The organism is Pseudomonas sp. LAIL14HWK12:I10, from assembly GCF_900184205.1.
GTDB classification, from domain to species: domain Bacteria; phylum Pseudomonadota; class Gammaproteobacteria; order Pseudomonadales; family Pseudomonadaceae; genus Aquipseudomonas; species Aquipseudomonas kermanshahensis.
On the sequence record NZ_FXWU01000008.1, the window covers coordinates 1 to 57,671 of the forward strand.

The window sequence follows — 57,671 nt, forward strand, 5'->3', positions numbered from 1 at the left end:
GCCCCAACTTAGAGAAACGCTGTCGCCATCGTGACACCACATCCTTACTGGTACCCAAGCGCTGAGCGATGTCATTTCCTGACTCGCCTGCGGCACAGGCGAGGATTATCTCCGCGCGCAATCGAGCGTCCTGAGCGCCTTTACGGAGCTTGATGCGGCGTAGCAGCTCTGACTTTTCAGTTTCGGAAAGGATAATGACGGTTGCTGGTCGACCCATGTCGATGCCCTTGGATAGTGAGCTTCTACAGAGCCTAGCTCAGATTTTCAGCGGTACTTCTGAAACACCACACTAGTAAACATCGCACCATCCCGATTGTCAGGCGGTCATGGCCCGATTCAAGGCAACAATTTGCTCATGTGTTAACTGGCTATCAGAAGCCATAAATTTGGCGATCAGTGCGTCGCGGTTTTGAGGCGCTCTTGCCTTGTCCGCCAATAACAGCGCCAATCTCAGCTTCGGTAATGTCAGTTCGGTGCAGTAAGCTGGTGTACCTGGTTGCTGACGCCACGAATCTTCGAGAGTACCAGCGGCGAGCGCGATAAAGCCCGTATCCTCAACAAGATCTTGCGCGATTCTCTCAGCGTAAATATTTCCGCCAGCTACCGGTAAGGCAATACGAGTTGAAGACTCGGCTGGTCCGCCTTTGTCGGCAAGGGTCGCTGCGAGGGCGGCGTTCCATGCCTTAATTACCGGACGACCAATCTGCTCACTCACCCAGACGCTCTCGGGCTTACCGTCGTCAACTTCTTTGATCGCCCCATCACGCGCCGGATAGTAATTGGAAGTATCAATGACGACGGTTTTCTCCGGAGCCTTGCTCAAGGTCTGTTTGAGATCAGGATAGTTTGCGAAGGGGATAGAGATGATCACCACGTCTACGTCAGACACTGCCTCTTCCTTGGTTACAGCTTTTGCGCCGATTTCGCTGGCCAGATTCTGAATGCTTTGAGGGCCTCTCGAATTTGCAATCTTGACCTGATGGCCGCACGCGGCGAGCTTACGAGCAAGGGTAGCCCCAACGTTGCCCGTGCCGATAATTCCGATCTTCATCTAAAAAACTCCTGCATATAGGAAAATTGAGGTAACGACGTGGCTGAGGGGTAGAGCTCGCTTCTTCATCCTGATGTCAATCCGTTGCAAGGAGAACTAGGGGCACATTTGAGTTATCGATAACCCGCCAGCCAGCTTACGCTTCGCTTTTGTGGCCCAGTCCGGAACAGGTGCTAACTACTTGCCGGTCGTACAAAGCCCTCCAGTCTGCGACAAAGGTCCTCAAGGTCTTCTGGCGTGCACTGGCATGCAATTCTGATATTTTCGGTGACGTTACGAAGTTCATTCTGCATGGCACGAACAGGTTCCGTGAGGTCAAAAAGCACTCTTCGCTCATTGGAGCCATCACATTTGCGCATAATCACTCCAACCTCTTGAGTAGTGGCGTAAGCGTGTCGATCTCCATATCGAGTCGATCACATAAATCGCTCACAGCGCGAGGCGACCCGTTAAGCAGCTCAAGCGTGACCAGGTATTGCGAAAAGGTGAGACCTAGCGGCTCAAGAAACGGTTTGTGCAATCGAGCCATCCGATTTGCGGCTGCGCTCAGCGCGAAGGAAATTTCAGTAGCCACGCTTCGTGGAATAGGTTTCATATTTATAGCTCACTATTATATAGTGCACGATGTAAAATATTTGATGGCTCGGCGAGTGTCCACAGTCACCTGGAAAAGCACTTAGGTAATCAGTTTTGCCTCAATTTTGCTGTGGGAGCATTCATGCGTACCGCTCACTTCTGCGAAACTCAATTGCTTAGCGCTCTCAACGGCGAGCTCAGGAATACGACACTTCTGGCCTCTGCGTGCAGCTACTCAGAACATAGTATTGCTGTTCGCGGCCTTTTCGGGCACAAGCTGGATCACATCCCAGTGCTCGACGATCCGGCCGTTCGCGACGCGGAATATATCGACGATGGCGCGACCACGATCAGTATTGCCATTGGTTGAGTGGACGTGCAGGTAGACCAGATCGCCCTCGGCTGCGCTTCTCACGATCGTGGAGCGGGCAGCAGGGTTGTTCTTGAAGAAACCGGTAAAGTGGTTGACGAATGGAGCTTTACCGTCCGGCACGCCCGGATTGTGTTGGATGTAGCTGTCAGCGAGGACTTCGGCAGACTTGGCGACTTCATGTCGTTGGAAAACGCCTTCGTAGAAAGCGATGACGGTTTGCCGATTGTACTCTTCCCGAGTGAGATCGCGGGCGGGTTGAGACTGTTTAGCAATAGGCGCGGCTTGTGCGGGAATCGTGGCTGGAGCGCCTAGCAAGATGACAGATAGGCTCAGAGCCGCGGAACTGAAGTTGGTGGGCATCAGGGGTTCCTTTCAGAGCGATAGATGAATTAAGTCCGCCGCGAAGTCACGGTGCTATGGGCTACGCACACATCTCGCTTGACTCAGGTAAATACGAATCTTCAAGAATGAAAGGTCACGCTGTCAGTAATCGGCACACGATCCATATGCATGCGGTTGCCTGGAGCGCTCTCGTCTGGGTAGCCAAATGACATGCCAAACAGCATTTTCATTTCTTCGGAGATGCCTAGCACTTCGCGGATCGTTTCTGCGTAGAAACTAAGTGAGGTTTGCGGAACGCCGCCTAACCCACGGGCAGCGAGTGACAGCAGGAAGGTTTGCCCGTACATGCCTATGTCGCCAGCAGTTCGAACCCTGTCGCCAAACACCGGCATGAATAAAAAAACTGCCTGGGGAGCATTGAAAAAGGACAAGTTTAGGGCTGCGGCTCGCCGGCGCCCCTCCTTGTCTTCGCGCATAACATTCATAGCCTCGTAGTAGGCTTTGCCTTGCGCATTCTTACGATCCCCATACATGCCGTAAAAAGCATCCATATCGAACGAAAAATCTGGCGTGAATTCGCCTGCAGTATTTTTTGCGTGGAGGATTTGCGAAAGGTCTTTCAGTTTTTGACCGCGAACTATGTGTACGTCCCAAGGTTGGGTGTTGCAGTTGGAGGGAGCGCATTGGGCATCCTTCAACACCTCCTGAATGATCTGATCGGGTACTGGGGTGTCCAGAAACCCGCGAAAAGACCGCCGAGTACGTGCCGTCTCTTGAAATTGAAGGGTGTAATCCATCGATGTATCGGCATCGAATCTAGATATTGAAATAGTCATGATTTCCCCTTTATGCAAGCGTGAAAAATAATCAGACGGCTGTTGAATGACCGAGCGCATCGAGTGTTTGCCGAAGCTCATCGATACCCCGCTCATCAAGCTGGCAAGCTGACTTTATTTTGCTAGTGATCTCCCGAATGTCAGCTTCCAACATGCGGCTATTAGCCGTCAGGTCGATCATCACGCGACGCTCGTCGGCGGGATCCCGTGTGCGGCTGACGAGTTCGGCAGCCTCAAGCCTTTTCAGCAATGGCGTTATGGTTCCAGCGTCCATCGCAAGCCGGGTTCCAAGGGCGCCCACAGTGAGTGGCGAGCCGTTTAGAAGCTCCAGGATGACCAGGTACTGAGGGAAGGTTAGGCCTAACGGCTCCAGATAGGGTTTGTGCAATCGCACGACCCGATTTGCCGCCGCATAGAGCGAAAACGCTAGCTGCGTACCTACTCGTTTTCGATTTGAAGTCATTAACTAGCTCACTATTGTATAGTGAGCTATATATTTATGAGAAAAATTCCCATTGTCAACCCACGTTATGTGCTCTCGACGAATGGTTTCGCCAGCTGGGTAGACTAAGCCTTACAGGCCCCGGGATCTGATGCCGTCCCCAGGTAAGGAGATCCAATCTGCCTAGCTAGACCGCATAAGGAGATCCACACTAGGTCGACGTTACTCTGCCGGCGCTTGGTATGCCGCAAGCATTTTCAACACCTCATCATGTGAACCGCTTGCTTCAGCAAACCTTAACGGCTTGGCGCGCTCAACGACGAGTTCTGATGGCGTTGGAGAGGTATTGAGCAGGTCGAAGATTTCGTCCAAAAACTCTTCCAACGGCATCGCATGTTCGTCATTTTCCTGTCCTAGCAAAGTCGTACGGACACCGGGTGGTGCTAGCTCGATAACCTCGATTGTTGAGGCTTCTAGCTGAACTCGAAGGCTTTGAGTGAACGAATGCACTGCTGCTTTGGTTGCACTGTAAGTGGGCGTTGCAGGCAGCGGGACAAATGCCAAAGACGAACTGACATTAATAATCGTTGCACTAGGCTGCTTGATCAGATGCGGAGTAAATGCGTACGCCATGCGAATCGTACCTAAAAGGTTCGTTGTCACAGTATCTTCGGCGGTGCTCAGGTATTCCGGATCAGTCAGATCTTCCCAGTGCATGATCCCTGCGTTGTTTACCAGAACGTTCAGATTTGGATGGCTGATCGCAAGCGCTTCGGAGGTGCGCTGGATGGATTGCGAGTCGGCGACGTCCAACAGTACTGATTCAATTCCGGGGTGTTCCGACACGATCTCGTCGAGCAGAGCCTTGCGACGTCCCGCGATGATGACTTTGTTGCCCGCCTTATGAAGCCTGAGCGCCAGACCTAGACCAATGCCTGAGGTGCCGCCAGTAACCAGAATCGTATTGCCAGTGCTGTTCATAGTAAACTCCAGGAAAGACGCTTAATCGGACAATTGTCCACTTTTAGAAAATTACCGGACAATTGTCCGTTTAGCAATGCAGTAAAGGAAATTTTTTGCTCATGACAGACGAGCTGGTGATGCGTTCTGACGCCAAGAAAAATCGTGAACGGATATTGGAGGTCGCGGTGGTGGAGCTGACTAGCGATCCTGCAGTTCCGTTGAGCACCATCGCCAAAAAAGCTGGTGTGGGGCAGGGCACGTTCTATCGCCACTTCGCGACTCGCGAGAAGCTGGTGTTCGAGGTGTATCAATTCGAGATGCAACAGGTCGCATCGTTGGCGGAACAGCTCCTCGCGACGAAGCCTCCTAAGGAGGCGCTCCGAGAATGGATGGACTGTCTCGCTGAATATGCAATGACGAAGGCAGGGCTTGCTGCTGCGATACAACAAGCAGCGTCTATTTACGAGTTCCCAGGGAAGTCGGGATATGCTCCTGTCCAATCCGCAGCCGAGTTGCTGTTGAGGGCAAATGAAAAAGCTGGGACGATTCGCAGCGGGATTACCAATGACGACTTTTTTCTAGCTATCGCCGGAATATGGCAAATGGACTCCCAGAGCGACTGGCGTTTCCGTCTCTCTAGGCTGATGAACTTAGTGATGGATGGTCTGTGCTTTGGCAGTCCTGAAAGCCTGAAAAGCAACGAGGTCTAACAGACGAAAATTACGGAGTGCGTTAGCGACGATAGGAAACAGAACTCGTCGACCAGAAGCACATCTTGACATGAGTTGGCATAAGTTTGAGTCGATGCCCAAACCATATAAGTTGTGTTCCGGATATTAGGGCTGCCACATTGCCGGTGGCCTTATGCTCAGCCCGTCCTCTCGTCTCCTATTTCGTTGTACTCACGAGATCTCTCGGTCGCCGTCCTTCCAAACCCATAAGCAAATTTTCCAGAGCTCGCTTTGCCATTGCGTTGCGTGTGTCAGTCGTCGCAGAGCCAATGTGAGGTACGGTGACGACGTTTCTCAGGTTAAAAAGCTCGGAGTTCGTCAGGGGCTCCTTCACATAAACGTCCAAACCAGCCGCCCGGATTGTCTTTTCTTGCAGAGCCTCGATGAGTGCGTCCTGATCCACGACAGGCCCACGCGAGATATTGATCAAAATACTTTCCGGGCCCATCAAAGCGAGTTCTTTGCGTCCGATAAGATTCCTCGTGGCGTCCGTCAATGGCACGACCGGACAAACAAAGTCAGACGCGCTTAAAAGCTCTTCCTGCGGTACAAACCTCGCACCAAGTTCCTGTTCAAGCTTTGGTTTACGACTGTTGCCGCTATACAAAATGGTCATGCCAAAACCAAAGCGGCCTCTGCGTGCGATGGCTTCTCCGATTTTTCCCAGACCGATAATGCCCAACGTCTTTCCATGAACGTCGCATCCAAATTGGGATGCATCGATGGTTTGTGTCCAGTTCCCCTCTTTAGTCCAGGAATCAAGCTCAGGAATGCGTCTTGCTGTTGCGAGGATCAGGGCTAAAGCCAGGTCAGCAGTGGTTTCGTTCAACACATCTGGCGTATTGGTCAACATGATCCCTCGGCGGTTGAGGTAGTCGAGGTCATAGTTGTCGTAGCCAACCGATATGCTTGAGACGATCTCAAGATTTACAGCCGCAGCCAGCTCAGCTTCACCCAGACGACGACTTCCACCAATCAGCCCGTGAGCGTTCGAAATAGCGGCCTCGAACTGGGCGTCCATATCACCAAGCTCAGGGCTAATGATGATGACGTCGTAGTCGTCTTTGTAAGGTTCAAGCAGGCTAGGGGAGACCCGGCTGAAGGCCAAGATTGTCTTTTTCATGACGGCGTATTCCACCTGTTCCAATATCAATTTGAATCGTGCTCTGACTTCAAAAAGGTTTTTGCCCACTCACGATAACTGTCCGAGAGTGTGTATTTAGAAAGCAGCTCAGGAAGGGATAGCTCGCTCCCCTCCGTGCCGCTTTGTTCGCGTAGCGCCTCGTAGGTTGCTTTGATTGCGGACAAATAGGGGGCATGCCCATTGACCACGATCCGCACATTGGCAGCACTCAATTTTTCAACATTGCTCAGAGCAGGATTACCATAGTTGATCAGCATGATCGGCACTCTGAGATGTGCCGTAAGTGCTTCTAGGTGCTGGAAGTCTTTAACACCGACCAGGCAAATAGCATCTGCTCCAGCCTTCTGATAAGCCGCAGTGCGAGCGATGGAGTCGTCCAAAGTGGTCACAGCCACATTCGTACGGGCGATGATGCTGAGTGCATCATCCGACCGGGCAAATCGCGCGGCATAGATTTTGGCTGCGGATTCTTCCCTTTCGATAAGCACATGCGACTGCTCGTCGTACTTGGCCGGTAGATGGGTGTCTTCCAGTGTCAGGGCTGCAACGCCGGCCTTCTGTAACTCTGTGACTGTTCGCATCACATTCAGCGCGTTACCAAAGCCATGGTCAGCATCCCCAATGATCGGAATCTGGCTTGCCCGTCCGACCCTGGAAACCTGCTCGACATATTCATCCAGCGTGAGTAATGCAATGTCAGGTGCACCGAGCACCTGAAGCGACGCAACGGAGCCGCCTTGAATGGCAACGTCAAAGCCAAGGTCGTATGCCATCCGAACTGAGATCGGATCGAATACGGAAGCTGCAAATTTGCAGGTGTCTCCCTGGAGTAACTCACCAAACACCTTGCGTAAATCATGATGTGATCGCTCTATCATGTTGGCTCCATCAATCTTTCCAATCAGGTCTCTCCACGCGGAAGAAGGCATTGAAAACACTACCGGTCATAACCGTTTAGATGGTAATGACCGGATCGCTTTGTAGTTTATTTATGCGCCAGCGATGCCTTGCTTGCCGCCTTTTCTTGCTTCATTGCGGCGATTTCACGCTCGCAAGCCTCGACATCGAACGAGTTGTCCCACTTGGCAATGGCGATGGTGCCGATGCCATTGCCGATCAGGTTGGTCACGGCCCGCGCTTCGTTCAAGAAACGATCAATGCCCAAAAGCAAAACGAGTCCTACAAGAGGGATGGAGTGGATGGTCGTGAGTGTTGCAGCCAGCGTGACAAACCCCGCACCCGCGACACCAGCCGACCCTTTGGATGTCAGCAGGAATACGCCTAGCAGGATCATCTGATCAACGAAGGTCAGTGGCGTGTTGGTCGCCTGGGCGATGAAGATCGCGGCCATGGTGAGGTAGATGCAGGTGCCGTCTGCGTTGAAGGTGTATCCCGTTGGCAGCACCATGCCCACTACAGATTTCTTGCAGCCAAGTTTTTCAAGTTTCACCATCATGCGTGGTAGCACCGCTTCGGTTGAGCAGGTGCCAAGGGTGATGAGAATTTCGTCCTTGAAATAACGGAGAAACTGCATGAGTGGCATGCCTGACCATCTGGCCACCGTGCCTAGCACCACCACAATGAAAATCAAGGTAGTGATGTAGAGCGCGATCAGCAACTGACCGAGTGACAGCAAGGTGCCAATCCCGTACTTGCCGATAGTGAACGCCATACCTGCACCCGCACCAATCGGCGCCAACCGCATGACCATCGCAACGATCTTGAAAAGGCCTTGCAGGAACAAATCAATCGTGTTGATCAGCGGCTTGCTGGTTTCGCCCATCTGAACCAGGGCAACTCCCATCAAGACCGAAAGCAGAATGACCTGCAGCATGACGCCGTTGGAGAATGCGCCGAGGAACGTGTGGGGAATGATATTAAGGAAGAAATCAATTGTACCGCCTTGCTCACTCGCGGCCTGGCTGTACTTGCTGATAGCATTTCCATCGAGCGCGTTGACGTTAATGTTCATCCCGACGCCAGGCTTGACGATGTTCACCACGATAAGGCCTACGACCAGGGCGATAGTCGATAGAATTTCAAAGTAGATCAGCGCTTTTACGCCAATCCGTCCGACCTCCTTGATACTGCCCATTTTCGCGATACCGACGACGACCGTACCGAAGATAATGGGGGCCAGCAGCATTTTTATCAGCTTGATGAAACCATCGGCGAAGGGTTGGAGCTTGGCTCCAATATCAGGCACGAAGTAACCGATTGCTGCACCGATCACGATGCCGATCAGCACCTGCACATACAGCTGGCTATACCAGCGGGACTTGGAAGTTTCCACGGAGGCACCTCATTTTATTTTTGTGATGGGCATGTGGCTTGGCGTCAGTGGGTGACGCCTGACTCTGCGGCCTCCCTGAAGGAGGCCACAGATAGAGGGAAATCAGCCTTCGCCTAGCTCACTCATGACTGCGTACAAAGCGGATTTGGCTTCGAAGCCAACACCTGGAATATCAGGCAGACCGACATAACCATTTTCCACCTTGATTCCGTCAGCGAAGCCGCCGAAAGGCTGGAACACATCGGGGTAAGACTCGTTGCCGCCCAAGTGCAGGCCTGCTGCGATATTGAGGGACATCTGGTGGCCGCCGTGCGGAACCACGCGACGGGAAGACCATCTCATTTCGTCCATCACTTTCAGGGTGCGCATGTACTCAACGAGTCCGTAAGACAGCGCGCAGTCGAACTGCAGAAAGTCGCGATCAGGGCGCATGCCACCGTGGCGCAGAAGGTTACGAGCGTCCTGATGGGAGAACAGGTTTTCCCCGGTAGCCATCGGCAGCTCGTAGTGATTGGCAAGCTCAGCCTGGAGTGCATAGTCCAGCGGGTCGCCGATTTCTTCGTACCAGAAGAGGTTGTACTTCTTGATGGCTTCCGCATAAGCAATACCGGTCTGAAGATCGAAGCGACCGTTGGCATCGACCGCCAGTCGACGACCGTCCCCAACCACTTCGAGTACCGCTTCGATGCGACGAATATCTTCGTCCAGTGGCACTGCACCGATCTTCATTTTGACAACGTCGTAGCCACGATCCAGGTAACTCTGCATTTCTGCTTTGAGTTTGGTCTGGTCTTTGCCTGGGTAGTAGTAGCCACCTGCTGCGTAGACCCAGACTTTGTCATCGGCCACGCCGTTACGGTACCGATCAGCCAGCAAACGATAGAGAGGCTTGCCTTCGATCTTGGCAACGGCGTCCCACACGGCCATATCAATGGTGCCGACTGCAACTGAACGTTCGCCGTGGCCACCTGGCTTTTCGTTGGTCATCAGAGTCTTCCAGATGGCGAACGGATCCAGGTTGTTGTTCTCATGGTCGATAAGAGTATCCGGATCAGCTTCCATGATTCGCGCCAGGAAGCGATCACGCATCAACGCGCCTTGACCATAGCGACCGTTGGAGTTGAAGCCGTAGCCAATGACAGGTTTACCATCGCGAATCACATCCGTGACGACAGCAACGACCGAGCAGGTCATTTTCGAAAAGTCGATGTAGGCATTGGCAATGGGAGAGGCGATAGAAACAGTTTTTTCGCGGATGTCTACGATACGCATGACGGGTTCCTCTTGTTGTTGGTGGCCCCACGTTATGCTTTGCGATGACACCCGCCCAATGCTATTAATGCCGTGCCCTATGCACAGGAGGCATTGCCCTTGGAACTCGTTTGGCTTGAGGACTTTTCAGCGCTTGCGGAGTACGGCAGCTTTGTTCGGGCGGCGGAGGCGCGACATGTGACTCAGCCGGCTTTCAGCCGCAGGGTTCGCTCATTAGAGAGTTGGATGGGCGTCGAGTTGTTTGTGCGCACACCGCAAGGAGCCACCCTGACCGAAGCAGGAAGGCAAATTTTGCCCAGTGCTCAGGAAGCTGCACGGCAGCTGTACAGGATGCGTAACGAGGCTCAAGAGGTAGCAGGAATCGCCGCTAAATCCCTGCAGTTTGCAGCAACTCATTCGCTGTCGTTTACGTTTTTTCCCAAGTGGCTGCGAAGCTCTGAAAACGGTGCCCCTATTGAGGCTGTGAAGCTGTACTCTGATAGCATGGCAGTGTGTGAGCAAATGCTGATACATGGTCAGGTCCAGTTCTTGCTCTGCCACCGCCATCCCGACGTTCCGCCTTTGCTAGCGCCTGATCAGTTCACCAGCAAGAAAGTGGGGGAGGATGTCCTCGTTCCGCTTGCGAGTGCTTCCGCTAACTTCGGCACCTCGCCTGCTGCATTGCCATACCTCGCTTATACCCATGAATCTGGATTGGGGCGTATCGTTGCCCATAGATTGCGTGGCAAGGAAGATTACCTTCACCTCAAGCCACTATTCAGTAGCCACCTTGCAGCGGTACTCATGTCCATGGCTCTGGAAAGCAAAGGAGTGGCGTGGCTACCCAAGAGCCTCACTGAGCAAGAAATACTTGATGGGCGCTTAGTCAGGGCACTTGACGAAAGCTGGGATATACCTCTGGAAATTCACCTGACCCGTCCCAAAGCCACGCTCAGCCAGTCTGCCGAAGAGTTTTGGGGCCGAGCAGAGAATGAACTGACGCCTTTTTCATGACCGATGTAGTGTGTTTTGCGTGATACAGATCGGCGATTTCAGCGGGACTCACAAGTGCTCTGCTTGGCGACAGCACCGCGTCGACCTTCATCTGGGGGTACAGAGCTTCAACGAGGTTAGGGAGGTGCGTTCAGTAAAAGAGATGGTATGACTGGCTTTATTCCATCGCACGCCCGACACCGAGAATTGTTTTGCCAGCAACATGATGCTCTCATGCACAGCTAACTGCGTTATCTCGCCATAACATGCCCCAGCGTGCATGAGTGCAATTCCCCATGCTTGCGAGCTTGACATATAGCGCCGCGATACTCGCAGTACCTCTTTGTGTCCCGCACGGACTAAATGGATTTCGTACTGGCTATCCATGCATGCGTCCTCCTAATGTCGACGCGGTTGGAATAGTTTAACTAATTGTTATTTTAGTGCTAGCACTTGTCATTGGGCTTTATTTATTGTGCGAATGAAGTTGAGCTATCGACATCAGTTTTATTTCGCGACCTCACATGTGAAAAGTGGCGAGTAGGTCACACAGGCACAGTCGACCCTCGCGTTGCAGCGACCATCGATTGACGTCATTCATCAAAAACAAAATCTATATCGGAAAATCAAACGGTTTTTGTTGGTACTATCGGCGTATGCCGATCTGTTATTCGAGTGGCGTCACGGCGCTGATACATTTTTGCATTGCCCACTCTGGACGGCATAGCCAGTGAGGGCGTCGATTCATTATCACGTTCTGTGGCAATGCCAAGCTCGATTCTAAATATTCTGCCAATCTGTTGAAGATTGTGCTGTTGCAGGTCTATTCCCACCTCACTTCTGTTCATGCAGCTGGAGCGTGCGTTCTGTCACTCGTCTGCAAATTGGAGGATGGATAACTTCCGCAGGGCATGCTTAAAATCTTGGCTTCTGGAATCATAGCGCTGCAAGAGTCACAGCTGAACAGTACGGCACATCGTGCGCCCAGGCTGGGCTTGGGCGCACTCTTTGACTTAACGTCTACGTTGAGTTTAAGGATTTACAAATGTTTGCCTCGTTCTCCGATCTGCTCCAGCTCCAGGTTACGATACATAGTTACGACGTCTTTACTTGTATATCCGAGGGTGTACTCGCCTTTGGCGAGAGACGTGAGAAAACCCTCGCCAAAGGCATCAAGATACTTGAGTGAGAGATCTCGCAGCTTCGGTAACCTATCCTTTACAGCCCTGCCGAGTGCCTCCTTCAGTTCTGGCGCAGTCAGTTCTGTGCAGTAAGCGGGCGAGCCTGACTGCTGCCGCCAGGACTCCGCCAACTGGCCTGCGTCGATTCCGTCGAAGCCCAAATCGTTGATGAGCCCTATGACAATCTCTTTTGCGCTTGAATCCTCGCCGTAAACCGACATGGCAAAGCGGCCCGGCGTACCCGCCGGTCTTCCCTCGTGCGCTTGGGTATAGGCGAGCTGATTGTTAAACGCCTTGATAATCGGTCGGCCGATCTGGTCAGCAACCCACTGGCTTTCCACGATACCTTGCTCGATGGCGGGGATGGTCCTGTCGCGCGCGGGGAAATAGTTCGAGGTATCCACCAGAACTACTTCGTCCGGTACAGCGTCGAACAGGCCACGGGGCAGGGAGGATATAGCGTAGAGCGGGATCGTAGTGACGATCACTTCGACGTCCTTGACAACGTCGGCAACTGGTACGGCCTGCGCACCGGTTTCTCGAGCCGAATTGTCAAGCGCACTGGGATCGAAGTCGTTGGCGATACGGACAAGATGGCCCGCGGCCACCCATTTCCTTGCCAGATTGGTGCCGATTAAGCCGGTACCGATGATGCCAATTTTCATATGAAATCCTTTGTTTTAAGAGCGCTAATTAATTTCTAATTGTCCGGTAAGCGATAAATGGTTCCAGCGCTCGCTTTAAAATCGAATTGTCGCAGTCGAGAGGGAATAACTTGAAATTTTTAGCACCTCGCGGAACGGGCGCGAGCCACCGCGCAATTCCCACTAGAGCAGAACTGTCCTGGTGTTCTTTAACGCCCTTTCGAATATGGGGTAGTTATACCCGACTGACATATCGACCAGCGCCCAGTCTTTATCTGAACTTCGGTTATGTCCTGCAAATACGAAGGCTCGCGCAACGCTCAAACGGCAGTCTGGCCACCGTCGACGGGAATGACCGCGCCTGTCATGTAGGAGGATGCGTCCGAGGCGAGAAATAGCATGGCTTGTGCGATTTCTTCGGGCTTGCCGACACGTCCTGCCGGGATGACGCTTACTGTTTTTTCAACCGATTCTGGATTTCTTGCCATGTGTTCTAAATAGATCGGGGTCTCGATCCCGCCTGGACAAATCACATTGGCGCGCACGCCCTTGCTAGCATATTCTGCAGCAATCACTCGAGTCGAGGCGATAATGGCGCCCTTAGTCGCTGAATAGACGGCCAGTCCCGGCATTCCAACCAGCGCAGTCGTAGAGGAGATGTTAATTATCACGCCGTTATCACTTTTCACTAGATGCGTAAGTGCATATTTCATAGAAAGCAGTACGCCCCGGATATTGACCGAAATTACTCGATCAATGTCCTCCTCAAGCGCGTCCTCCAACGTCCCCTGAGGGCCCGTGATACCTGCGACGTTGCACAAGATGTCAAGTGTCCCAAACTCGGAGATGGCCGTGTCGATCATCGCCCTGACATCGTCACTCTTGCTGACGTCCGCTCGGCAAGCCACTACTCGCTCGCCGAGTTCGGCGGCTAGATCCGCCTCTTTGCCGCTCACATCTGCGAGCACAATGCGAGCACCCTCTTTGTGAAAAAGTCTTGCTGCTGCCGCAGCAATGCCGGAGCCAGCTCCAGTAATTACTGCGACCTTTCCTTTGAGAACCCCGTTCATAACTATCTATCTCCTCTGCGATCATGCGAGAAGGCGCGACATCATCGTGCAGATTGGCACGCCAGCGTTCTAGGCTACGATCTTGCCGAGCGGTGCCCGGCTCCTGCTAACTCACTGCGGGGGCAGTGACTTCTCGATTACGAGCTACGATCTGCTCGTGACTGAGCGGGGTTTTCGCTTCCATGAAGACTTTTATGAGCGCGTCGCGATTAATCGACGCACGTGCCTTGTCTGCAGCAGACAGTGCGTTCTGAAGATCGCCCAGCGTCAGCTCGGTACAATATGCAGGCGTGCCTGGTTGCTGGCGCCAGGAATGTGCGAGATCTCCGGCATCCAAGGCGTCGAACCCTGTTTGGTTAACGAGGTCGCATGCGATCGCCTTGGCGCGCGCATCGTCCCCTGCGACCGGGATTGCGATTCGATTGGCCGTGCCGGCTTCCTTACCACCTTCGGCTAGGGTCTGGGCGAGGACCGCGTTAAATGCCTTTACTACCGGCCGACCGAGTAGTTCGCTCGACCAGATGCTTTCCGGCATGCCACCATCAACCTCGGCAATGTTCTCGTCGCGAAAGGGATAATAGTTGGAGGTGTCGATCACGACTACGTCCGCCGGCACGCCAACGAAGACGCTGGCGACGTTGGGGATCTGCGCGTACGGGATCGATAAGATGATCACGTCAACGCCCTTGACCACGTCCTGAGTCGTGACCGGAACTGCGCCGATCTCCGCGGCCTTGTCGCGGATGTCGTCGGGTCCTTTCGCGCCCGCCAGCTTCACTGAATGGCCTCCCGCTGCCAACTTTCGTGCGATTGTTCCGCCGATATTTCCTGCGCCGATAATGCCGATGTTCATGTTGATTGCCTTCTAGTTGATGGTTGATTGAAATTACCGCGGGACGCGCTGATCGATTCCATATTGGGCTGGAGCGCCCAGATGATCGCGCAAGGTAGTGCCCTCATAGTTCCGATGAAACAATCCGCGTTCCTGAAGTATTGGCACCACCCCATCGACGAAAGCGTCGATCCCATCCTCGTAGATGTCCGGCGAAACCCAGAAGCCGTCCACAGCGCCTGCCTCGAACCATTCCTGCATATGGTCAGCGGCTTCGGCGGCCGGCCCAACGACCACGGGGTGGTAATCGATCACGCCATGCGCGAGCACGTCGCGAAGCGTCCATTCTTCGCGCGCAATCTTCAGGGCATGGGCTGAGCGCGGATCGTGCAGTGAGGGCTTTGCCCTGGCCAATTGCTCCGCAGACAACGGCTCGTCGAGTCGTGCAGTATCGAGCGACAGGCCTAGCATCTGTCCGAGATAGGGCACGCGCTGGGGAAATATCCTCTCGCTCAATGCGATCCTGCGATCGAGGCCCGCCCTGCGGTCGCTCGCGATCGTTGTCATCAGGCCGGCGAAGAACTTGATTTCATCTGGATTGCGCCCAGCGCGTTCGGCCGCTGCGCGGAAAGCGGCGCGTTGCGCCCGCGCGTCCTCGATCGTGAACGCGGCACCGATGACGCCATTGGCATAGCGACCCGCAAACTCGAGAGCGTTCGGGCTGCCTCCGGCATGGAAAATGACGGGCTGCCCCTGTTCGGAAGGAGGAATGTATAACGGCCCCCGAGACGCTACGAACTTGCCGCCCATATTGATGGGTGCGACTTTCTCGGCGTTTGCGAACCAGCCTGTTACCTTATCGAGAACCCATGCTTCCTGACCCCAGCTACCCCAAAGTGCCTGGATCAGATGGACTGCTTCATGTGCCCGTCCATATCTATCCGACGTAGACGGCAGGCGTGTGCCGTAATTAGCCGCGACATCTTCACCGCTCGAGGTAACGGCGTTCCAGCCAGTCCGTCCATGGCTCAGAACATCGAGCGCCTTAAACTGCCGCGCGAGGTTGAATGGTTCGTTAAACGTAGTCGAGCCTGTTGCGACCAGGCCAATGCGTTTGGTTTCGCGCGCGACGGCGGCCAAGGTGACCATGACATCGAGGTTAAAATGAGGAGGTTCATTCGCGATGTCGCCGACGTGGGTGGGGCCATCTGGCAAGAACAGAAACTGAAGCTTTCCCCGCTCAGCCGCCTGAGCATGCCGCACTTTGACGTCGAAACTCGTATAGCTTTTCGAGTCGACGGCGGACGCACGCCAGGCACCAGGCAGGTTGCCGTACCCATTGCCGAGATGCATGCCGATAATCATCTGTCTGGTCATCATGTCCTCGTTCTGTGCGAAGATGCAGAGCTGTCGGGAGGCCGACGAGAATCTATCCGGAGGACCTCTCCGTTTCGTGCTTGCTATTATGCGGAGAGAGTCTCCGTTTATCAAGGATTTAAGACTAAACATGCTTCAACCGTCGACTACATCAACTGTACGAAGGGACTCTCAACACAATCGCGCACGCATTCTTGAGGTGGCCAGCCAAGCGTTTGGCAGCGATGGAGTTGACGTTTCGATGGATGCCATTGCAAAGCTGGCCGGTGTCGGGCCCGCTACGCTCTATCGACATTTTCCGAGCAAGGAGGCGCTACTGGCTGCGCTCCTGGCATTGCACTATCAGCGTCTGGACAATCGGCGTATTGAGATTGAAGCTGAGGAATGCGGTGCAGGCCGTACGCTCGAACTTTGGATCGAAGCGCTCGGCGATTGGATGCAGGCATATGAGGGGCTGCCCGAGCCTCTGAAGGCTGCTTGTCATGGCGACTCCCCACTGACTCCGACCTGCCATGATGTCATCAAGACTACCGAGAGAATACTGAAGGCGGCGCAGGCTCAGGGGCTTGCTCGACGTACGATGACGGGGCGGGACATCTTTCTTGGAGCTCTGGCTATAGCTTGGGCAAGTGGCGCAATGGCTTCTTCTGAAAGCACCCGAAACGTGCTTCGCGATGTGCTGAGGGATGGTTGGATGGAAGCGAAAATGCCATCGACTGGGCGACTTTAACCGACTTATCCAACTGCGCAGCTATCCCAGTCAAACCCAGGGAACAAGCGCTGCGAGCGGTATTTGCTGTCGTTGAATCCCTCGGATCCCAAACACTTCGAGATTGGGCGTTTCAGAGGAATCTAATAGTGTGACGCTTCACCTGTCCGAACGCATATATTTCGCTGGGTATCGCTTCGCACATTTCGCGGCATCGTCAATCTGCTGTTACTCGCGCAGCGTTTTTCCGCAATTGATCCAAATAGTCCGCCCACAATTGGGCCGCCTCCCGACGCTGGCTGAGTAGCTGGGCGCGCGCGTACACCGCTCCCAAGGCTCCCGGCATGCGGTGCGACAGCGACAGCTCCAGCACGATGGGGTCAATGCCCAAATGCTCGTGCGCGATGGTTCTGTAGGTCGCGCGAAAACCGTGGGCAGTGATGTCGTACTCCGGCCAAATACGCTGAAAGGACTTGAGCATAGAGGTTGGATTGATCGGGCGCCCCGGATAGATAGGCGAGACGAACACCCAGCCCTTGCCCTCTGCATCCACTACGCGGGTTTTAAGTAACTCGCGCAATAAGATAAGGGCTTGCTCGGGCAGCGGCACGATGTGTTTGCTCTTGTCGAGGTGCTTGGTCTTACTCACCACATAACGCCAATCGGCGCCGACCAGGTCGACGTCTTCCCAGCGCATCTGCACGAGTTCGCCAGGGCGGACCGGCAGCATCACCAGCAGACGCATGGCGGTGGCAACGCTGCCGTCGTTGCAGTCATCCAGGCGTAGAAGAAACCTACCCAGGTCCGCAGGCCTTTCGATCGCTGGGTTGCTGGTCACGACATGGCGGATTTTTAACTCCTCAATGTTACTAAGCGCCACATTGCGTTCCACCCATCCCCGCCCCTCGGCAAAGCCCAGGACGGCACGGATGATGGTACGCACGCGCCGGGCCATGGCCATGGTGCGCTGGCGGCGCAACTCCGTAATGATCGTGGTGATGTGCTCCAGCTTGATCTCGCTAACCGGCTTTTTACCAATCGCGGGCAAGATGTGGTTGTTCAGCGCTCCGTTAAACCCCGAGATGGATTTGGTCACCAGTTCGGCCGACTTGAATGACAACCATTGCTCGGCCACGTACGCGAAGGTGCGCTCTTCATTGAGCAACTGTGCCTCGATTTTTGCGGTCTTGGCCTTGAGCGGGGCGGTGTGATTAGCCACGTCGCGCCGCGCGCCGCGAGCAATGTCGCGAGCCTCCTTCAGGCCGATATCGGGGTAAGCGCCGATCGAGAAGCGGTTTTCCTTGCCATGCAGCCGATACTTCAAGCGCCAGAACTTGGAAGGGGATTTGCCGGCCTTGCTCGACGCTCTCACCTCCAAGTAGAGACCAGGGACTTCGCCGTCAGCGTGTTTGCCGGGTTCGGTCAGCGAGCGGATCAGGGCATCGCTGAGTTTTCTCTTGAAAACAACCACATTATCTGGGGGCATCGGTGGGGGCATCCTTTTTTAAGGAACCGAAATTTGCCCCCAATTATGCCCCCATCAGCTCTGGAATCTATTGGATTTAGACAGGCGGCAGTGGACTAGAATTAACAGTAATTTGTTGTTATATAACAGATTTATGGAATTTAGTGGAATTCCATTACAGACTATCGGGGTCCCCAAAGAACATCTGAATCCGCGACCGCAACCAGCGCTCCGCCGGATCATTATCCTGCGCCCCCCGCCACGCCATGTGCAGCTCGAAACTGCGCACCTCGATCGGCAGGTCCTCAGCCCGCAACCCCCCGGCAGCCGTCAACGCATCCGCCGTGTAATCCGGCACCGTGGCAACAATGTCGGTACCCGCCAGCAAACTCCCCAGCCCATTGAACTGCGGTACCGCGAGCACCACATGGCGCTTGCGGCCTATCTCGTCCAGGGCTTCGTCGATGAAACCGGACAGGTCACCGGCAAACGACACCAGGGCGTGCGGCCGGGCGCAGAAGTCGTCCAGGGTGATGCTGCCGGGCACACTGTCGGCGCGCAGCAGTTTTGGCTTGCTGCGGCGCAGCACCTTGCGCTTGGCATTGGCGGGCAGGTCGCTGGTGTAGCTGACGCCCACCGAGATTTCCCCTGAGGCGAGTAGCGTTGGCATCAGCAGGTAGTTGACCCGGCGTACCACCAGCACGATACCCGGTGCTTCGGCACGGATGCGTTTGAGCAGTTGCGGCAGCAAGGCGAATTCGGCGTCGTCCGACAGGCCGATGCGGAACACAGCATTACTGGTAGCGGGGTCGAACTCGGCCGCGCGGCTGACGGCGGTAGAGATCGAGTCCAGCGCCGGGGAGAGCAGGGCGAAGATTTCATGCGCCCGCGCCGAGGGCTCCATGCTGCGGCCGGTGCGCACGAACAGGGGGTCGTCGAACAGGTTGCGCAGGCGCGACAGGGCCGCGCTGATGGCGGGCTGGCCGAGGAACAGTTTCTCGGCAGCACGGGTCACGCTACGCTCGTGCATCAGCGTTTCGAACACGATCAGCAGGTTGAGGTCTACACGACGCAGGTCGTTTCGATTCATCGGTGCGCTTCGCCTAAAGTGGGGCAGGGGTGAATCTTAAGGCCAAAGGCTGTTACCCTGCACCGATTTCCGGGGGCCAATTCAGATGAATGTCAGGTGCCCAATCGATGACAAGCATGTCGACTATTAATGACCACTGATGGTCTAACGGCCAAAGCCCGGATAAAGTCCGTGGTAATAGAGGTTCACAAGGCGAGGTATGCGATGTCCCGCATGATCCGTTTCCACAAGTTCGGTGCAGCCGATGTGCTCCGTTGCGAAGAGCAGGCCGAACCGTCGCCTGCCGCCGACGAGGTGCAGGTCCGCGTCGAGGCGATCGGCGTCAGCTGGTATGACGTGCTCTGGCGTCAGAACCTGGCACCGTCCCAAGCCCGCCTGCCGGCGGGGATCGGCCATGAGATGGCGGGTGTGGTGACAGCTGTCGGTGAAGGGGTCGAGGATATTGCGGTGGGTGACCGGGTCGCCAGCTTCCCGGCCACCAGCGCCAATGATCACCCGGTCTATGGCGACGTGATCGTGCTGCCACGTACAGCGATCACCCGCTACCCGGCTATTCTCACGCCGATCGAGGCCAGTGTGCATTACACGCCGCTGCTGATTGCCTACTTCGCGTATGTCGACCTGGCCCGCGCCAAGGCAGGGCAAACCGCGTTGGTGACCGATGCCAGCCACTGCGCCGGGCCTGCGTTCGTGCAACTGGGCAAGGCGCTGGGGCTGAAGGTGTTTGCGGCCACCAAGGAGCCTGAACAGCGCGACTACCTGTTGGGCCTGGGGGCGGACAAGGTGATTGTCACCGAGGAGCAGGACCTGCTGCTGCAGGTTGGCAAATACACCGACGGGCGTGGCGTGGACATGGTCCTCGATGGCATGGGTGGGCCGCAGATGTCGCTGCTCGGCGATGTGCTCGCGCCCCGTGGCAGCCTGGTGCTGTACGGCCTGCAAGGCGGCAACCAGACGCCGTTTCCGGCCTGTGCGGCGTTTCAGAAGAACATCCAGTTCTATGTGCACTGTATCGGCAACTTTACCGGCAAGCCGGAGCTGGGCATCAGCCAGGACCAGGTCGCGCTGCAGCGGGCGCTGCGGGATATCAACCAGTTCACCGCCGATCAGTTGCTGACCCCGCAGATCATCAAGGTGTATCCCTTCGATCAGGTGGTCGAGGCGCATCGGTACATGGATGAATGCCCGTGTGGCGGGCGGGTGGTACTGGATATGGCACAGCCTTCCTGAGGGGACGTTGAAGACCACAAGAACCCGGGCAACGTCCCGGGTTTTTTGTGCGTTGGTGGGTGCAATGCCCAAATGCTATATCCATAAAAAATCAGACGCATCCTACAATTAAAAAGTACGGAGACTACATATTTTAAGCCTTTGCTTTTTATTGTCGTAATATCTTGGAAGGAAATTCAAGTTGAATACTTGTGGTCCCCGGATCATTGTGTATTCCCGTGCTTGCTGAATGGTTTTTTTACGCTGATCTGTATCTTCTATTCGATATCCAACGCTCGATAATGGCCCAGTGATAGTTTGCGCAAGGAGCGTGGAATGAGCATGGCTATGCCCGAGTTAGGGCAGCGTATGGCAGCGGCCGGTCATCGGTGCGGCGCATTTTTTTCGATGGCTTGGCGACAGAGCAGGTCACGTCATTATTTCCCGTAGTTTGTAGGAAATTTCTTCAGGAAGGACGCATTGCACTGTTTGCAGTTGCCAGTGTGATGGATACATGAAGTTGATGAGGTGATTACGTGGGCGCTATACACGATCAGGCGATGCACTATATCTACCAGCAAGTGCTCGAGCGCTTGTTGAGCCATATGTCCCAGGCGCAACGTGCCTCCTTGCAGTTGCTGATTCAGCGATTGCTGGTGGCTGCCGGTGGGCCCGAATACATTGGCACGTTCCGTTTGCTGGTGTTGCAAGGGGCTGACCGGCGCAGTGCCCACCTGTTGGCCACCTTGCGTGCCGCCCAGTTGAGTATCGCCTTGCGTGCCCCTGTGACGTTTCAGTTGCGGGTACTGGTGGTCAACCTGCCTGCTGCCGGCAATACCGTGCTGGAAAACCATGAACGCAGCTTCAATGCCTTGTTCATGCAGGATGACCCGCGGGTGCAACTGCAGATGACCGAAGGCTGTGAAGTCGTGCCTTTCAGCCGGCGGCTATCGGCTACGCCGGAGCGCTGGGCACTGGCGCGCAATGCCATGCTGATGTTCGGCCACGGGGTCGATGCCAGGCCCGAAGCCCTGCTGGGCAGCCGGCTGCACCTGGAGCTGGCGGGCGCAGTGGGCCTTGCGCTGCAGGCGCAGCCGCGGGCCGATGTGCTGATTACTGCCGTACCTGCACGCCAGCGCCGCCGCTACCTGGCCTGGGCGCGGCGGAGCCTGCGCCTTGCAGGGGAGCGTGGCCCCCACGTCGTGCACCAGTGCCTGTCGGCATTGGCCAACGGGCTGGGCAGGTTACATGGGGTTGCCGGCTCACCCCTGGAGCGCGTGGATGCTTCAAGCAGCATGGCGACCGAGGAGGCGCCCTTGCGCGTGATCGCCATCGACGACCTGCTGCCACACCTGCTTGAGGACGAGCAGTTCGATCACATGCTGGGCTGCTGCTTCGATGCGGCTCAGGACGCCTGGCCCTTGGCGGCCTTTGTCGATTCGCGGGCCGTGGCGCAACTGCACGATTTGCGTGCGCGCAGCCTCGAGCCGCTGGTCCATCGGCCGGCACTACGCTTGGCAAGCCCCAGCAGCGACGGCGGGCAGCGCGAGCCAACCTCTGCGCACCTGGGCAAACCCTACGGCATCAGCCAGACCCAACTGGTGTGCCTGTTGTTCAGCCCTTTCGCCCGGCAGGGAAAAGGCCTTGAGCGTTTTCTAAGGTGCCGTCATCCCGACATGCTGGTGGCGTTGCCCTACCTGCACCGGGCCTTGCAGGGTAAGCCGTGCCCCGAGGCGGTGAAGGACTGGCTGGTGAACACCAGCGGCCTGGCGCTGGTACCGTTGCGGGCGATCTATGAGGGGGGCCTGCAACCGTCATCGAGGCGCTTGATGGCCAACCTGGCTCGCCGCGATGTGCACCTGAAGTGGCTGCCGCGCCCGCCCGCTGCAGGAAGGCCCGCCTTTGAGGGCTTGCCCTGATGGGCCGATCGGTACCCGGCGATTACGCCTATCGGAAGGTGTACCGCTACCTTGAAGCGCTGATCGATGAGGCACAAGGCCGTGAGCCATGGCGCTTGCCGTCGTTACGCACGCTTTCGCGGCGCTTGCGCGTATCGCTGGCCACTGTGCAGAGCGCCTACAGCTTGCTGGAGGATGAGGGCCGTGTGCATTGCGTGCCGCGGTCCGGTTACTTCGTGCGCGCCCACGCTGGCGGCTCGCCGGTGCAAGCAGTGGCTGGGCCATGGCATGTGCCCGCTCACTCGATGCTAGAGCGGTCGCTGTTTACCCATGAGCGGCGCCTGGCACGTCAGCGTGCGCGTGGCACCGCCCCGGTGGAAGAGGTCGGCGGTGCCCGGCTGCGCAATGCGTTGGCCGAGCGCTATACCCGTTCCTCCAGCCATTACTGGCGTGCCGAGGAGGTGCACCTTGCCCCTGACGTGCAGGCATTGGTGGAAATGCTGCTGGCAGCGTTGGCCTTGCGCGGCGCCACCGTGCTGGTGCAATCGCCGTGCTGCTGGCCGGTGCTGCGCGCCTTGCAGCGCTGCGGCATGCGCGTGCTGGAGGTACCGTTGAGCAACAGCGGCACCGCGGATTTGCAGGCGCTGGCACGGCTGCTCAGTGCTGAGCCGGTGGGCATGCTGATCATGCCATCGTGCCTCAGCCTGCCCCAGGGCAGGCTGATGTCGCAGCACGACCAGCAGCAGATTGGCCAACTGCTTGGCGACCACCCGGTGTGGTTGCTGGAAAACGACCTGGACAGCGAACTGTGTTACAGCGGGCCACCGAATGCGCGCCTGCGCGACTGGGTCGACCCGCGCTGGCTGTTGGTGATGGGGTCGTTCGAGGCCGCAGTGGGGGGCGAAGCGCCTTACGCCTATGTGATGGGGCGTCATGCCGGCTTGGCCGAGGCGTTCGCCCAGCGTGCGTTTCAGCTGGCGCCGTTGCGGTTGCAGGCACTTGCTCATCTGCTTGGCAAAGGTGAAATCGAGATCCAGTTGGGGCGGCTGCGGGCAGAACTGCAACGGCGCATGGCGTGCTTTAGCCGGCAGCTCAAGCTTGAGCTGGGCGAACACGTGACCTTCGACATGCCTGAGGGCGGCTGGACCCTGTGGTTGCGCTCCCGCTGGCCGCTGCGACTGGATGACGTGGTAGCGGCGTTGTCAGGCAGCGCCCTGCGCGTGGTCCCAGGCGGGCAGCACAGCGCGGAGGTGCGTCATCAGCAATACCTGGCACTGACCTGGGTGGGCGAGGATCCCGATGCCTTGCAGCATGCCCTGGAAAAGCTGGCTCAAGCGCTGGAGCTGCGCTGCGGCCGGCCAATAGGGCAGGGCGGCTCGCAGCACTTGAAATGAGGGCGAGCTACTGCTCCTGCCCCTGACGCAAACGGGTGCTGATCAGTGCAGCCACCACCAGCATCGCAGCAATGATCCACAAGCCGTTGCGGGTACTGCCGGTGGCCTGTTCGATCAGGCCCATCACCGACGGCCCGACAAACCCACCAAACAGGCCGCAGGTGGTGACGAACGCCAGGCCCGCCGCCAGTGCGCTACCGCTCAGGCGGCTGGACGGGAAGACGAAGATGATCTACTGCACCACGAACAGCATCAAGGCGGTCAACGAAAAGCCGATCAGCCCAATGAAGGAGTTGGACAGCGAAGCAAGCAGCAACCCGGCGGACATGGTCAGCAGACCAAAGAACAGTAGGGTACGGCAACGGCTGGGCGAGGTCGCCAGGCGCGGGAATGTGGCGGCGCCGATGGCAGCGGCGATCCAGGGTACCGAGGTCAGCAACCCGACCTGGAAGGGCGACAGCGCGGCATAGGTGCCGATGATGCCTGGCAAGAAGAAGATCACGGTGTAGATGGTGATCTGGTGCACAAAATACACCGCAATCGCCAACCAGATCTGCTTGTCGCGAAACATTTGCCCCAGCTTGCTCTGTTCCGGCGCTGCAGCCCGTTCGGCACTCAGGCGACGCTCGATGTCCTGGGCATCGGCAGCGGACAGCCAAGGTGCCGACGCTGGGCCATCGGGCAGCTTCTTCCACACCACATAGGCCAGCGCCACTGCAGGCAGGCCTTCAAGCACGAACAGCCATTGCCAGCCGTGCCAGCCCAGCACGCCGTCCATTTCCAGCAGCGCGCCGCCCAGCGGCCCACTGAGGATGTTGGCCAGGCACACACCCAACAGGAAGTAGCCGGTGGCGCGCGCACGCTGTTCGCGGTCGAACCAGTACGTCAGGTACAGCATGACGCCGGGGAACAGGCCGGCCTCAGCCACCCCGAGCAGCAGGCGCATGATGTAGAACGAGGTTTCCCCCTGGACAAACGCCATGCCCGCTGACAGCAGGCCCCAGGTGATCATGATGCGGGTGATCCAAAAGCGTGCGCCCACCCGGTGCATGATCAGGTTGCTCGGCACTTCGGCCAGGGCATAGGTGAGGAAAAACAGGCCGGCACCCAGGCCGTAGGCCGCCGCCGACAGGCCCAGGTCGATGCCCATGCTGGCCTTGGCCAAGGCGATGTTGGTGCGGTCGAGGAAGCTCATCACGTAGACGACGATAAGCAGTGGCATCAATTTGCGCAGCAACAGGCCGTTAAGGCGCTGTTCGGTAGCGACGGCAGGCGCGGTGGCCGCTGTCGTGCCGGTGAGGATTGTCATTGTTTTTTTCCCCGTGATAAGTGCTGGTGGTGTGCTGCGCGTGCGGCGGCACACCCAGGTCGGTAGGTCAGGAACGGTTGATGTCGAGCCACACCGCGCCGTTGGGGTACTGGTAGCGCTCCAGGGTGTCAGCGTGCATTTCAATGCTGTAGCCCGGGCGCTGTGGCGGCATGTAGCGACCGCGACGGATCACCACCGGGTCGAGGAAGTGTTCGTGCAGGTGGTCGACGTATTCCAGCACCCGGTTGTGCAGCGATGCCGAAACGGCGATGTAGTCGAACAAGGCGATGTTCTGCACATATTCGCACAGCCCGACCCCGCCGCCATGCGGGCAGACCGGCACATCGTACTTGGCCGCCATCAACAGCACGATCAGCACCTCGTTCAGGCCACCCAAGCGGGCCGCGTCCAGCTGGCAGAAGTCCAGTGCGCCGGCCTGGAACATCTGCTTGAACATCACCCGGTTGTGGCAGTGCTCGCCGGTGGCCACGCCGATGGGCGCGATGCGTTGGCGGATGGCTGCGTGGCCGAGGATGTCGTCGGGGCTGGTGGGTTCTTCGATCCACAGGGGCTCGAAGGCGGCCAGGCGGCGCATGTTGGCCACCGATTCATCGACGCTCCAGACCTGGTTGGCGTCCATCATCAGGGTGCGTTCCCAGCCGATTTCGTCCCGCAGGATGCTGGCGCGGCGAATGTCTTCTTCCAGGTCGGCGCCGATTTTCTGCTTGATGTGGGTCCAGCCGTCGGCGACCGCTTCGCGGGCCAAGTGGCGCATTTTTTCTTCGCTGTAGCCGAGCCAGCCGGGGGCGGTGGTGTAGCCGGGGTAGCCTTCGCGCAGCATTTGCGCTTCGCGCTGGGCCTTGCCTGGCACCTGGCGGCGGAGCAGGGCGATGGCTTCCTCGGGGGTCAGCACGTCGGTGACGTAGCTGAAGTCCAGGCAGCGCACCAGTTGCTCTGGGGTCATGTCGGCCAGCAGCTTCCACACCGGTTTGCCTTCGTGCTTGGCCCACAGGTCCCACACGGCGTTGATGATGGCGGCGGTGGCCAGGTGGATCACGCCTTTCTCGGGGCCAAGCCAGCGCAACTGGCTGTCACCCACCGTGAAACGGTGCCAGAACGCGCCCATGTTGGCGGTGATTTCTTCCAGGGTCAGGCCGACGATCATCGGTGCCAGCGACTGCACCGCCGCCGCGCAGATTTCGTTGCCGCGGCCGATGGTGAAGGTCAGGCCATGGCCTTCGAGGGCGTCGGCGTCGGTGTGCAGCACGACGTAGGCGGCCGAGTAGTCAGGGGCGCTGTTCATGGCGTCGGAGCCGTCCAGCGACAGCGAAGTCGGGAAGCGGATGTCACGGACGCTCAGGTGGGTAATACGTATGCTCATGGCGGACTCTTGTTCTGGTCAGGCAGTGGGAGACTCGACTGTAGGTTGTCGAGCGATATAGGCATAATCGCCAATTCCTAAGTAGGGATATCGGAATTGATATGTCTCAAATGCCCGCAGACAGCCCAGCGCTGCCGCAAAACCTTGGCACATTGAAGATCTCCAGCCGCCAGATCACCTTGCTCAACGCTCTGGGCGAGTTCGGCAACCTGCGCCGTGCCGCCACTGCGATGCACACCACGCAACCGGCGGCCAGCCTGCTGCTGCAGCAACTGGAAGAACGCCTGGGCGTGCGCCTGTTCGAGCGCCTGCCGCGTGGCATGCAGCCAACGCTGTATGGCGAGGTGATGATTCGCTACGCGCAGAACGCGCTGCACGAGTTCGAACATGCCCAGGCACAGATCGCCGAACTGGCGCGCGGTGCCTTGGGCCTGGTGCGGGTGGGCAGTGTGATGGGGCCGGTGCCCGGTTTGCTGACCAAGGCGGTGCTGGCCTACAAGCGCGATCACCCTAAGGTGCGTATCTCGCTCGAAGTCGGCACCAGCGATACCTTGTTGCCGGCGCTGCTGCGCGGTGATTTCGACATGGTGGTCGGGCGCCTGCCCGACCAGAGCGACAGCCAGGACCTGAACATCGAACTGTTCGAGGGCGGTGAGCAGATGCGCGTCATCGCCCGCGCCGGCCACCCCTTGGCCGACGCCAAGGCGTTGCAGTTGGCCGACCTGGTGGCCCTGACCTGGATCCTGCACCCCATCGGCAGCCCCATGCGCCGCCGGGTCGAAAGTGCCTTGCAGGCGGGCGGCATGGTGCAGTCGCTGGACATTGTCGAGACCGCCTCGATCTTGGCCACCACCGCGATGTTGGAGGCCTCCGAGATGATTGCGGTGGTGCCCAACGATGTGGCCGAGCATTATGCGCGCTACGGCATGGTTGACATCTTGCCGGTAGAACTGCCGATCTCGATGGCCAACCTGGGCTTGCTGACCCTGCGCTCGCGGCCCAATTCCGTGGCCCTGGACAGGTTGCTGCAGTACCTGCGCACGCAATAGCCCTGCCTTTACACCTTTTTGAGGTTGCCCTCTGATGCCGTCGGACATTACCCACTCCAGCTTCTGCAACTGGGTCCGCTACAAGCACCTGGTGCTGATCGACACCCTGGCACGCACCCGCAACATGCACGCCACCGCTACGCGGATGAACCTCAGCCAGCCGGCGCTGAGCAAAATGCTGCGTGACCTCGAGGAGCAGTTTGGCTTCGCCTTGTTCGAGCGCCTGCCACGTAGCATGCCGCCCACCGAGCTTGGCGAGTATGTGGTGCGCTACGCCCAAGGGGTGCTGGGCGACTCGCAGCAGTTTGTCGACCAGGTCAACCGGCTGCGCAAGGGCGGGCACGGGTTCATCCGCGTGGGTGGCATTTTTGCGGCCACCCCCGTGGTGCTGCCTCAAGCCATTGCCGCCATCAAGGCACGCAGCCCGTTGCTCTCGATCGAAGTGGTCGAGCACTCCAGTGACCACCTGTTGGCCATGCTGGAGCAGAACAAACTCGACATCATGATCGGCCGCTTCACGGAAGAACGCTTCAGTCAGCTGTTCGACTATCAGCCCCTGGAGCCCGAGCCCTTCAGCCTGGTGGTCAACAGCCGCCACCCGCTCAATGCACTGGCCAGCACCCCAGTGGAGGCACTGGGTGAGTGGCCCTGGGTGCTTTACCCCGTGGGCACGCCAATTCGCAATCGCCTGGAACAGGCCTTCAGGGTGGCTGGTATTGCCACGCCGGCAGACAGCGTCGAGACCATCTCGATGCCGATGTTCCTGCAGTTGCTGCAATCGGGCCCGATGATCGCGATGCTGCCCAGGTCGATGGTCGCCGCACAGCTGAGCAGCGGCCAGTTCAAGGAACTGCAGAGCCCCTTGCACCTGCCCGCGCTGGAGTACGGCATCGTTACCCGCAAGGACGAGCCGCTGACCCCGTCGGCCCACGCGTTCGTCGAGATTCTGCTCGACTTCGCGCAGCAACGACGTACCGCGCAGGGCACAACAAGCGATTGATAAATCGCCACCGATAGATGGTATTGATAACCCTGGGTTATCGCGTGATCGGATCATCTCATTGGGAATGTTGCGCAAGGCTTCTTACAGTGGTTGCAGATTCGCCCGGTATCGAACGGGCGACGCCATAACAAGAAGTCAGCCGCACCGCCTTGAGAGGTCTCATGCAACTGATTGCCCGCTCTGGTGACCTTGCCGTCATCCGCCTCAACCCGCTGGACAACGTTCTCATCGCTCGCCAGGCACTACCTGAAGGTCTGTTCCTGGACGCAGAAGCGATTACCGTGCGCCAGGCGATCCCCTCAGGCCATAAAGTCGCCACCCAGCGCGTGGAGCAGGGCCAGCCCCTGCGCCGCTATGGCCAGATCATCGGTTTTGCTTCACAGGCCATCGACGCCGGCGACCATGTTCACGTGCACAACGTGCAGATGGGTGATTTTGCCCGCGACTATGCCTTTGGCGTGGATGCCCGCAGCACGCCGGTCGCTGAGGCGGTGTTCCAGGGCATTGTGCGTGCCGATGGCCGGGTAGCCACCCGCAACTACATTGGCATTCTCACCTCGGTGAACTGTTCGGCGACCGTGGCCCGAGCCGTGGCCGACCATTTCCGCCGCGACATCCACCCCGAAGCGCTGGCCGACTACCCGAATATCGACGGTGTAGTGGCCTTGACCCACGGTGCCGGCTGCGCAGTAGACCCTTCCGGTGAAGCCTTGGGCCTGTTGCGTCGGACCTTGGCTGGCTATGCCGTACACCCCAATTTCGCGGCCGTGCTGATCATCGGCCTGGGTTGTGAAACCAACCAGATCGAAAGCCTGCTGGAGACCCAAGGGCTTACCACCAGCACGCAACTGCGCGCCTTCACCATCCAAGGCATTGGCGGCACCTCGAAGACCATCGCTGCCGGCATTGAGCAGGTCAAGGCGCTGTTGGCCCAGGCCAACCAGGTAGAACGCGAGCCGGTCAGCGCCCGCCACTTGATCGTTGGCCTGCAGTGCGGCGGCTCCGATGGCTACTCGGGGATCACCGCCAACCCCGCGTTGGGCAATGCCGTCGACCGCCTGGTGGCGGCCGGTGGCACCGCGATTCTGTCTGAAACACCGGAAATTTATGGCGCCGAGCACCTGCTGACCCGTCGCGCCGTAAGCCGCGAAGTCGGCGAGAAGCTGGTGGCACGCATCCACTGGTGGGAAGACTACTGCCAGCGCATGAACGCTGAACTGAACAACAACCCGTCGGCCGGCAACAAGGCGGGCGGCCTGACCACCATCCTCGAGAAGTCGCTGGGTGCGGTGGCCAAGGCCGGCTCCAGCAACCTGGTCGACGTCTACCAGTACGCCGAAGCGGTACGCGCCCATGGGCTGGTGTTCATGGACACGCCGGGCTACGACCCGGTCTCGGCCACCGGCCAAGTCGCAGGCGGCGCCAACCTGATTGCCTTCACCACCGGCCGCGGTTCGGCCTACGGCTGCGCCCCGGCGCCGTCGATCAAGCTGGCGACCAACAACCGGGTGTTCGAGCACCAGGAAGAGGACATGGACGTCAACTGCGGTGGCATCGCTGATGGCTCCACCAGCATCGAAGAGCGTGGCGCGTACATCTTCGAACAGATGCTGCGCATCGCCTCCGGCGCGCGCAGCAAAAGCGAACAGCACGGCTATGGGCAGAACGAGTTCGTACCCTGGCAGATCGGCGCCGTGACCTGATCGACAGCCCACTCCCGAATTTGAGGCAACCTTTTATGCACGTTAGCGGACACAACTTCATTGCCGGCCAGCGCAGCGCGCTGGGCCAAACCCTGGTCTACAGCGTGGACGCCCACACCGGCGAGCGCCTGCCCGGCGGTTTCTATCAGGCCACCTTGGCCGAAGTCGACAACGCCGTGGGCGCGGCCTCGGCGGCTTTCCCGCTGTTTCGTAACCTGCCAGCGGTGCGCCGCGCCGAGTTCCTGGAGGCCATTGCCGACGAACTCGACGCCCTCGGCGAAGACTTCATTGCCTTGACCTGCCAGGAAACGGCCTTGCCTACTGCGCGAATCCTGGGCGAGCGGGGGCGTACCAGCGGGCAGATGCGCCTGTTCGCCCAGGTGCTGCGCCGTGGCGACTTCTATGGCGCCCGCATCGACCAGGCCCTGCCTGCCCGCACGCCGTTGCCACGCCCAGACTTGCGCCAGTACCGCATTGGGGTTGGCCCGGTGGCGGTGTTCGGCGCCAGCAATTTCCCGCTGGCGTTCTCCACAGCGGGTGGCGATACCGCCGCAGCCCTGGCGGCCGGTTGCCCGGTCGTCTTCAAGGCCCACAGCGGCCACATGGCCACTGCCGAACGCGTAGCTGAAGCACTGATTCGTGCTGCCGAACGCACGAACATGCCGGCCGGTGTGTTCAACATGATCTTCGGTGGCGGGGTTGGCGAGGCCCTGGTCAAGCACCCCGGCATCCAGGCAGTCGGGTTTACCGGGTCGCTCAAGGGGGGGCGTGCGCTGTGCGACATGGCGGCGGCACGGCCGCAGCCGATTCCGGTGTTCGCCGAAATGTCGAGCATCAACCCGGTGCTGGTGCTGCCCCAGGCCTTGGCCTCGCGCGGTGCGCAACTGGCCAAGGACCTCACCGCGTCGGTGGTGCAGGGCTGTGGCCAGTTTTGCACCAACCCGGGCTTGGTCCTGGGCATTCGCTCCCCAGCGTTCAGTGCCTTTGTCGAGCAGTTGGCCGGGCACATGGCAGAGCAAGCGCCGCAGACCATGCTCAACGCTGGCACCCTGGGCAGCTATGGCAAGGGCCTGCAGGCCTTGATTGCCCACCCTGGGGTCAAGCGGTTGAGTGGCCAGGCGCAACACGGTAACCAAGCCCAACCGCACCTGTTCGAAGCCGATGTCAGCCTGCTGCTGGAGCAGGACGAGTTGCTTCAGGAAGAAGTATTCGGCCCGTGCACGGTGGTGGTGCAGGTTGCCGATGAAGCCGAGCTTATGCGCGCGGTGGCAGCCTTGCGCGGCCAACTGACCGCCACGTTGCTGGCGGACGATGCCGACCTGGCGGCCTACGGCTACTTGCTGGGTGCGTTGGAAGTGAAGGTGGGTCGCGTGCTGCTCAATGGCTACCCCACCGGGGTCGAGGTGTGCGATGCCATGGTCCACGGCGGCCCATACCCGGCCACTTCGGACGCCCGCGGCACCTCGGTCGGCACCCTGGCCATCGACCGCTTCCTGCGCCCTGTGTGCTACCAGAACGTGCCTGACGCCTTGCTGCCCGCCGCCCTGCAGAACGCCAACCCGTTGGGCATCCAGCGCCTGGTGGACGGCAAGCCCAGCACCGCAGCCCTGAACTGACCGTGGAGTGACAGGCATGACGCAAACCAAACGGTATGACGTGCAGGCGCTAACCCGGTTCGTCGAGCAACTGTTTGAAAAAGCCGGTGCCGATGCCGAGGTCGCCCAGGTGGTGACCCAGGTATTGCTCGAAGGCGAACTGCTAGGCCATCGCACCCACGGCCTCAACCTGGTCAGCCGCTACATCGGCGGCATGCTCAGCGGGCAGGTCAAGGCGCAGGCCCAGGCGCTGGAGCAGGTGTCGGACAGCGGCATTTCCAGTCTTTTCGACGGCCATTACGTACTTGGCCCGTACTGTGTCAGCCGGGCCCTCGACTGCGCGGCCAAAGGTGCCAGCGCACAGGGCATCGGCATTGCCGTGGTGCGCCGGGCCGCGCACATCGGCTGCCTGGCGGCTTACCTCAAGCCTTATACCGACCGTGGCCTGGTGGCCATGGTGTATTCCTCGGACCCGTCCGTGGGGCTGGTCTGTGCCCATGGCGGGGTCGACCCGGTGTTCACGCCCAACCCGATTGCCGCCGGCATACCGACCCAGGGTGAGCCGATCCTGCTGGACGTGAGCATGTCTACGGTAACCCTCGGCCTGGTCGGGCAGTGCCGTGATGCCGGCAGCCGGCTGCCGCACCCGGTGCTGATGAGCAACGATGGCCACCTGAGCGATGACCCGCGTGACTTCTTCACCACGCCCCAGGGCAGCATTCTGCCACTGGGTGGTCAGGCCTTTGGCCACAAGGGCTTTGCCCTGGCAATCCTGGTCGAGGCACTGACCTCGGCATTGGCCGGCCATGGCCGCAAGGACGCCCCGGACCAGTGGGGCGCGTCGGCCACCGCGGTGGTCATCGACCCGCGCTTTTTCGGCGGCTTGCAAGCGTTTACCGACGAAACCAGCTTCCTCGGGCGGTTGATCATGGCCAGCCGACCGGTAGACCCCGAGCGCCCGGTACGCCTGCCTGGGCAAGCTGGCCTGACGTTGCGCCGGCAAGCCTTGGTGCAGGGCCTGAGCCTGTCGCAGCCAGTGCTCGACGACCTCGACCGGCTGGCCGAGCAGCTGCAGTTGGCGACCCGTTCGCAGGCGCTTTCCCAATGAATGACAATGACAACAAGGGTGCACCCATGACAGACCAATCGAATGCCAACCAGCCACTGCCGCTAAGCCACGACCTTGCCGTGTTCGACACCGGCAGCTGGGTGGGGCGCGTCTGGCTGCCGGATCAAGGCCCCGCCGTGGTGCTTGTCAAGGCCGGCGCCGTGCACGATATCAGCGCCCATGTGGCGACGGTTTCGGCCCTGCTGGAAGTGGCCGACCCGGTGGCCTACCTGCGTGCGTTACCATTGGCCGACGCGTTGATCGAGTTACCGGCGCTGCTGGCCAACAGCGACCCTGGCCAGCGTGACGCGCGCTTGCCTTGGCTGTTGGCACCGATCGACCTGCAAGCGGTGAAGGCCGCCGGTGTCACCTTCGCCGCCAGCTTGCTGGAGCGAGTGGTGGAGGAGCAAGCCAAGGGCGACCCGGCCAAGGCCGATGCCATCCGCGATACGCTGGCCAGCCGCATCGGTGCGGACCTCTCCCAGATCATCCCGGGCTCTGCCCAGGCCGAAGCGCTGCGCAAGGTCCTGGTGGAGCAGGGCTTGTGGTCGCAATACCTGGAGGTGGGCATCGGCCCGGATGCCGAAGTCTTCACCAAGGCGCAGCCACTGTCGGCGGTCGGGCATGGTGCCGACATCGGTATCCACCCCAAGTCGAGCTGGAACAACCCGGAACCGGAGGTGGTACTGGCGGTGTCGAGCGACGGCAGCATCAAGGGCGCCATGCTCGGCAACGATGTCAACCTGCGCGACTTCGAGGGGCGCAGTGCCTTGCTGCTGTCCAAGGCCAAGGACAACAACGCCTCCACCTCGCTGGGGCCATTGCTGCGCCTGTTCGACGAGAGCTTCAGCCTGGACGATGTGCGTAACGCCGAAGTGGACCTGCGTGTCGAGGGCCAGGACGGCTTCATCCTGTCCGGCCGCAGCTCCATGCGCCAGATCAGCCGCGACCCCCAGGACCTGGTGCAGCAGACCCTCAACGAAAACCACCAGTATCCCGACGGTCTGGTGCTGTTTCTCGGTACCCTGTTCGCGCCCAAGCAGGACCGCGACCAGCCAGGCAACGGTTTTACCCACAAGCCCGGCGACTTGGTCGCCATCAGCAACGCGCAACTGGGCACCCTGTGCAACCGCGTCACCACCAGCGACCTCGCGCCGCAGTGGGGCTTCGGCCTGCGTGCGCTGATCGACAGCCTGAGCCGGCGCGGCCTGCTCGAGGCGGCGGTAACTGCGCGTCAACCTTGAGGGTTGCCGCACCAAGGATGAACGCAACAGGACCGACGGATCGCCAAGGCGCTGAAGGCGCCGCAACAATAATAATAAAGGCCACCCAATGAACCCTATGAAGAAGTATCAGCGCCTCACCGTTGTCTTCCTGCTGTTGATTGGCATCGTCAACTACCTGGACCGTAGCGCGCTGTCGATCGCCAACACCTCGATCCAGAAAGACATGATGATCAGCCCCTCGCAGATGGGCATTCTGTTGTCGGCCTTCTCCATTGCTTATGCCTTTGCCCAGTTGCCGATGGGTATGATCATCGACCGCCTGGGCAGCAAGATCGCCCTCGGCGCCTCGTTGCTGGCCTGGTCGGTGGCCCAGGCCACCTTTGGCATGGTCAGCAGCTTTGCCGGTTTCATGGGCTTGCGCGTGTTGCTGGGGATTGGCGAGGCGCCGATGTTCCCTTCGGCGGCCAAGGCCTTGTCGGAATGGTTCGATGCCAACGAACGCGGCACCCCGACCGGTATCGTCTGGTCCTCGACCTGCCTTGGCCCATGCCTGGCGCCACCTTTGCTGACGCTGTTCATGGTCAATTTCGGCTGGCGCGGCATGTTCATCATCACCGGGTTGATCGGTGTGGTACTGGCGGTGTGCTGGTTGAGCTTCTACAAGAGCAAGGCGCAGTACCTGGCCGAGCTCGCTGCGCAAGGTAAACCGTTGCCTACCGAGTCCAAGCAGCCGCTGCCTGCGGCCAATCCACAGGCGCCGAAGGTGTCGTACTTTGCGGGTTGGCTCGACTTGTTCAAGCACCGCAGCACCTGGGGGGCGGTACTGGGCTTCATGGGCGTGATCTACATGCTCTGGCTGCACCTGACCTGGCTGCCCGGCTACTTTGAACGTGAGCACGGCCTGGACCTGTACAAGACTGCTTGGGTGGTTTCGCTGGCCTATGGCTTCGGCGCGGCGGGCACGATCGTCGCCGGGCGCTTCTGTGACTTGCTGGTCCAACGCGGCATGAGCATCCTTGGCAGCCGCAAATTCAGCGTGATCACCGGCCTGGTGCTGGCGGCGTTGTTCACCTTGCCGCTGTCCTTCGTCAGTGGCCTGACCGGCTGTGTGGTACTGCTGTGCCTGGCGCTGTTCAGCATCAACATGGCCAGTGCCACCGCGTGGATGATCGTCAACACCATCGTCGACAGCCCGCGGGTGGCGTCGTTTGGCTCGATCCAGAACTTCGGCGGCTACATTGCGGGCTCCGTGGCACCGATCGTCACCGGCTTCAGCATCCAGTACTCGGGTTCGTTCAACACGGCATTCATGATCAGCGCGATCGTGGCACTGTGCTCGGCGGTGGCTTACTTCCTGCTGCTGAAGGCACCGATCGGCAGTGCCAAGGCCGAGGCGGGGCCGATGGTTGGGGTGACCGAGTAACAGCCCTACTGCGCCACTGGACCTACGGCACTTGTCAGGTGTGGGTATCTGTATGTATAACCAGTACCCACATTCATTGCCCGACCTTGCCCCGTGATCGCCCATTCTGTCGACGACCCGTTCTATTACCTGCATAACTTCCGCCAGGTGCTGCTATGGGTCGAGCAGCGCTATGACGACCTGCTCGATGACCAGGAGCTGGCGTTCATCCAGGCGTTTACGCAATTGGACGCGCCGGCGCAGGCCTTGATGGTGCGTATGGTCATGCGCAAGGGCGAGCTGTTTCGCAGTGACAAGCTGACCTATGCCGAGATCGGCGATACCGCGCTGGCCTTGCAGCCGTTGCAGGCGTTGGGTTGGGTTCGGGAGCCTGCGCATCTGGAGCTGGAGCAGCTGTTCAGCTTGCTGCGCAAGGACGAATTGGCATCGTGCTTCGCCGCCCAATTGAGCCGGCCGCGCGCCGCCAAGCACGACTTGCTCGCGCAGCTTCAACCCCTGGGGCTAACGGCCAGGCCATTGCAGGCGTGGTTCCCCGGCAGTGACGTGCGCATTTTCCAGTGGTGCCTGCAGCCGCTGTGTGACCGCATGCGCCTGTTGTTCTTCGGCAACCTTTACCAGGACTGGTCGGACTTCGTGCTCGCCGACCTAGGCTTGCTGCGCTACGAGCACGTACCTTTCAGCACCGATTCGCGCGCCTTGCGCCATCGCGCCGAGGTCGATCTGGCCATGGCCTTGCACCAGTGCGCCGAGCGGCTGGAGCAGGGCGATGACCCGCTGTCGATTCTGGGGGCGATGGCAGGGCTGCACAGTGACAACCCTTGGTTGGCCCGGCGCCATGCGCGCCTGCTGTTTGCCCTGGGCCAGCAATGCGAGCGCCAGGGCAACTGGGACCAGGCCATGGCTGTCTACGGCCAGTGCAGCCATGCGCAAGCGCGAATCCGTCAGGTGCGTGTACTGGAACGTAGCGAACAATGGCCGCAGGCCCATGCACTGGCACAGCAGCTGGCCGCGGCCCCGGCCAATGCGCTGGAGGTGCAGGCGCTCGAACGCATGCTGCCGCGCCTGGCCCGCAAACTCGGCGGCCCGCCACAACGTCGCCAGCGTGCTGCGCCGCTGCACTTGATCGAACTTGAGCTGCCGCGTGAACACGCAGCCCTGGGTGTGGAGGAGGCTGTGCGCCAGCACTTGGCCGAGGCCGGCGGGCAGGTCCATTACGTGGAAAACACACTGTTCAACAGCTTGTTCGGCCTCTTGTGCTGGGAGGCGATCTTCGCGCCGGTACCAGGTGCCTTTTTCAACCCGTTCCAGGCCGCGCCACAAGACCTGCACGACAGCGACTTCCAGCAACGGCGCAGTGCGCTGTTCGACCGCTGCCTGGGGCGGCTCGACGAGGGTAGCCACCGCCAGGCCATTCTCGACTGCTACGCCGCCAAGCACGGCCTGCAGTCGCCGTTCGTGTTCTGGCCGATGCTCAGCGAAGCCTTGCTCGAACAGGCACTGGCTTGCCTGCCGGCCGCGCACCTGAAGCAGTGCTTCCTGCGCCTGTTGCATGACATCCGCAACAACCGCGCCGGGATGCCTGATCTGATCCAGTTCTGGCCCGAGCAGGGCGGCTACCGCATGGTCGAGGTCAAGGGGCCGGGCGACCGCCTGCAAGACAACCAATTACGTTGGCTAGAGTTCTGCCGTGCCCAAGGTTTGCCCGTTGCAGTGTGCCATGTGCGCTGGAGCGAGGCGGCGTGAGCTACAACGTGGCGGTGCGTGCCCTGTGCGAGTTCAGTGCCAAGGTTGGCGACCTGGACCTGCGCTTCACCCCGTCGCCCACGGCCCAGGAAGGCATCGAGGGGCACCGTCGGGTAGTGGCGCGGCGTGCGGCCGATTACGAGTCGGAGGTGGCCCTCGAGGGGCAGTTCGAAAGCCTGCGGGTGCGAGGCCGAGCCGACGGTTACGACCCTAGTTGCAACCGCTTGGAAGAGATAAAGACCTACCGCGGCGACCTTGCGCGCCAGCCGGCCAACCATCGCCAGCTGCACTGGGCCCAGGCCAAGGTCTACGCCTGGTTGATGTGCCACGCGCGACAATTGCCGGCCATCGAAGTGGCCCTGGTGTACCTGGACGTGGACAGCGATGGCCAGACGCTGATCAGCGAGCACCACACGGCTGCCGCGCTGCAAGCGTTCTTCGAAACCCAGTGCCGCTGCTTTCTGGCTTGGGCGCAGCGTCAGCAAGGCCGACTGGCCGAGCGTGACCGCGATCTGCAGGCGCTGGGGTTTCCCTATGCGCAATTCCGCCAGGGCCAGCGGCAATTGGCCGAGACCCTGTACAAGGCCGTCAGCACCGGCCGCTGCCTGATGGCTCAGGCCAGTACCGGTATCGGCAAGACCCTGGGCACCTTGTTCCCATTGCTCAAGGCGATGGTGCCGCAGCAGCTCGACAAAGTGTTCTTTCTGACGGCCAAGACGCCGGGCCGGGCGCTGGCCCTCGATGCCATGCGCCAGATCACCGATGCCACGCCGCAACCGGCCTTGCGCACCTTGGAGCTGATCGCCCGCGACAAGGCCTGCGAGTACCCCGACAAAGCCTGCCATGGCGAGTCCTGCCCGTTGGCGCAAGGCTTCTACGACCGCCTGCCCGCCGCGCGCGAGGCTGCAGCAGCGGTGCCGTTGCTGGACCGTGCCAGCCTGCGCGAGGTGGCCTTGGCGCATCAGGTTTGCCCTTATTACCTGGGCCAGGAAATGGCCCGCTGGGTCGACCTGGTGGTGGCCGACTACAACTATTACTTCGATGCCCATGCCTTGCTGTTCGGCTTGGCCCAGGCTAACCAATGGCGGGTGGCGGTGCTGGTGGACGAAGCGCACAACTTGGTCGAGCGCGGTCGCAGCATGTACAGCGCCAGCCTCGATCAAAGCCAGTTGCTCGCCTTGCGCCAGAGCAAACCGCAAGGGCTGACCCGTGCGCTGGACCGCCTCAACCGGCAGTGGAACGCGTTGTACAAAGAGCAGCGTGCACCGTATCAGGCCAGCGAGCAGTTGCCGGAGGCCTTCATACGCGCCCTGCAGCAGTGCATCGGGCTGATCCAGGAGCGCATGAATCAGGCACCAGCCGAGGTAGATGCGCAGGTGCTGCAGTTCTTCTACCAGGCGTTGCAGTTCAGCCGGGTGGCTGAATTGTTCGACGAGCATTTCATCTTCGACATCAGCCAGCGCGAAGGCCAGCGCAAGCGGCGCCTGGCCACCCTGTGCCTGCGCAATGTCACCCCGGCGCGGCTGCTGGCCCCACGCATGCAGGCGGCGCGCAGTGTGACGCTGTTTTCCGCCACGCTGAGCCCTAGGCATTTCTACAGCGACTTGCTCGGCATGCCGGCCGACACGGCCTGGTTGGAGGTGGCAGCGCCGTTTCGCGCCGAACAACTCGAAGTACGCATCGCCAGCCAGGTCTCGACCCGTTACCGAGAACGCCAGGCTTCGCTGGCGCCAATCGTCGCGCTGATCGCCGAGCAGTACCAGCGCATGCCCGGTAACTACCTGGCCTTTTTCAGCAGCTTCGAATACCTGCAGCAGGTGGCGGGCTTGCTGGCAGAGCGGCATGCCGACATTCCCCTGTGGGCGCAGGCGGCAGGCATGGATGAAGAGGCGCGTCAGGCATTTCTCGACCGCTTCGTAGCGGATGGCTGCGGGGTGGGTTTTGCGGTGCTGGGGGGCGCGTTCGGGGAAGGGGTTGATTTACCCGGCACGCGCTTGATCGGGGCGTTTGTCGCGACCCTCGGGCTGCCCCAGGTCAACCCTGTCAACGAGCAGTTCAAGCAGCGCCTGGGGCGCCAGTTTGGCGCAGGCTTTGATTACGCCTACCTCTACCCAGGCGTGCGCAAGGTCATTCAGGCGGCGGGCAGGGTCATTCGGGGGGACCAGGACCAAGGCGTGCTGGTGTTGATCGACGAACGCTTTGCCGAACCACGGGTTCAGCAAATGTTTCCCAGTTGGTGGCGGTCGGGCGGTGCGTGACGCTTGCCGCTGCCCTTGGCGCCGTTCACCGCTGGTCAAACTGTGGACGGGCAGGCGGGCTTGGGTTCGTTATGCGGGCGTCAGTTGGGGTAACATTACCCTCCGCGCCGTCTTCAAACCCCTTGAATATCAAGGTGATGGCACTGCTCCAAGCCCGAATGGCCATGCGTTGTCATTTGGGCTTGCTTTCATGTCGAATAGACTCGCTTCACGCTTTGGCTGCCCCCGTACCGGTCCAAGCGTCGCTACAGGATTCACGTTGTGACCGATCTCTCGAAAAACCCGCTGCTGCAGTACATGGCCCGCCTGGCGCCGTCGAGCCAGCAAACCATGCGCTACATCCTTCAGGACGCGGCCGACCGGCTGGGTTTCGTCGACTGCAACCTTGTCGATGTACCGTGGCACTTGCTCGAACCTGGGCATGTGATCGGCTTGGTAGCGGCATTGCGCGAGGATGGGTACGCCCCTAACAGTTCGTCGCTGTATGTGAATGCGGTGCGTGGGGTGATGAACGAGGCGTGGCGCCAGGGCCTGATCGACCATGAGCAGCTGTTGAGGATCCGCGAGGTCAAGCCGGCGACCGGTAGCCGCCTGCCACCGGGGCGCAACCTGCGGCGCAGCCTGATCCGTGAGTTGATGGACGTGTGCGCGGCCGACCCTCGGCCGCAAGGTGTGCGCGACGCGGCGATCATTGCCTTGCTGTACGGCACCGGCATGCGCAAGTCGGAGTCGGTCGACATCGACCTGGACCAGGTCGACTTCGACGCTCGCAGCCTGCAGGTACTGGGCAAGGGCAACCGGCAGTTGATCAAGTATGCGCCGCCTTGGGCGTTCGAAAAGCTGCAGGCGTGGCTGGACCTGCGTCGCAACGATTTGCCGGAGGGGGCAGCGGACGACCCGTTCCTGTTCAACCGCATTCGCCGAGGCAACCACATTACCCGCGCCCGCATCACCAAGCATGCGATCTACTACATTGCGCGCCAGCGCGGTGCCCAGGTGGGTGTGAAGATCATGCCCCATGATTTTCGCCGTGCATTCATCACCCGGGTTATTGAAGAGCACGACCTGTCGATTGCCCAGAAGCTCGCGCACCATGCCAATATCCAGACCACGGCCAGTTACGATCGCCGGGATGACAACGAACGGCGGCGGGCGGTAGACCGCTTCGATTACTGAAGCCTCACTGCATAGCTGTCTGTAGGAGCAGCCTTGTGCTGCGAAGAGGCCGGTGTAAGCACCTGTAATCTCCACTGCTTGCACCGGCCTCTTCGCAGCACAAGGCTGCTCCTACAAAAAACAAAGCTGATTACATTCCGGCACCGAAACAGGGCCTTCGTGCGCCCTCGCTTTGTGCGCGCCACCCCTGTGTGCCCGATGCCAGAGCGGTCGCGCTGACGATTTCATTTTTGTTCACCTGCGTAGTTGGCCCGCAACCTGCTATATCCAGCCTGAGAATTTGATCGAGTGGTCAGGCAGGCAGCCCTCAAGCGCCGCCTGCCTGGCCCTCTAAACGGCCACCAGGCCACGGATATCAGGGGCCGCAGGATGTCGCTCGCGGAGCAGATCGAACAACAACAAGACGACGCAGGCTGGAGCGCCTTCCTGCAGTTGCGCTTTACCCATCGCGACGGTGTGACCCGCCTTGGTGCGCGGCGGCATTTTGGACCTCTTTTGGTGCAGCGGCCTTTCTATCCCGAGGGCGCGCCGTGCCATGTCTATGTGCTGCATCCGCCCGGCGGCATCGTTGCCGGTGACCGGCTGGAACTCGACATCCACCTTGAACCTGGCAGCCACGCCTTGCTGACCATGCCCGGCGCGAGCAAGTTCTACCGCAGCATTGGCCCGACCGCACGGCTGGCCCAGCGTTTTCACCTGGCCGCCGACAGCACCCTGGAATGGCTGCCTCAAGACAGCATTTTCTTCGCCGGTGCCCGTGCCAGCCTCGACAGCCGCTTCACCCTGGCGCCAGGCGCCCGGTTGCTGGCCTGGGAAACCCTATGCCTGGGCCGCCCGGTGATGAATGAGCGCTTCGATCACGGCGCCCTCGACAGCCGCTTGCACATTGAAATGCCCGATGACCCAGGCCTGTACGAGCGCCTGCGCATCGAAGGCGGGCAATTAGGCAAGCTCGGTGGGCATCCCTTGGTCGCCACCTTTTGCGCCGCTCCGGCGGACCCTGCGCTGCTGGAGCACGTCCGGGCCTTGCTCGATGAGCTGGACAACCCCGCTGGCGCCACCCTGATCGGCTCGCTGCTGGTCATCCGCCTGCTCGACCACGACAACCAACACCTGCAACACACCTTGCAACGCCTCTGGCATGCCTTGCGCCCGGCCGTCCTCGGCCTGCCAGCATGCCCGCCGCGTATCTGGGCTACCTGAGAGAAGCGCCATGGAGCTGACCCCAAGAGAGAAAGACAAACTGCTGCTGTTCACCGCCGCGTTGCTGGCGGAGCGGCGCCTGGCCCGCGGCCTGAAACTCAACTACCCGGAAGCGGTGGCGCTGATCAGTGCCGCCGTGCTCGAGGGCGCCCGGGATGGCCGCACGGTGGCCGAGCTGATGAGCCTGGGCCGTGAAGTGTTGAGCCATGAGCAAGTTATGCCCGGCGTCGCTGAAATGATCCACGACGTGCAGGTCGAGGCGACCTTCCCCGATGGCACCAAACTGGTGACCGTGCATGACCCCATCGTCTGATACAGCCCAGGAGCCCAGCATGATCCCAGGTGAAATCCAGGTCGCCGCCGGCGACATCGAGCTCAACAGCGGCCGCGCGACGGTGAGCGTCAGCGTGGCCAACCACGGCGACCGGCCCGTGCAGGTCGGCTCGCACTACCACTTCTACGAGGTCAACGACGCACTGGTGTTCGAGCGTGCGCCTACCCTGGGCTTTCGCCTGGACATTCCAGCCGGCACCGCCGTGCGCTTCGAACCGGGCCAGGCCCGCACCGTGCAACTGGTTGCCTATGCCGGCAAGCGCGAGGTCTATGGCTTCCAGGGCAAGGTGATGGGCGCACTGGAGGGCAGGGCATGAGCCGTATTTCCCGCCAGGCCTATGCCGACATGTTCGGCCCCACCGTGGGCGACCGCGTGCGCCTGGCCGATACCGCGCTGTGGGTGGAGGTCGAGAAAGACTTCACCGTGTATGGCGAAGAGGTCAAGTTCGGCGGCGGCAAGGTCATCCGCGACGGCATGGGGCAAGGCCAGATGCTGGCGGCCGAGGCCATGGACCTGGTGCTGACCAACGCGTTGATCATCGATCACTGGGGTATCGTCAAGGCAGACATCGGCGTCAAGCACGGCCGCATCGCTGCCATTGGCAAGGCCGGCAACCCCGATGTGCAACCAAGGGTCACCGTGCCAGTCGGCCCAGGCACCGAGGTGATCGCTGCGGAAGGCAAGATCGTCACCGCTGGCGGCATCGACTCGCACATCCACTTCATCTGCCCGCAGCAGGTGGAGGAGGCGCTTACCAGCGGCGTCACCACCTTCATCGGTGGCGGCACGGGGCCGGCCACCGGTACCAACGCCACCACCTGCACCCCTGGCCCGTGGTACCTGGCGCGCATGCTCCAGGCCGCCGACAGCCTGCCCATCAATATCGGCCTGCTGGGCAAAGGCAATGCGTCGCGCCCCGAAGCATTGCGCGAGCAGATCGCGGCAGGAGCCGTCGGCCTGAAACTGCACGAGGACTGGGGTTCGACCCCGGCAGCCATCGACTGTTGCCTGGGCGTGGCCGAGGAAATGGACATCCAGGTGGCGATCCACACCGACACCCTCAACGAGTCCGGTTGCATCGAAGACACCCTGGCGGCCATTGGCGACCGCACCATCCACACCTTCCATACCGAGGGCGCGGGCGGTGGCCATGCGCCGGACATCATCCGCGCCGCAGGGCAGGCCAACGTGCTGCCGTCCTCGACCAACCCGACCTTGCCGTACACCGTCAACACCGTCGACGAGCACCTCGACATGCTCATGGTCTGCCATCACCTGGACCCGAGCATCGCCGAGGACGTGGCGTTCGCCGAGTCGCGCATCCGCCGCGAGACCATCGCTGCCGAGGACATCCTGCACGACATGGGCGCGTTCGCCATGACCTCGTCCGACTCCCAGGCCATGGGCCGCGTGGGGGAAGTGGTACTGCGCACCTGGCAGGTGGCGCACCAGATGAAGCTGCGCCGTGGGCCTTTGGCGCCGGACAGCAGTTACAGCGACAACTTCCGGGTCAAGCGTTACATCGCCAAGTACACCCTCAACCCAGCGTTGACCCACGGCATTGCCCATGAAGTGGGTTCAGTGGAGGTGGGCAAGCTGGCTGACCTGGTGCTGTGGGCCCCGGCCTTTTTTGCGGTCAAGCCCGCCTTGGTGATCAAGGGAGGGATGATCGTCACCGCGCCCATGGGTGATATCAATGGCTCGATCCCGACGCCGCAACCCGTGCACTACCGGCCGATGTTCGGCGCCCTGGGCGCGGCGCGGCACGCCACGCGGATGACCTTTCTGCCGCAGGCCGCCATGGACAGCGGCCTGGCCGAATCACTCAACCTGCGCAGCCTGATCGGTGTGGCCCACGGCTGCCGACGGGTGCGCAAGGCCGACATGGTCCACAACACCTTGCAGCCGGTCATCGAAGTCGATGCGCAGACCTACCAGGTGCGTGCCGACGGCGAGTTGCTGGTGTGCGAACCGGCCAGCGAACTGCCGCTGGCCCAGCGTTACTTCCTGTTCTGAAGGAGCACAGATGATAGTCCTGACTCGCCGGGTCACCGAACCCGGCTCGCTTGCCGAAACCGGCACCGTCACCCTGGATGTGGACAGCCGCATCAAGAGCCGCCTGCGGGTAACCCTCGACGACGGCCGCGACGCCGGGCTGATGCTCGCGCGCGGCCACCTGCTGCGTGGCGGTGAACTGCTGGCCGATGCCGATGGCAGCCAGGTCATTCGCGTGCTGGCCGCACCAGAAACGGTTTCGACGGTACGTTGCGCCGACCCGCACTTGCTGGCACGGGCCGCCTACCACTTAGGCAACCGTCATGTGCCGCTGCAGATCGAACCTGGCCTGCTGCGCTACCAGCACGACTATGTGCTGGACGACATGCTACGTGGCCTGGGCATGACAGTGGAAACCGAACTGGCACCGTTCGAACCCGAGGCGGGCGCCTACCAGAGCGCGCCGCACAGCCATAGCCACAGCCATGGCAACGACCACCCATTCGTGCGCCTGCCTGCCCATTCCTGAACTGCCCTGGAGCCACTGATGAAAAAGACGTTCGCCCTGTTTCTGCTGATGCTGGCGGTGCCGGCCTTCGCCCACCCCGGCCACGACAGCAACCCGTTGCAGGACGGCCTGCTGCACCCGCTGACCGGCCTGGACCACCTGCTGATGCTGCTGGGCACTGGCGTGCTCGCTGCGCTGACCCGACGCAACCTGACCTTGCCGTTGGCAACCCTGGCGGCGATGTTTGGTGGCGCGGTGTGCGGCCATCTGTTTGGGGATGTGTTGGGCATGGAAACGATGATCAGCTTGTCGTTGCTGGTCGCCGCCGGGGCCCTGTTGCTGCCTAGCCGCCAGCTGTTGCTGGCGCTGGCCATGCCGGTGTTCGCCCTGTTTCACGGCTGGGCGCATGGCGTTGAAGCCACGCCCAGCGCGTTCTGGCAGTTCAGTGCTGGCTTCGTGACCGTCAGCGGCCTGCTGCTGGTGGCCGGGTTCGCGGTGGGTTGCTTGCTGCGCCGCCACAGCGGCCTGCAAAAAGCCTTCGGTGGTGGCCTGCTGGCCGGCGCCGCACTGGTACTGGCCGGTTGATGGACAGCGACCTGGCGCTGTTGCGCTTGCTGCAACTGGCCAGCCCGGGTTTGCCAGTGGGTGGGTTCACCTACTCGCAAGGCCTGGAATGGGCCGTCGAAGCGGGTTGGGTGCAGGATATCGCCAGCTTCAGTGCCTGGCAGCGCGAGCAGTTGCACGACACCCTGGGCTGCGTCGACTGGCCCGTGCTGGCACGCCTGTATCAGGCCTGCCTGGCCACGGATGCCCAAGCATTCAGCCAATGGAGCCGCTTTCTGCTGGCCAACCGGGAAACCGCGGAGTTGCGCCTGGAAGAACAACAGCGTGGCTCGGCGCTGGCACGCCTGCTTGATGGCTGGCAATTGGGGCAGGACCCCGCCTGGCGGGCCAGCCTTGAACTCAGCCAACTGGGCGGTATGGCCTGGCTCGGCGCCTACTGGTCGATCCCGCTGCGTCAGTTGGCGCTGGGCATTGGCTTCGCCTGGCTCGAAGGCGCAGTGATGGCCGGGGTCAAGCTGGTGCCGTTCGGCCAGCAGGCGGCGCAAACCTTGCTGCGCGACCTGGGCCAGGACTTACCCGCCGTACTCGACCAGGCGCTGGCCCTGGGCGATGACCAGCTCGGTGGCGGCCTGCCATTGCTGGCGATTGCTTCATCGCGACATGAAACCCAATACACCCGTTTGTTCCGCTCCTGAGGACTGCCTTCATGCAAAGCTATCAACAACCCCTGCGCGTCGGTGTCGGCGGCCCGGTCGGTTCTGGCAAGACCGCGCTGCTCGAAGCCTTGTGCAAGGCCATGCGCGATCATTATCAGATCGCCGTGGTGACCAACGACATCTACACCAAAGAGGACCAACGCATCCTCACCGAGGCCGGTGCACTGGAGCCTGAGCGCATTGTCGGCGTGGAAACCGGCGGCTGCCCACACACGGCGATCCGCGAAGACGCCTCGATGAACCTGGCGGCGGTGGAGGCCTTGGCGCGCAAGTTCGGTAACCTTGAAGTGATCTTCGTGGAGAGCGGGGGCGACAACCTCAGCGCCACGTTCAGCCCGGAGCTGGCCGACCTGACCATCTACGTCATCGATGTTGCCGAGGGTGAGAAGATCCCGCGCAAGGGCGGACCGGGGATTACCAAGTCTGACTTCCTGGTGATCAACAAGACTGACCTTGCGCCTTACGTCGGTGCATCGCTGGAGGTGATGGAGCGCGACACCCAGCGCATGCGCCCGCAGCGGCCATGGACATTCAGTAACCTGAAAAAGGGCGAAGGGCTGCAGGCGGTGATCGATTTCATCGTTGAGCGCGGGATGCTTGGTGTGCGCGGCTAGCCGGCATGCAATACGCGTGTAGGAGCAGCCTTGTGCTGCGAAGAGGCCGGAAGCTACACAGTGAAACGTCGCTGCTTTCACCGGCCTCTTCGCAGCACAAGGCTGCGCCTACAGCGCAACATTCAGGGCAGGCTTGCATCAGTCATGGCAACAATGCGCCTTGCCGGTCTGCCCTTCATAGCCGTCATGGTGCCGCACCCAGTCCATGGTCCCGGCCTCGTTACGCCCCAACGGCGCAATGTCGAGGAAGTTGTAGGTATTGACCAGAATGTCCAGCCCGCGGGCATAGGTTGAGTACGTGTGGTACACGCTGCCGTCCGCGTCAAGGTAGAACGCACTCAGCCCCGGCAACTCGCTTTCGCTGCCTTCATAAGGCTCATAGTTGTACTGCCGAGGCCCATCGCTGCCCACGCTGACGCCAAAGTCTTCATTGAACCCGCTACCTGCGGACGAGTACCAGGGAAACCGCCAGCCCATGCGCTGGCGAAATGCCTGGAACTCGGCGTAGGGCGCCCGGGAGACAGCCACCAGCGATACATCGTGGTGCGCCAGGTGCAGGTTCGCGCCGTCAAAATGGTCAGCCAGGAAAGAGCAGCCTGGGCAACCTTCACGCCAGCCCTCGGCGAACATGAAATGATAGAGCAACAGCTGGCTGCGCCCGGCGAACAGTTGGGCCAGGCTCAGTTCGCCCTCCGGCCCTTGGAATCGATAGGTTTGTTCGACCTTCACCCAGGGCAAAGCGCGACGTGCTGCAGCCAGCTCGTCGCGTTGATGGGTGAAGGCTTTTTCGTGCAGCCACAGCTGCCGGCGTGCTGCCAGCCACTGGCTGCGGGAGACCACCTCATGCCTGTTTTCACTGCTCATGGTGCTGACTCCAGGGTAGGGATTCAGCACTGGTCGAGCGGGGCAGGGCCAGATCGACAGGCATCGAAGGCGGTGCGATGAACGGTGGGCTTGGCGTCAGCCCGAATGGGCGATAGGGTCGTCGGTCAGTTCATCCGACGCGTCGCTTTCCCCAGGTAATGCGGTAATCACACTGAAGTCGCTGACTTCGACCGCACCGCCGCCATACCCCAGCAGGTGGAAGGAAAACGCCTTGCGCTCGGTCGGGTTGTCAAAGCTGAACTCCATTTCCAGTGGCTGATCCGCCGTCACGCGGATTTCTTCTGGCAGCCCCAATGGCACATCTTGCTCCAGTTGCTTGGCTTTGAGCTGAATGTAGGCCGCACGACGTGGGTCCAGCGAGCGCACCTTGACCCGTACACGGGTGTGCGAGCCGCCGGGCATCTCCAGGTACTGCGCACCGATCAGGTTGTCGGCCCAGTCATCGTGAATGCGCTTGCGCAACTTTATCGGTGATGGGCCGCCGAACTGGTAGCGCAGGTTGAGCGGCGTTTGCAGCAGCGACTGGTCGAGGGTGCCGGCCAGGGTAACGACCTGCTGGCCGAGCATGTCGTCACCAGTGCCGAGGTAGCGCGCCTGGTCGGCGATGAAACCTTCGCTGGCATAGCGTCGGCAGCGCTGCTGGAAGTCACATTCGGTGAACACGCCTTGGCCGTTGTGGTAACGCAGCATGCCGTTGGTGTAGGCGATCATCTCGCGGCCAGTGTCGTAATCGCGGTACAGCGAGCGGCCACCCAGTGCGACGGGGATCGGCAAGGCGAAGTAGTCGAGCAGCGACGTGGTCAGGTCGATATGGCCATAAGTGCCGCGCTTGATAGTGGGTAGCTCCGCCTGCTCCGGCGCCAGGGTGAGGTTGAAACCCCACGAGGATGCCAGGCGCACGCCGTCTATGCCGTGGGACTCGTCGGAAGTGACTACCACCAGGGTGTCCTTGAGCACACCCTGGCGTTCGAGGTTATCGAGAAACGCGCCGATTGCATCATCCAGGTAGGCTACGGCAGCCTGCTTGGGCGTGTCGTAGCGCTCGAGGTAAGCCGCCGGTGCCGAATATGGCTGGTGAGTGCCCACGGTCAGCAAGGTCAGCATCCAGGGTTTGTCTTGTTTCCTCAGCTGGCCGACATAGTCCAGGGCACCTTCGAAGAAAGCGCGGTCGTCCTTGCCCCAAGGGAATTCCAGGTAGTTCTTGTTGCGGAACCACTCCAGGCCATGCACCGAATCGAAACCGATGTGCGGCATGATGCGGTCCTTGGCCATGAAGCGCAGCCCAGCACCCTGTAGGTAGTGGGTGGTGAACCCGGCCTGGCGCAACTGTGCCGGCAGGCAGGCCTGGTTACGGTCGTTCTGGGTCAGCAGTTCGACGCCCTTAGGCGTGCCGTTGGCCAGCTTGTCGTAATCACCGCACAGCATCGCGTACAGGCCACGGATGGTCTGGTGGGTGTGCAGCACATAATCCGGGGTGTTCATGCCGCGCTCGGCCCAACGGCTGAGCTTTGGCATCAGGTCTTCGTCGAAGCGGCTGTGCAGGGCCTGGCGGTTGGGGCGAATGTAGGCCCCGGGGATGCCTTCGACGGTGATGACCAACAGGTTGCGTGCACTGCCCGGTGCCTTGAGCAGCTTCTGGCCATGCAGGTCGGACTGGGTCAGGCCACTGCTGGGCAGGGGCGTGACCACCTGTTCCTGGCCGGCCCAGCCCAGGGCCTGGCGCTGCAGGCTACCGACGCCGGCCGACAGCAACTGATGGGAGAGGTTGTACTGCCGCCACTGCTCGGCATCGGAAGGCGCCAGGTGTTGGCTGCCCCAGTGCGCGCCAAACAGCAGCAGCGTAACTGCCCAGGCCTTGCGGGGCAGGGGGGCGACGCGTTGGCCGCGGCTGCTCCAGACGCTGAGCAACCAGGCCAGCACGCCGGCCGCCAAGAGCCAGGGCAACCAGCCATGCGCGAGGCCGCCGCCGGTTGAGTTCTCCATGAATTGGGAGTCGGTCAGGTAGCCGAGGTCGGCGCTGGTGGGCAGCCTGCCCACCGCGCTCACCAGCTCGGCCGACGCCACCCAGAGCGCCGCCCAGGCCAGCAAAACCGGCAACGCCAGCCACCACGGCCGGCGGTGCAGCAGCAAGACCAGCAGGCTGCCGAGGGCCAGGTCGGACAGATAACCGAGCGGGTTGGACCAACCCAGCATGGCGCGCGTACCCAGTGGGATCACCAGCACCAGGCCCGCCAAAGCGACGAGCCGGGTGCGTGGGTGGTCGAACAGGTTCTTCACAGAAAACTTCCCTTTTGCCATTAAATCGTCATGCAACTGTGCTGAATGATAACAGGCTGGGCCAGGGAATACGGCGGGCTACAAGGCTGGTAACCAAATGCCGGGCTGGCTTGCGCAGGCCCGGCAGGCGGCTGGGGGTCAGAAGTAGTAGGGGAATTTGAGGCTGAAGGAGAAGTCTGGCGCATCGTCGGTCAGGCCAATCGAGAGGTTGGGCACGATGGTCAGGTTGTCGCTGGCCGCAAAGGTCATGCCGATGTTGAAGTTGGCTGAGTTGTAATCGCTGTTGCTGATCGATTGCCAGTCGCCGCCATCCGGCTTGATCTTGCTCTTGCGGGCAAACTGGTCGGAAACCGAGAACGACATGCTCATCTTCTCGTTCAAAGCAAAGGCGATACCGGCCCCGACTTGCCAGGAGTCGCCGAGTTTCACGTCACCCGGCACCTTGCTGTTGACCTGGGGGCTGATGTCGCTGAACGAGTCTTCCATGTTGTAGGTGTAGGACAGGCTGCCGAACAGCACGGCGGGGTCGAAGGTCTTGACCAGCGAGATGCCCGGTGTAATCGCCCATACGCCGTTGCCGGTCGGCAGGCTTTCTGGCACCGATAGGTTGTCGTTGCCTGGCACCTCGCGCAGCTTGATGCCGTACGGGTCCTTGCCGGTGGGCGCCTTGACCCGCAGTGTCGCCACCGCATCGGGCCAGTTTTCGGACTCGTCCATGAACTTGTAGGCAACGCCGACGTTGATATCGCCGATTTCCGGGTCGCGGGTGACGGTTTCATCACTGGTGACCGGGGCTGCACCACCGGCGCCACCAGACGAGTAGGTCGATTCGCGGTAGACCACTGGGACGTTAATGTCGAACTGCCAGCGCTGTGCCAGGTTGTAGCGGGCGGTCATGTCCAGGGTCCAGTTGTCTGCCTTGATGCGGTCCAGGTTGATGTTGCCGAGGAAAATCGAGTCCAGCGCAAGGAAGCCGTTGAGCACCAGTGCGCGGGTGTCGTAATGGGTGTAGGTCACGCCGGTTTCGAAACTGAACTTGCCGCCACCGAAGAAGCCGCTGGCCTCGTCGTACAGGTTGGACACACTTTGCGCAGGTTCGGAATCGTCCTTGAGCGACTGGCCATAGGAGCTACCGGTGGTGCCTGGCGCCCCGGCGGCGACGGTCTGCCCGCCTTTGACCGTTTCGGCCGGGGATTTGGTCAACCGTTTGGGCTGCGGCGCCGCGGGGGTCTCCTCCACCTGGCGAACCCGTTGTTCAAGGACCATCAACGCTTGCTGCTGCGCTTCGTAGCGCTGTTTCAACGCCATCAGTTCTTGTTTCAGGGCCTCAACCTGTGGGTCGACTGCTGCATAAAGGGCGGTGGATGGGGCCAGGGTAGTCAAACAGACAAAAGCTCTGAACGTTAACGATCGGTGCATGGATATGCCGTCCCTTCCGACTACTTTTGATGAGACTGAGCGTAGATCAGTATCCGAGAGTGCGAAGACCTTTGAGCTGGTCGAGGCTACCGTTCAGCGAAGCGGCCGTGGGTACGTTCTCGCGCATGACGACGTTGAGGGAGGTGAGGTTGCTGACCTGGTTGCCGTTGCCAAGTAACGTCGTGTTCTGCGTCAGGCCCCCTTGGGCCAGGCGTTGCACGGTGCTGCCCTGGTTGTTGGCGGCATTGATATTGAGCTGCACGCCCACGCCGGTGGACGAAACGCTCAGCGCGCCTGCGCCGTTTTCGCCGACCAGGGTCGAGCCTGCGGTCAGTGCCTGGCCCTGCGGCTGGGCCACGGGCGCCTGGTTGGCCTTGGTGACGTTGATGTCGACATTGTTATAGGCGGTGTTGTTGTCGCCCGCCGCACGCACCACCTGGGTCACCCCTTCGGTGGAGTTCAGGCCGCTGCCGCCGCTGACCGCACCGGTGCCGGGCGCAGGGCTGGCACTTTGCGAATGGGCCGCGCTGGTGCCTTTTTCGTCGATCATCGACACATAGAACTGCGGTTTAATGGTGTTTTGCTGCACTTGCAGCGTAGACGATGCACCGATCACGTCGCCCTTGGCATTCTGCCAGGTGCTGGTCATGACGATGCCGAAGCTGACGATCCGCCCCGGCATCACGTAGCGCCCGCGCAGGTTCGCCAACTCCTGATCCTTCAGTTCGATGGGGGTGAGCGGCTGTGCGTGGGTCGGTAAGCTGGCGGCCAGGCATGCCACGGCTAGCCAGAATGGAATCTTCATTGGATGCTCCCGGAGCGTCGTGCTCCCTATCGTTAGAAGAACCGTTAGAAAAAGTCGCTTTTGATGAAGCCGAAATCCAGCAGCTCTGCGTCCTGTACCGGGGTGAAGTTATTGACGCGGCCCTTGGCAGTCAGTGGCAGAGGCGGGTCGAGCAGGGCATTGCCCTTGTCATAACCCTGGCCGATCACGGCGAAGATGATGCCGTTCCAGCCTTTGAGGAAGTCCTCGACCTTGAAGCGTTTGTGGCCCAGCACAGGGTCACCGATGTACACCCAGCCGTTGTCGACCTTTTGCATGACCACAAAGTGCTTGTAGCCACGAATGTCCATCAGCACCACGACCGGGATACGCACGCTGGTCAGGGTTTCGGGTGCTACCCGGTACCCACGGGCGCGCATGCCCAGGCTTTCTACGTAGCGTTTCATGTCGAGCATGGAGAAGCCCTGCGTGCGCACCAGGTCTTGATCGGCGTGCGCCAGCATGCCTTCGATGATGTGTTGTTCGTCCACGTCGAGCCAGTAGGCCTGGCGCAGGATGGTGGCCAGCGCCGCGGCGCCGCAACTGAAGTCGGTTTTTTGTTGCACCAGGTCGGCGAACTTGCGCTCGCGCACACTCTGGATGGGTTTGAACACCACCGCGCCACCGGGCAGCACGGACAACGGCATTTGTGCAGCTTCGCTCACGCTGGCCAGGCACAGCAAAAACGCCAAGGCGAAAATACGCATGATCGGGTGCCTTCTTGTTCTGGTTGAAAAAGGCCCCCCGCAGGGGGCCTCGAGGCTACAGCCGTTAGAACGAGGTGTTGGAGATGGCCAGCGAGTTGCTTTGCTGGTTGCCCACACCGGCTGCCACGTTGACGCCCAGGTTGCCGCTGCCGCCATTCACCGAACCGCTCAGGGTTGCAGTGTTGGTCACAGGGTTGGCCCAGCCGGTTGGGGTCAGCACTTGGAAGGACACAGTGTTGCTCAGGTCATACGAGCTGCTTTCGCTGAAGCTTTTCGACACGTCGTTAGACGATTGATTGGCTTTTTCGCCCGATTTTTCGTACGCAGACTCCGAAGCGTTTGCGTAAGAAGAATCGTGGGCTTTCTCATACGAAGAGTCGCGGGACTTCTCGTACGAAGAGTCGCGAGACTTGTCGTACGAAGAGTTGCGGGTCTTGTCGTAGGAGGAGTCGAACGCTTTTTCGAACGACGAGTCGTAGGCGCTTTCATGCGACTTGTCGATCGAAGCATCGAGCGACGCATTGAGCGAAGCATCGAAGCTGTCGGTACGGGTGCGTTCACGACGGCCATCGTCGGTGGTCACAGTGCGCGTCGCATCGGCGGCAGCAGCCAGGGTAGCGTTCAGGCTGGCACTGCTGGACGAGCTGGCGTTGCCGCTGGCAGAGCCGCTGGCGTTCCAGCTATTGGAGCCGCTGGCAGTGGCGCTGTTCGACCCGCTGGCGTTGGAGCTGTTGGAACCGCTGGCGTTCGAACTGGCCGAGCCACTGGAGTTCCAGGAGCTAGAGCCATTGTTGCTGGCGCTTTGGGCGCCCGCCACGCTGAAGCTCGAGGACGAGCTGCGGTCATCGCTGGAGGTGAACGAGCCATCGCGAGAGCTCGAACCGCTGGCCGACGTGGTGAAGGTCAGCGTGTCCACACGGTAGGTGCGGTCGGCGTTGTTGTGCACGGTCAGGCCTGGGCCGTTCTGGTCGGCAGAGGCGGTTGCGGTGGCATTACCCAATGGCGCATTGGTGTTGGCGATCGCCATGGTGTTTTTCTGTTGGTTGAGGTCGCCACCCGCAATGTTGACGCCCACGTTACCGGAGGAGCCGTCACCCGAACCGCTCATCACCGCAGACGATTGGGTAGACCAGTTGTCGACCCGGTTGTTGTTGCTGAACTGGCGAACGTCCGCAGTGGCTTCGGCGGTGCCGAACACGAAGCTGTTGTCCAGGCTCGAGTCGGACGCTGCGTTGGCGATGGCGGCGGCGTTGTCTTGTTGGTTGCCGTTACCGGCTGCCACGTTGACCCCGACGTTGCCGCTGGCACCGGTGGCCGAGCTGCTCATCTCGGCTTCGTTGATGGTACCTTGGTTGGTGACGGTATTGCCGGTGCTGCGCTGGCTATCTATGGCGTTGGCGGTGGCGTACACCGGGATCCGGGTGGGAGGTGGGGTGTGTTGGCCGTTGTTATGGTGACCATTGTGGTGCCCACCACGCCGGTCGTTCTGATCAGCTTGTACAGCAACAGCCATGACCGCAGCAATTGCGAAAACCAGAGGCTTGATTGCCATCGAGGGTTTCATGGTGATTCTCCGTACTTTATTTAGGTTAAGTGTTGTTCTTAACTGTTTGGGTCAATCTGCGACCCGTATGCTCAAGGTGTTGGCCATTCGGTTTCCCACCCCGGCACTCTGATTCACCTGAATCACCCCACGGCTACCGGTGAATGCCTGGTCACTGGTCGTGACCTGGCGATGGCCGGGTGCGGTGTCAGCTGGATCGGAGTTGTTGAGCAGCGCCACGTTCTGTTGCATGAGGACGCTGTCGTCGATGCTTTGCGGTTGAGTACTGAGGCTGATGCGCAGTGCGTTGGCTTGCTGGGTGCTGGCACCGGCGCTCTGGTTGACGCCCAGGGCGCCGCTGCCTTGGCTGAAAGCATTGCCCTGGATGCTCGCGGTGGCATCCATGTTGCGGTCGACTGCGGTGCCGAGCCGCTGGCGAATCTGAGTGGTGGCGCTGGCCTCATGGCCCACGGCGATGGCGCGGGCGTTAGCCTGCTGCTGCAGGTCGCCGGCTGCCTGGTTGACGGTGAGGTTGCCCTGGTATTGGCTGCCCGAATCGTCGATGTTGGCGTTGTTGATCACGGGGGATTGCGCAAAGGCCGGCGCACTGCAGAGCGTGGCCAAAATCAGCAGCGTATGCCTCATCTCACTTGCCTCCCGTCAGGATTTGCAAGGGGGCCAGGCCGCGTTGCACGCTTGAGTTGACCATGTTGGAGATGCCGTTGCCTGAACCTGAGCCGCGCCCGGCGGCGAGGTTGGGCAGTTGCGTCTGGTTGGTGACGTTGCCGCCAATGGTGTTGGTCTGTTGCGTGACCAGGGCGCTGATGCCGGCACCGCTGCTGATGTTGGCAAAGTCGCCATCGCTCAGTTCATGGGTCTGCTTGAGAATCTGCGCCGACGGGTTAGCGTTGACGGTGGTCGGGCTGGGGTCGGGAATCAGCGGCGGGATGGTCGCGTTGCGCGTCTGCACATCGCGGGTAATGGTGATGATCCCATTCTCGGCCTGGGCAGGCAGGCTCAAACCCGATCCGACGATGCTACTGACCAGCAGGAGCCGATAAATGCCTTTATCAAGATTCCCCACGATGGCAATTCCTTCTTTTGAGCGCTGGCCCTATTCAGCGTTGCGAATAAGAGAGCAGAAGGTGTGCCGCTTTCAGTTAATGCTTTGGAATCAACACGTTGGGAAGAAAAGCTGAAGAAGAGCGGCTTTTTTTGTTTCACCGCTGAAACAGGGCATTTGGCCAGCCACTGGCAAAGCCAGCACAGGCTGTGCCTGGAGGGATTTTTGCAGGGGTGTTTCACGAGGTTGACACTGCCCCCGGAACAGGGGCAACCCCCGCATTTGCGGGGACTATCACCCACCAGGGTGTGTCAGTGGCTTAACACTCGGTGGGGCAGGCTGGCGCATCGCTATCAAGCAGCGTAGCGACTGCTTGCAAGGCCCGCAACTGGCGTTGCGGCCAATTGCCATCAATCACCAATAGCGCTTGTTGATGGCGTTGCAGCCACTGCAGGCTATCGTCGAAAAAGCGCTGACGGTCGTTCAGGTCGGGGTGGCAACGCTGGCCATCGGCAACCCAGTCCACGCCTTGAGGGCTCAGTAACAGGTGCAGGTCATAGTGCCTAGCAAGCAAGGCCTGTTCCAGCCAGGCCGGGCAGTCGTCGAACAGGGCGCGGCTCCAGAGCATGTTGCTGAGCAGGTGGGTGTCGAGTATCAACAGCTCGGGCGCTTGCGCGCGGGCGCGGTCTTCCCACTCGAGCTGGCCACGGGCGATGGTGGAGATGTCTGCGTAGCAGGTGTCGCGGCATTCCTGGTCGATGAAGTGGCGCACGTATTCAGCGACCACCACGCCACCGAAATGCGCCTGCAGCACGCCACTTAGCCAGCTCTTACCACTGGATTCCGGCCCGCACAGCACCAGCACCTTCATGCTTGCACCAGCGCGGGGTCACGGCGCCATTCCAGCCAGCCACGTATGGCGATCAGCGTGAGCACCGCGAAGAAGCCTGCGGTGAAATACAGTTGCTGATGCAGGTACTGGCCGACATAGACAATGTCTACCACAAACCACAATGGCCAGCATTGCAGGCGTTTCTGTGCCATCCACAGTTGCGCGACCAGGCTGAAGCCGGTCAGCGTGGCGTCGAGCCAGGGCAGGGCGGCATCGGTCCAGTTGGCCATGGCTGCACCCAGGGCCGTGCTGAGCAGTGCGCCGAGTGCGAGCCCGGTGCACAGCGCGCGCGTGTGCAGGCGTGTCACCTGGCGGGCATCGTGCGCACGGCCCGGGCGCTTCCATTGCCACCAGCCGTACAACTGCAACAGGGCGTAGGCCACTTGCAGCAACATGCCCGAGTACAGCTTTACCTCGAAGAACAGCCAGCCATAGATCAACACCATGACCAACCCGATCGGCCAGCACCAGGCGTTCTGCTTGACGGTGAGCCAGACAGCGGTGACGCCGAGTACGGCGGCGATGAGTTCAAGGCCGGACATCGGCGATCCTTGGAGAGGCGATAAGAGGGGCGCGATTGTAGCTTGTCGATAATGGAAGGAGTAGTGCAGGAGCGCCCCGGCAAGGCCGCTCCCACAGGGGCTATACGCGGAACTGCCGCAGTAGCTGCTCCAGTTCCTGACTCAACCGCCCCAGCGCTGCGCCTGCATCACTCGACTGGCGTGCCGCCTCGGCGGTCTGCTGGGACAAGCCGGCGGTATCCAGCACGTTGCGGTTGATCTCCTCGACCACATGCGATTGCTGCAAGGTGGCACTGGCGATGGACGCGTTGAGCGCGGTCAGGTTGTGCAGCACCTGGCTAATGGCATCCAGGCTGGCACCGGCCTCGCGGGCCTGCTCGATGGTCTGGCGCGAAGCCTCGCTGCTGGTGTCGATAGCCCGTACTGCCGCGTCCGACTGGCCTTGCAGGTGCTCGATCATGGTATGGATTTCGGCCGTGGACTGAGCGGTGCGCTGGGCCAGCAGGCGAACCTCGTCGGCGACCACCGCAAAGCCACGGCCCTGTTCACCGGCGCGTGCCGCTTCGATGGCCGCGTTGAGGGCGAGCAGGTTGGTCTGCTCGGCGATGGAGCGGATCACGTCCAGCACACCCCCAATGCGCGTGCTGTGCCCGGCCAGGTCGCGAATCACCTGGACAGCCTGGTCGATGGTCGCCGACAGCCGATCGATCTGTTCCAGGCTGCCATGAATGGCCTGCTGGCCATGCTGCACTTGTTGCTGCGCCGCGCG

At 60.5% G+C, this 57,671-nt stretch carries 52 protein-coding genes and 1 pseudogene (1 of these 53 running past the window's edge); 24 read left to right on the forward strand and 29 right to left on the reverse strand.

From position 1 onward, the window contains the following. The 6 genes from QOS90_RS18065 to QOS90_RS18090 form a co-directional block, all read right to left on the reverse strand. Positions 1–217: helix-turn-helix domain-containing protein (locus QOS90_RS18065; protein WP_283600556.1), on the reverse strand; the 217-nt coding region annotated here is incomplete at its 3' end. 99 nt (positions 218–316) lie between these two features. Further along, a complete protein-coding gene (locus QOS90_RS18070) occupies positions 317–1,051 on the reverse strand; it encodes an NADPH-dependent F420 reductase (RefSeq protein WP_085273517.1) in 735 nt (244 codons plus the stop codon). Positions 1,052–1,862: 811 nt separating this feature from the next. Continuing rightward, on the reverse strand, positions 1,863–2,360 hold the full coding sequence (locus QOS90_RS18075; protein WP_085273516.1) for a nuclear transport factor 2 family protein: 498 nt from the start codon (positions 2,358–2,360) through the stop codon (positions 1,863–1,865). A 101-nt stretch (positions 2,361–2,461) separates the two neighbouring features. Beyond that, positions 2,462–3,259 (reverse strand): nitroreductase, encoded by a 798-nt coding sequence (locus tag QOS90_RS18080; RefSeq protein WP_256577438.1) that lies wholly within the window; start codon positions 3,257–3,259, stop codon positions 2,462–2,464. After that, positions 3,210–3,641, reverse strand: a complete 432-nt coding sequence (locus QOS90_RS18085) for a MarR family winged helix-turn-helix transcriptional regulator (RefSeq protein ID WP_085273514.1) — start codon at positions 3,639–3,641, stop codon at positions 3,210–3,212. Before QOS90_RS18085 ends, QOS90_RS18080 begins: the two co-directional genes overlap by 50 nt. A 201-nt stretch (positions 3,642–3,842) precedes the next feature. Then, a complete protein-coding gene (locus tag QOS90_RS18090; RefSeq protein WP_085273513.1) occupies positions 3,843–4,601 on the reverse strand; it encodes an SDR family oxidoreductase in 759 nt (252 codons plus the stop codon). Positions 4,602–4,702: 101 nt separating this feature from the next. Between QOS90_RS18090 and QOS90_RS18095 the strand changes: the two genes are divergently transcribed. Then, positions 4,703–5,293: a TetR/AcrR family transcriptional regulator gene (locus tag QOS90_RS18095; protein WP_085273512.1), complete on the forward strand. Its 591-nt coding sequence runs from the start codon at positions 4,703–4,705 to the stop codon at positions 5,291–5,293. Positions 5,294–5,471: 178 nt separating this feature from the next. Here the strand turns inward: QOS90_RS18095 and QOS90_RS18100 are convergent, their stop codons facing one another. From QOS90_RS18100 to QOS90_RS18115, 4 genes are all read right to left on the reverse strand, one after another. Next, positions 5,472–6,437, reverse strand: a complete 966-nt coding sequence (locus QOS90_RS18100) for a 2-hydroxyacid dehydrogenase (RefSeq protein WP_085273527.1) — start codon at positions 6,435–6,437, stop codon at positions 5,472–5,474. Positions 6,438–6,463: 26 nt separating this feature from the next. Beyond that, positions 6,464–7,336, reverse strand: coding sequence for an isocitrate lyase/PEP mutase family protein (locus QOS90_RS18105; protein WP_085273511.1), 873 nt, complete (start codon positions 7,334–7,336; stop codon positions 6,464–6,466). 107 nt (positions 7,337–7,443) lie between these two features. After that, positions 7,444–8,751 carry a C4-dicarboxylate transporter DctA gene (gene dctA, locus QOS90_RS18110; protein WP_011334186.1) on the reverse strand — a complete coding sequence of 436 codons (1,308 nt, stop codon included), beginning with the start codon at positions 8,749–8,751 and terminating at the stop codon, positions 7,444–7,446. A 102-nt stretch (positions 8,752–8,853) separates the two neighbouring features. Next, a complete protein-coding gene (locus QOS90_RS18115) occupies positions 8,854–10,023 on the reverse strand; it encodes a mandelate racemase/muconate lactonizing enzyme family protein (protein ID WP_085273510.1) in 1,170 nt (389 codons plus the stop codon). Positions 10,024–10,122: 99 nt separating this feature from the next. On the opposite strand from QOS90_RS18115, the gene QOS90_RS18120 reads away from it, so the two are divergent. Next, positions 10,123–11,016 (forward strand): LysR family transcriptional regulator, encoded by an 894-nt coding sequence (locus QOS90_RS18120; RefSeq protein ID WP_085273509.1) that lies wholly within the window; start codon positions 10,123–10,125, stop codon positions 11,014–11,016. Positions 11,017–12,034: 1,018 nt separating this feature from the next. On the opposite strand, the gene QOS90_RS18125 is transcribed toward QOS90_RS18120, so the two are convergent. The 4 genes from QOS90_RS18125 to QOS90_RS18140 form a co-directional block, all read right to left on the reverse strand. Next, entirely contained in the window at positions 12,035–12,841 is an 807-nt protein-coding gene (locus tag QOS90_RS18125) for an NADPH-dependent F420 reductase (RefSeq protein ID WP_085273508.1), read from the reverse strand. A gap of 299 nt (positions 12,842–13,140) precedes the next feature. After that, complete coding sequence (locus QOS90_RS18130; RefSeq protein ID WP_085273507.1) at positions 13,141–13,890, reverse strand: SDR family NAD(P)-dependent oxidoreductase; 750 nt, start codon at positions 13,888–13,890, stop codon at positions 13,141–13,143. Between the two features lie 106 nt (positions 13,891–13,996). Beyond that, positions 13,997–14,743 (reverse strand): NADPH-dependent F420 reductase, encoded by a 747-nt coding sequence (locus QOS90_RS18135; protein WP_085273506.1) that lies wholly within the window; start codon positions 14,741–14,743, stop codon positions 13,997–13,999. Positions 14,744–14,776: 33 nt separating this feature from the next. Beyond that, the gene (locus QOS90_RS18140; protein WP_085273505.1) at positions 14,777–16,099 is read right to left on the reverse strand and encodes an NtaA/DmoA family FMN-dependent monooxygenase; all 1,323 of its coding nucleotides are present in this window, start codon (positions 16,097–16,099) and stop codon (positions 14,777–14,779) included. Positions 16,100–16,229: 130 nt separating this feature from the next. Between QOS90_RS18140 and QOS90_RS18145 the strand changes: the two genes are divergently transcribed. After that, complete coding sequence (locus tag QOS90_RS18145) at positions 16,230–16,829, forward strand: TetR/AcrR family transcriptional regulator (RefSeq protein WP_085273526.1); 600 nt, start codon at positions 16,230–16,232, stop codon at positions 16,827–16,829. 196 nt (positions 16,830–17,025) lie between these two features. On the opposite strand, the gene QOS90_RS18150 is transcribed toward QOS90_RS18145, so the two are convergent. Both QOS90_RS18150 and QOS90_RS18155 read right to left on the reverse strand, forming a co-directional pair. Beyond that, positions 17,026–18,294 (reverse strand): tyrosine-type recombinase/integrase, encoded by a 1,269-nt coding sequence (locus QOS90_RS18150; RefSeq protein ID WP_085273504.1) that lies wholly within the window; start codon positions 18,292–18,294, stop codon positions 17,026–17,028. Positions 18,295–18,448: 154 nt separating this feature from the next. Then, on the reverse strand, positions 18,449–19,363 hold the full coding sequence (locus QOS90_RS18155; RefSeq protein ID WP_027594743.1) for a LysR family transcriptional regulator: 915 nt from the start codon (positions 19,361–19,363) through the stop codon (positions 18,449–18,451). 204 nt (positions 19,364–19,567) lie between these two features. On the opposite strand from QOS90_RS18155, the gene QOS90_RS18160 reads away from it, so the two are divergent. The 3 genes from QOS90_RS18160 (at position 19,568) to QOS90_RS18170 (ending at position 23,864) form a co-directional block, all read left to right on the forward strand. After that, a complete protein-coding gene (locus QOS90_RS18160; protein WP_027594744.1) occupies positions 19,568–20,593 on the forward strand; it encodes a zinc-dependent alcohol dehydrogenase family protein in 1,026 nt (341 codons plus the stop codon). Between the two features lie 515 nt (positions 20,594–21,108). Continuing rightward, positions 21,109–22,491, forward strand: a complete 1,383-nt coding sequence (locus tag QOS90_RS18165) for a hypothetical protein (RefSeq protein WP_085273503.1) — start codon at positions 21,109–21,111, stop codon at positions 22,489–22,491. Then, a complete protein-coding gene (locus tag QOS90_RS18170; RefSeq protein ID WP_085273502.1) occupies positions 22,491–23,864 on the forward strand; it encodes a GntR family transcriptional regulator in 1,374 nt (457 codons plus the stop codon). The genes QOS90_RS18165 and QOS90_RS18170 overlap by 1 nt, the downstream gene beginning before the upstream one ends. A gap of 7 nt (positions 23,865–23,871) precedes the next feature. Here the strand turns inward: QOS90_RS18170 and QOS90_RS18175 are convergent. Beyond that, positions 23,872–25,173 (reverse strand): annotated as a pseudogene (locus tag QOS90_RS18175) (MFS transporter). 67 nt (positions 25,174–25,240) lie between these two features. Beyond that, positions 25,241–26,554, reverse strand: a complete 1,314-nt coding sequence (locus QOS90_RS18180; protein WP_027594748.1) for an L-fuconate dehydratase — start codon at positions 26,552–26,554, stop codon at positions 25,241–25,243. A 101-nt stretch (positions 26,555–26,655) separates the two neighbouring features. Between QOS90_RS18180 and QOS90_RS18185 the strand changes: the two genes are divergently transcribed. The 18 genes from QOS90_RS18185 (at position 26,656) to ureG (ending at position 46,772) form a co-directional block, all read left to right on the forward strand. Next, positions 26,656–27,603: a LysR family transcriptional regulator gene (locus QOS90_RS18185; RefSeq protein ID WP_027594749.1), complete on the forward strand. Its 948-nt coding sequence runs from the start codon at positions 26,656–26,658 to the stop codon at positions 27,601–27,603. A 34-nt stretch (positions 27,604–27,637) separates the two neighbouring features. Next, positions 27,638–28,603: a LysR family transcriptional regulator gene (locus QOS90_RS18190; protein ID WP_027594750.1), complete on the forward strand. Its 966-nt coding sequence runs from the start codon at positions 27,638–27,640 to the stop codon at positions 28,601–28,603. A 164-nt stretch (positions 28,604–28,767) separates the two neighbouring features. Next, positions 28,768–30,309 carry a UxaA family hydrolase gene (locus QOS90_RS18195; protein ID WP_027594751.1) on the forward strand — a complete coding sequence of 514 codons (1,542 nt, stop codon included), beginning with the start codon at positions 28,768–28,770 and terminating at the stop codon, positions 30,307–30,309. 35 nt (positions 30,310–30,344) lie between these two features. Further along, positions 30,345–31,925 (forward strand): aldehyde dehydrogenase (NADP(+)), encoded by a 1,581-nt coding sequence (locus tag QOS90_RS18200; RefSeq protein WP_033694217.1) that lies wholly within the window; start codon positions 30,345–30,347, stop codon positions 31,923–31,925. A 16-nt stretch (positions 31,926–31,941) separates the two neighbouring features. Then, on the forward strand, positions 31,942–33,012 hold the full coding sequence (locus tag QOS90_RS18205; protein ID WP_027594753.1) for an Ldh family oxidoreductase: 1,071 nt from the start codon (positions 31,942–31,944) through the stop codon (positions 33,010–33,012). A gap of 26 nt (positions 33,013–33,038) precedes the next feature. Continuing rightward, a complete protein-coding gene (locus QOS90_RS18210; protein WP_027594754.1) occupies positions 33,039–34,256 on the forward strand; it encodes a fumarylacetoacetate hydrolase family protein in 1,218 nt (405 codons plus the stop codon). A gap of 97 nt (positions 34,257–34,353) precedes the next feature. Further along, complete coding sequence (locus QOS90_RS18215) at positions 34,354–35,661, forward strand: MFS transporter (protein WP_050580762.1); 1,308 nt, start codon at positions 34,354–34,356, stop codon at positions 35,659–35,661. A 93-nt stretch (positions 35,662–35,754) separates the two neighbouring features. After that, complete coding sequence (locus QOS90_RS18220; protein WP_027594755.1) at positions 35,755–37,404, forward strand: VRR-NUC domain-containing protein; 1,650 nt, start codon at positions 35,755–35,757, stop codon at positions 37,402–37,404. Beyond that, positions 37,401–39,662, forward strand: a complete 2,262-nt coding sequence (locus tag QOS90_RS18225; protein WP_085273501.1) for an ATP-dependent DNA helicase — start codon at positions 37,401–37,403, stop codon at positions 39,660–39,662. The genes QOS90_RS18220 and QOS90_RS18225 overlap by 4 nt, the downstream gene beginning before the upstream one ends. Positions 39,663–39,923: 261 nt before the next feature. Beyond that, the gene (locus tag QOS90_RS18230; protein ID WP_027594757.1) at positions 39,924–40,838 is read left to right on the forward strand and encodes a site-specific integrase; all 915 of its coding nucleotides are present in this window, start codon (positions 39,924–39,926) and stop codon (positions 40,836–40,838) included. A gap of 369 nt (positions 40,839–41,207) precedes the next feature. Further along, positions 41,208–42,041, forward strand: a complete 834-nt coding sequence (locus QOS90_RS18235) for an urease accessory protein UreD (protein ID WP_085273500.1) — start codon at positions 41,208–41,210, stop codon at positions 42,039–42,041. 10 nt (positions 42,042–42,051) lie between these two features. Then, positions 42,052–42,354 (forward strand): urease subunit gamma, encoded by a 303-nt coding sequence (locus QOS90_RS18240; protein ID WP_027594759.1) that lies wholly within the window; start codon positions 42,052–42,054, stop codon positions 42,352–42,354. A 19-nt stretch (positions 42,355–42,373) separates the two neighbouring features. Then, entirely contained in the window at positions 42,374–42,691 is a 318-nt protein-coding gene (locus QOS90_RS18245; protein ID WP_085273499.1) for an urease subunit beta, read from the forward strand. Beyond that, positions 42,688–44,391: an urease subunit alpha gene (gene ureC / locus QOS90_RS18250; protein WP_085273498.1), complete on the forward strand. Its 1,704-nt coding sequence runs from the start codon at positions 42,688–42,690 to the stop codon at positions 44,389–44,391. Before QOS90_RS18245 ends, ureC begins: the two co-directional genes overlap by 4 nt. A gap of 10 nt (positions 44,392–44,401) precedes the next feature. Next, positions 44,402–44,899 carry an urease accessory protein UreE gene (ureE, locus tag QOS90_RS18255; protein WP_085273497.1) on the forward strand — a complete coding sequence of 166 codons (498 nt, stop codon included), beginning with the start codon at positions 44,402–44,404 and terminating at the stop codon, positions 44,897–44,899. 18 nt (positions 44,900–44,917) lie between these two features. Then, positions 44,918–45,463: a HupE/UreJ family protein gene (locus tag QOS90_RS18260; RefSeq protein ID WP_027594763.1), complete on the forward strand. Its 546-nt coding sequence runs from the start codon at positions 44,918–44,920 to the stop codon at positions 45,461–45,463. Next, entirely contained in the window at positions 45,463–46,137 is a 675-nt protein-coding gene (locus tag QOS90_RS18265) for an urease accessory protein UreF (RefSeq protein WP_027594764.1), read from the forward strand. The genes QOS90_RS18260 and QOS90_RS18265 overlap by 1 nt, the downstream gene beginning before the upstream one ends. Positions 46,138–46,148: 11 nt before the next feature. After that, positions 46,149–46,772 carry an urease accessory protein UreG gene (ureG, locus tag QOS90_RS18270; protein ID WP_010953755.1) on the forward strand — a complete coding sequence of 208 codons (624 nt, stop codon included), beginning with the start codon at positions 46,149–46,151 and terminating at the stop codon, positions 46,770–46,772. Positions 46,773–46,910: 138 nt separating this feature from the next. Here the strand turns inward: ureG and QOS90_RS18275 are convergent, their stop codons facing one another. The 11 genes from QOS90_RS18275 to mcpP all read right to left on the reverse strand — a co-directional run. Next, positions 46,911–47,636, reverse strand: a complete 726-nt coding sequence (locus QOS90_RS18275) for a DUF899 domain-containing protein (RefSeq protein ID WP_085273496.1) — start codon at positions 47,634–47,636, stop codon at positions 46,911–46,913. 96 nt (positions 47,637–47,732) lie between these two features. Then, on the reverse strand, positions 47,733–49,934 hold the full coding sequence (locus tag QOS90_RS18280; protein WP_085273525.1) for an LTA synthase family protein: 2,202 nt from the start codon (positions 49,932–49,934) through the stop codon (positions 47,733–47,735). A gap of 138 nt (positions 49,935–50,072) precedes the next feature. Further along, positions 50,073–51,353, reverse strand: coding sequence for a fibril amyloid transporter FapF (gene fapF / locus QOS90_RS18285; protein WP_027594767.1), 1,281 nt, complete (start codon positions 51,351–51,353; stop codon positions 50,073–50,075). Positions 51,354–51,399: 46 nt separating this feature from the next. Continuing rightward, positions 51,400–52,158 (reverse strand): fibril amyloid subunit FapE, encoded by a 759-nt coding sequence (gene fapE / locus QOS90_RS18290; RefSeq protein ID WP_027594768.1) that lies wholly within the window; start codon positions 52,156–52,158, stop codon positions 51,400–51,402. Positions 52,159–52,202: 44 nt separating this feature from the next. Further along, positions 52,203–52,883 (reverse strand): fibril amyloid maturation endopeptidase FapD, encoded by a 681-nt coding sequence (fapD, locus tag QOS90_RS18295; RefSeq protein WP_027594769.1) that lies wholly within the window; start codon positions 52,881–52,883, stop codon positions 52,203–52,205. A gap of 64 nt (positions 52,884–52,947) precedes the next feature. Further along, complete coding sequence (fapC, locus tag QOS90_RS18300; RefSeq protein ID WP_027594770.1) at positions 52,948–54,447, reverse strand: amyloid-like fimbrin subunit FapC; 1,500 nt, start codon at positions 54,445–54,447, stop codon at positions 52,948–52,950. A 51-nt stretch (positions 54,448–54,498) separates the two neighbouring features. After that, positions 54,499–55,071 carry a fibril amyloid subunit FapB gene (gene fapB / locus QOS90_RS18305; protein ID WP_027594771.1) on the reverse strand — a complete coding sequence of 191 codons (573 nt, stop codon included), beginning with the start codon at positions 55,069–55,071 and terminating at the stop codon, positions 54,499–54,501. A gap of 1 nt (position 55,072) precedes the next feature. Further along, entirely contained in the window at positions 55,073–55,510 is a 438-nt protein-coding gene (fapA, locus tag QOS90_RS18310) for a functional amyloid chaperone FapA (RefSeq protein WP_027594772.1), read from the reverse strand. Positions 55,511–55,808: 298 nt separating this feature from the next. Continuing rightward, entirely contained in the window at positions 55,809–56,360 is a 552-nt protein-coding gene (locus QOS90_RS18315; protein ID WP_027594773.1) for an AAA family ATPase, read from the reverse strand. Further along, complete coding sequence (pnuC, locus tag QOS90_RS18320) at positions 56,357–56,923, reverse strand: nicotinamide riboside transporter PnuC (protein WP_027594774.1); 567 nt, start codon at positions 56,921–56,923, stop codon at positions 56,357–56,359. The genes QOS90_RS18315 and pnuC overlap by 4 nt, the downstream gene beginning before the upstream one ends. A 100-nt stretch (positions 56,924–57,023) precedes the next feature. Next, on the reverse strand, positions 57,024–57,671 hold the 3' end of the coding sequence (gene mcpP, locus QOS90_RS18325; protein WP_027594775.1) for a methyl-accepting chemotaxis protein McpP. 987 nt of this gene lie beyond the right edge of the window; only the last 648 of its 1,635 coding nucleotides appear in the window; its start codon lies off the right edge, out of view — the gene reads right to left on this strand; its stop codon occupies positions 57,024–57,026.

Coding starts and splice junctions, on each gene's coding strand:
- QOS90_RS18235 (WP_085273500.1), top strand. CDS start 41,208: ATGTCGCTCGCGGAGCAGATCGAACAACAACAAGACGACGCAGGCTGG.
- QOS90_RS18185 (WP_027594749.1), top strand. CDS start 26,656: ATGTCTCAAATGCCCGCAGACAGCCCAGCGCTGCCGCAAAACCTTGGC.
- pnuC (WP_027594774.1), bottom strand. CDS start 56,923: ATGTCCGGCCTTGAACTCATCGCCGCCGTACTCGGCGTCACCGCTGTC.
- QOS90_RS18240 (WP_027594759.1), top strand. CDS start 42,052: ATGGAGCTGACCCCAAGAGAGAAAGACAAACTGCTGCTGTTCACCGCC.
- QOS90_RS18125 (WP_085273508.1), bottom strand. CDS start 12,841: ATGAAAATTGGCATCATCGGTACCGGCTTAATCGGCACCAATCTGGCA.
- QOS90_RS18085 (WP_085273514.1), bottom strand. CDS start 3,641: ATGACTTCAAATCGAAAACGAGTAGGTACGCAGCTAGCGTTTTCGCTC.
- QOS90_RS18180 (WP_027594748.1), bottom strand. CDS start 26,554: ATGAGCATACGTATTACCCACCTGAGCGTCCGTGACATCCGCTTCCCG.
- QOS90_RS18200 (WP_033694217.1), top strand. CDS start 30,345: ATGCACGTTAGCGGACACAACTTCATTGCCGGCCAGCGCAGCGCGCTG.
- QOS90_RS18210 (WP_027594754.1), top strand. CDS start 33,039: ATGACAGACCAATCGAATGCCAACCAGCCACTGCCGCTAAGCCACGAC.
- QOS90_RS18135 (WP_085273506.1), bottom strand. CDS start 14,743: ATGAACATCGGCATTATCGGCGCAGGAAATATCGGCGGAACAATCGCA.
- fapB (WP_027594771.1), bottom strand. CDS start 55,071: ATGAGGCATACGCTGCTGATTTTGGCCACGCTCTGCAGTGCGCCGGCC.
- QOS90_RS18205 (WP_027594753.1), top strand. CDS start 31,942: ATGACGCAAACCAAACGGTATGACGTGCAGGCGCTAACCCGGTTCGTC.
- QOS90_RS18095 (WP_085273512.1), top strand. CDS start 4,703: ATGACAGACGAGCTGGTGATGCGTTCTGACGCCAAGAAAAATCGTGAA.
- QOS90_RS18150 (WP_085273504.1), bottom strand. CDS start 18,294: ATGCCCCCAGATAATGTGGTTGTTTTCAAGAGAAAACTCAGCGATGCC.
- QOS90_RS18070 (WP_085273517.1), bottom strand. CDS start 1,051: ATGAAGATCGGAATTATCGGCACGGGCAACGTTGGGGCTACCCTTGCT.
- ureG (WP_010953755.1), top strand. CDS start 46,149: ATGCAAAGCTATCAACAACCCCTGCGCGTCGGTGTCGGCGGCCCGGTC.
- QOS90_RS18100 (WP_085273527.1), bottom strand. CDS start 6,437: ATGAAAAAGACAATCTTGGCCTTCAGCCGGGTCTCCCCTAGCCTGCTT.
- QOS90_RS18145 (WP_085273526.1), top strand. CDS start 16,230: ATGCTTCAACCGTCGACTACATCAACTGTACGAAGGGACTCTCAACAC.
- QOS90_RS18155 (WP_027594743.1), bottom strand. CDS start 19,363: ATGAATCGAAACGACCTGCGTCGTGTAGACCTCAACCTGCTGATCGTG.
- QOS90_RS18265 (WP_027594764.1), top strand. CDS start 45,463: ATGGACAGCGACCTGGCGCTGTTGCGCTTGCTGCAACTGGCCAGCCCG.
- QOS90_RS18215 (WP_050580762.1), top strand. CDS start 34,354: ATGAAGAAGTATCAGCGCCTCACCGTTGTCTTCCTGCTGTTGATTGGC.
- QOS90_RS18090 (WP_085273513.1), bottom strand. CDS start 4,601: ATGAACAGCACTGGCAATACGATTCTGGTTACTGGCGGCACCTCAGGC.
- QOS90_RS18075 (WP_085273516.1), bottom strand. CDS start 2,360: ATGCCCACCAACTTCAGTTCCGCGGCTCTGAGCCTATCTGTCATCTTG.
- QOS90_RS18245 (WP_085273499.1), top strand. CDS start 42,374: ATGATCCCAGGTGAAATCCAGGTCGCCGCCGGCGACATCGAGCTCAAC.
- QOS90_RS18160 (WP_027594744.1), top strand. CDS start 19,568: ATGTCCCGCATGATCCGTTTCCACAAGTTCGGTGCAGCCGATGTGCTC.
- QOS90_RS18170 (WP_085273502.1), top strand. CDS start 22,491: ATGGGCCGATCGGTACCCGGCGATTACGCCTATCGGAAGGTGTACCGC.
- QOS90_RS18115 (WP_085273510.1), bottom strand. CDS start 10,023: ATGCGTATCGTAGACATCCGCGAAAAAACTGTTTCTATCGCCTCTCCC.
- fapD (WP_027594769.1), bottom strand. CDS start 52,883: ATGCGTATTTTCGCCTTGGCGTTTTTGCTGTGCCTGGCCAGCGTGAGC.
- QOS90_RS18130 (WP_085273507.1), bottom strand. CDS start 13,890: ATGAACGGGGTTCTCAAAGGAAAGGTCGCAGTAATTACTGGAGCTGGC.
- QOS90_RS18315 (WP_027594773.1), bottom strand. CDS start 56,360: ATGAAGGTGCTGGTGCTGTGCGGGCCGGAATCCAGTGGTAAGAGCTGG.
- fapE (WP_027594768.1), bottom strand. CDS start 52,158: ATGAAGATTCCATTCTGGCTAGCCGTGGCATGCCTGGCCGCCAGCTTA.
- QOS90_RS18275 (WP_085273496.1), bottom strand. CDS start 47,636: ATGAGCAGTGAAAACAGGCATGAGGTGGTCTCCCGCAGCCAGTGGCTG.
- fapC (WP_027594770.1), bottom strand. CDS start 54,447: ATGAAACCCTCGATGGCAATCAAGCCTCTGGTTTTCGCAATTGCTGCG.
- ureC (WP_085273498.1), top strand. CDS start 42,688: ATGAGCCGTATTTCCCGCCAGGCCTATGCCGACATGTTCGGCCCCACC.
- ureE (WP_085273497.1), top strand. CDS start 44,402: ATGATAGTCCTGACTCGCCGGGTCACCGAACCCGGCTCGCTTGCCGAA.
- QOS90_RS18260 (WP_027594763.1), top strand. CDS start 44,918: ATGAAAAAGACGTTCGCCCTGTTTCTGCTGATGCTGGCGGTGCCGGCC.
- QOS90_RS18105 (WP_085273511.1), bottom strand. CDS start 7,336: ATGATAGAGCGATCACATCATGATTTACGCAAGGTGTTTGGTGAGTTA.
- QOS90_RS18195 (WP_027594751.1), top strand. CDS start 28,768: ATGCAACTGATTGCCCGCTCTGGTGACCTTGCCGTCATCCGCCTCAAC.
- QOS90_RS18140 (WP_085273505.1), bottom strand. CDS start 16,099: ATGACCAGACAGATGATTATCGGCATGCATCTCGGCAATGGGTACGGC.
- QOS90_RS18190 (WP_027594750.1), top strand. CDS start 27,638: ATGCCGTCGGACATTACCCACTCCAGCTTCTGCAACTGGGTCCGCTAC.
- fapF (WP_027594767.1), bottom strand. CDS start 51,353: ATGCACCGATCGTTAACGTTCAGAGCTTTTGTCTGTTTGACTACCCTG.
- QOS90_RS18080 (WP_256577438.1), bottom strand. CDS start 3,259: ATGAGCTTCGGCAAACACTCGATGCGCTCGGTCATTCAACAGCCGTCT.